Origin of the sequence: Nonomuraea spiralis, assembly GCF_014648435.1 — a bacterium.
Classification (GTDB): Bacteria; Actinomycetota; Actinomycetes; order Streptosporangiales; family Streptosporangiaceae; genus Nonomuraea; species Nonomuraea spiralis.
In genome coordinates this window covers 170,204-227,874 of sequence record NZ_BMRC01000007.1, presented here as the reverse complement: position 1 = coordinate 227,874, position 57,671 = coordinate 170,204, and the positions used below count along the sequence as shown (strand labels likewise).

Annotated in this window: 44 protein-coding genes and 1 pseudogene (2 of these 45 running past the window's edge); 18 read left to right on the top strand and 27 right to left on the bottom strand. The window is 73.5% G+C overall.

Annotated elements, in window-relative coordinates; translation table 11 throughout:
• Both menC and IEZ27_RS19240 read left to right on the top strand, forming a co-directional pair.
• Positions 1 to 559, top strand: the 3' portion of a protein-coding gene (menC, locus tag IEZ27_RS19245) for an o-succinylbenzoate synthase (RefSeq protein ID WP_189648499.1). The gene continues 551 nt to the left of window position 1, outside the view; the window shows 559 of its 1,110 coding nt (coding positions 552–1,110); its start codon lies beyond the left edge, outside the window; the stop codon is at positions 557 to 559.
• Positions 560 to 707: 148 nt separating this feature from the next.
• Positions 708 to 2,372, top strand: a complete 1,665-nt coding sequence (locus tag IEZ27_RS19240) for a helix-turn-helix domain-containing protein (RefSeq protein ID WP_229824124.1) — start codon at positions 708 to 710, stop codon at positions 2,370 to 2,372.
• Here the strand turns inward: IEZ27_RS19240 and IEZ27_RS19235 are convergent.
• The 7 genes from IEZ27_RS19235 to IEZ27_RS19205 form a co-directional block, all read right to left on the bottom strand.
• Entirely contained in the window at positions 2,350 to 4,431 is a 2,082-nt protein-coding gene (locus tag IEZ27_RS19235) for a prolyl oligopeptidase family serine peptidase (protein WP_189648498.1), read from the bottom strand. The two genes, IEZ27_RS19240 and IEZ27_RS19235, sit on opposite strands and share 23 nt — an antisense overlap.
• The gene (locus tag IEZ27_RS19230; RefSeq protein ID WP_189648497.1) at positions 4,428 to 5,663 is read right to left on the bottom strand and encodes an erythromycin esterase family protein; all 1,236 of its coding nucleotides are present in this window, start codon (positions 5,661 to 5,663) and stop codon (positions 4,428 to 4,430) included. Before IEZ27_RS19230 ends, IEZ27_RS19235 begins: the two co-directional genes overlap by 4 nt.
• Entirely contained in the window at positions 5,660 to 7,522 is a 1,863-nt protein-coding gene (locus IEZ27_RS19225; RefSeq protein WP_189648496.1) for an ABC transporter substrate-binding protein, read from the bottom strand. Before IEZ27_RS19225 ends, IEZ27_RS19230 begins: the two co-directional genes overlap by 4 nt.
• A 54-nt stretch (positions 7,523 to 7,576) precedes the next feature.
• Positions 7,577 to 8,473, bottom strand: a complete 897-nt coding sequence (locus IEZ27_RS19220) for an ABC transporter permease (RefSeq protein WP_189648495.1) — start codon at positions 8,471 to 8,473, stop codon at positions 7,577 to 7,579.
• On the bottom strand, positions 8,470 to 9,420 hold the full coding sequence (locus IEZ27_RS19215) for an ABC transporter permease (protein WP_189648494.1): 951 nt from the start codon (positions 9,418 to 9,420) through the stop codon (positions 8,470 to 8,472). Before IEZ27_RS19215 ends, IEZ27_RS19220 begins: the two co-directional genes overlap by 4 nt.
• Entirely contained in the window at positions 9,417 to 11,474 is a 2,058-nt protein-coding gene (locus tag IEZ27_RS19210; RefSeq protein WP_189648493.1) for a dipeptide ABC transporter ATP-binding protein, read from the bottom strand. Before IEZ27_RS19210 ends, IEZ27_RS19215 begins: the two co-directional genes overlap by 4 nt.
• 174 nt (positions 11,475 to 11,648) lie before the next feature.
• Positions 11,649 to 13,034, bottom strand: a complete 1,386-nt coding sequence (locus IEZ27_RS19205; RefSeq protein WP_229824123.1) for a serine hydrolase domain-containing protein — start codon at positions 13,032 to 13,034, stop codon at positions 11,649 to 11,651.
• A gap of 218 nt (positions 13,035 to 13,252) precedes the next feature.
• On the opposite strand from IEZ27_RS19205, the gene IEZ27_RS19200 reads away from it, so the two are divergent.
• Positions 13,253 to 15,100, top strand: a complete 1,848-nt coding sequence (locus IEZ27_RS19200; RefSeq protein ID WP_189648491.1) for a S8 family serine peptidase — start codon at positions 13,253 to 13,255, stop codon at positions 15,098 to 15,100.
• Positions 15,101 to 15,341: 241 nt separating this feature from the next.
• On the opposite strand, the gene IEZ27_RS19195 is transcribed toward IEZ27_RS19200, so the two are convergent.
• On the bottom strand, positions 15,342 to 16,475 hold the full coding sequence (locus IEZ27_RS19195) for an FAD-dependent oxidoreductase (RefSeq protein WP_189648490.1): 1,134 nt from the start codon (positions 16,473 to 16,475) through the stop codon (positions 15,342 to 15,344).
• A gap of 107 nt (positions 16,476 to 16,582) precedes the next feature.
• Complete coding sequence (locus IEZ27_RS19190; protein ID WP_189648489.1) at positions 16,583 to 17,164, bottom strand: TetR/AcrR family transcriptional regulator; 582 nt, start codon at positions 17,162 to 17,164, stop codon at positions 16,583 to 16,585.
• Between the two features lie 161 nt (positions 17,165 to 17,325).
• Between IEZ27_RS19190 and IEZ27_RS19185 the strand changes: the two genes are divergently transcribed.
• Positions 17,326 to 17,895, top strand: a complete 570-nt coding sequence (locus IEZ27_RS19185; protein ID WP_189648488.1) for a TIGR03086 family metal-binding protein — start codon at positions 17,326 to 17,328, stop codon at positions 17,893 to 17,895.
• A gap of 63 nt (positions 17,896 to 17,958) precedes the next feature.
• Here IEZ27_RS19185 and IEZ27_RS19180 read toward each other — a convergent pair whose 3' ends face one another.
• Positions 17,959 to 20,325, bottom strand: a complete 2,367-nt coding sequence (locus tag IEZ27_RS19180) for a family 20 glycosylhydrolase (protein WP_189648487.1) — start codon at positions 20,323 to 20,325, stop codon at positions 17,959 to 17,961.
• A 169-nt stretch (positions 20,326 to 20,494) separates the two neighbouring features.
• Between IEZ27_RS19180 and IEZ27_RS19175 the strand changes: the two genes are divergently transcribed.
• The 5 genes from IEZ27_RS19175 (at position 20,495) to IEZ27_RS19155 (ending at position 25,929) form a co-directional block, all read left to right on the top strand.
• Entirely contained in the window at positions 20,495 to 21,982 is a 1,488-nt protein-coding gene (locus IEZ27_RS19175; protein WP_229824122.1) for a sulfatase-like hydrolase/transferase, read from the top strand.
• A 52-nt stretch (positions 21,983 to 22,034) separates the two neighbouring features.
• Positions 22,035 to 23,036: an aliphatic sulfonate ABC transporter substrate-binding protein gene (locus IEZ27_RS19170; RefSeq protein ID WP_189648485.1), complete on the top strand. Its 1,002-nt coding sequence runs from the start codon at positions 22,035 to 22,037 to the stop codon at positions 23,034 to 23,036.
• Positions 23,037 to 23,083: 47 nt separating this feature from the next.
• Entirely contained in the window at positions 23,084 to 24,295 is a 1,212-nt protein-coding gene (locus IEZ27_RS19165; RefSeq protein ID WP_189648484.1) for an ROK family transcriptional regulator, read from the top strand.
• Positions 24,296 to 24,361: 66 nt separating this feature from the next.
• A complete protein-coding gene (locus IEZ27_RS19160) occupies positions 24,362 to 25,162 on the top strand; it encodes an ABC transporter permease (protein WP_189648483.1) in 801 nt (266 codons plus the stop codon).
• On the top strand, positions 25,159 to 25,929 hold the full coding sequence (locus IEZ27_RS19155; RefSeq protein WP_125638444.1) for an ABC transporter ATP-binding protein: 771 nt from the start codon (positions 25,159 to 25,161) through the stop codon (positions 25,927 to 25,929). Before IEZ27_RS19160 ends, IEZ27_RS19155 begins: the two co-directional genes overlap by 4 nt.
• On the opposite strand, the gene IEZ27_RS19150 is transcribed toward IEZ27_RS19155, so the two are convergent.
• Together IEZ27_RS19150 and IEZ27_RS19145 are read right to left on the bottom strand one after the other, a co-directional pair.
• Complete coding sequence (locus IEZ27_RS19150; protein ID WP_229824121.1) at positions 25,880 to 27,307, bottom strand: MFS transporter; 1,428 nt, start codon at positions 27,305 to 27,307, stop codon at positions 25,880 to 25,882. The genes IEZ27_RS19155 and IEZ27_RS19150 overlap by 50 nt on opposite strands.
• A gap of 145 nt (positions 27,308 to 27,452) precedes the next feature.
• Complete coding sequence (locus tag IEZ27_RS19145) at positions 27,453 to 28,409, bottom strand: NAD-dependent epimerase/dehydratase family protein (RefSeq protein WP_189648482.1); 957 nt, start codon at positions 28,407 to 28,409, stop codon at positions 27,453 to 27,455.
• A 177-nt stretch (positions 28,410 to 28,586) separates the two neighbouring features.
• Here IEZ27_RS19145 and IEZ27_RS19140 point away from each other — a divergent pair, with 177 nt between their 5' ends.
• Complete coding sequence (locus tag IEZ27_RS19140) at positions 28,587 to 29,126, top strand: hypothetical protein (RefSeq protein ID WP_189648481.1); 540 nt, start codon at positions 28,587 to 28,589, stop codon at positions 29,124 to 29,126.
• A gap of 1 nt (position 29,127) precedes the next feature.
• Positions 29,128 to 31,803 (top strand): M48 family metalloprotease, encoded by a 2,676-nt coding sequence (locus tag IEZ27_RS19135; RefSeq protein WP_189648480.1) that lies wholly within the window; start codon positions 29,128 to 29,130, stop codon positions 31,801 to 31,803.
• A gap of 22 nt (positions 31,804 to 31,825) precedes the next feature.
• On the opposite strand, the gene IEZ27_RS19130 is transcribed toward IEZ27_RS19135, so the two are convergent.
• From IEZ27_RS19130 to IEZ27_RS19120, 3 genes are all read right to left on the bottom strand, one after another.
• Positions 31,826 to 33,874, bottom strand: a complete 2,049-nt coding sequence (locus tag IEZ27_RS19130) for a SpoIIE family protein phosphatase (RefSeq protein WP_189648479.1) — start codon at positions 33,872 to 33,874, stop codon at positions 31,826 to 31,828.
• 75 nt (positions 33,875 to 33,949) lie between these two features.
• Positions 33,950 to 37,072 carry an AfsR/SARP family transcriptional regulator gene (locus IEZ27_RS19125; protein WP_189648478.1) on the bottom strand — a complete coding sequence of 1,041 codons (3,123 nt, stop codon included), beginning with the start codon at positions 37,070 to 37,072 and terminating at the stop codon, positions 33,950 to 33,952.
• A 31-nt stretch (positions 37,073 to 37,103) separates the two neighbouring features.
• Positions 37,104 to 37,661, bottom strand: coding sequence for an LOG family protein (locus IEZ27_RS19120; RefSeq protein ID WP_189648477.1), 558 nt, complete (start codon positions 37,659 to 37,661; stop codon positions 37,104 to 37,106).
• Between the two features lie 61 nt (positions 37,662 to 37,722).
• Between IEZ27_RS19120 and IEZ27_RS19115 the strand changes: the two genes are divergently transcribed.
• On the top strand, positions 37,723 to 38,628 hold the full coding sequence (locus IEZ27_RS19115) for a polysaccharide deacetylase family protein (RefSeq protein WP_189648476.1): 906 nt from the start codon (positions 37,723 to 37,725) through the stop codon (positions 38,626 to 38,628).
• Here the strand turns inward: IEZ27_RS19115 and IEZ27_RS55555 are convergent.
• Both IEZ27_RS55555 and IEZ27_RS55550 read right to left on the bottom strand, forming a co-directional pair.
• Complete coding sequence (locus IEZ27_RS55555; protein ID WP_379478679.1) at positions 38,546 to 38,938, bottom strand: AbfB domain-containing protein; 393 nt, start codon at positions 38,936 to 38,938, stop codon at positions 38,546 to 38,548. The genes IEZ27_RS19115 and IEZ27_RS55555 overlap by 83 nt on opposite strands.
• Positions 38,921 to 39,183, bottom strand: a pseudogene (locus IEZ27_RS55550) (arabinofuranosidase catalytic domain-containing protein); the annotation flags it as partial. The pseudogene IEZ27_RS55550 and the gene IEZ27_RS55555, both read right to left, overlap by 18 nt.
• 514 nt (positions 39,184 to 39,697) lie before the next feature.
• Here IEZ27_RS55550 and IEZ27_RS19105 point away from each other — a divergent pair.
• Positions 39,698 to 40,870 (top strand): cytochrome P450, encoded by a 1,173-nt coding sequence (locus tag IEZ27_RS19105; protein WP_189648475.1) that lies wholly within the window; start codon positions 39,698 to 39,700, stop codon positions 40,868 to 40,870.
• A gap of 13 nt (positions 40,871 to 40,883) precedes the next feature.
• On the opposite strand, the gene IEZ27_RS19100 is transcribed toward IEZ27_RS19105, so the two are convergent.
• From IEZ27_RS19100 to mppP, 6 genes are all read right to left on the bottom strand, one after another.
• A complete protein-coding gene (locus IEZ27_RS19100; protein ID WP_189648474.1) occupies positions 40,884 to 43,220 on the bottom strand; it encodes a serine/threonine protein kinase in 2,337 nt (778 codons plus the stop codon).
• Positions 43,217 to 43,963, bottom strand: coding sequence for a hypothetical protein (locus IEZ27_RS19095; protein WP_189648473.1), 747 nt, complete (start codon positions 43,961 to 43,963; stop codon positions 43,217 to 43,219). Before IEZ27_RS19095 ends, IEZ27_RS19100 begins: the two co-directional genes overlap by 4 nt.
• On the bottom strand, positions 43,963 to 44,571 hold the full coding sequence (locus IEZ27_RS19090; RefSeq protein ID WP_229824119.1) for a hypothetical protein: 609 nt from the start codon (positions 44,569 to 44,571) through the stop codon (positions 43,963 to 43,965). The genes IEZ27_RS19095 and IEZ27_RS19090 overlap by 1 nt, the downstream gene beginning before the upstream one ends.
• Before the next feature lie 121 nt (positions 44,572 to 44,692).
• Positions 44,693 to 45,142: a helix-turn-helix domain-containing protein gene (locus tag IEZ27_RS19085; RefSeq protein ID WP_125638395.1), complete on the bottom strand. Its 450-nt coding sequence runs from the start codon at positions 45,140 to 45,142 to the stop codon at positions 44,693 to 44,695.
• 112 nt (positions 45,143 to 45,254) lie between these two features.
• A complete protein-coding gene (gene mppR, locus IEZ27_RS19080; protein WP_189648471.1) occupies positions 45,255 to 47,369 on the bottom strand; it encodes an enduracididine biosynthesis enzyme MppR in 2,115 nt (704 codons plus the stop codon).
• Complete coding sequence (gene mppP / locus IEZ27_RS19075) at positions 47,366 to 48,490, bottom strand: enduracididine biosynthesis enzyme MppP (RefSeq protein ID WP_189648470.1); 1,125 nt, start codon at positions 48,488 to 48,490, stop codon at positions 47,366 to 47,368. Before mppP ends, mppR begins: the two co-directional genes overlap by 4 nt.
• Positions 48,491 to 48,763: 273 nt before the next feature.
• Here mppP and IEZ27_RS19070 point away from each other — a divergent pair, with 273 nt between their 5' ends.
• Positions 48,764 to 50,185 (top strand): glycosyltransferase family 39 protein, encoded by a 1,422-nt coding sequence (locus IEZ27_RS19070; protein WP_189648469.1) that lies wholly within the window; start codon positions 48,764 to 48,766, stop codon positions 50,183 to 50,185.
• A 5-nt stretch (positions 50,186 to 50,190) separates the two neighbouring features.
• Here IEZ27_RS19070 and IEZ27_RS19065 read toward each other — a convergent pair whose 3' ends face one another.
• The 3 genes from IEZ27_RS19065 to IEZ27_RS19055 are packed head-to-tail and all read right to left on the bottom strand — an operon-like array spanning position 50,191 to position 53,623.
• Entirely contained in the window at positions 50,191 to 50,730 is a 540-nt protein-coding gene (locus IEZ27_RS19065; protein WP_229824118.1) for a flavin reductase family protein, read from the bottom strand.
• Positions 50,727 to 52,034 carry a cation:proton antiporter gene (locus IEZ27_RS19060; RefSeq protein WP_189648468.1) on the bottom strand — a complete coding sequence of 436 codons (1,308 nt, stop codon included), beginning with the start codon at positions 52,032 to 52,034 and terminating at the stop codon, positions 50,727 to 50,729. The genes IEZ27_RS19065 and IEZ27_RS19060 overlap by 4 nt, the downstream gene beginning before the upstream one ends.
• Complete coding sequence (locus IEZ27_RS19055) at positions 52,031 to 53,623, bottom strand: tryptophan halogenase family protein (protein WP_125638383.1); 1,593 nt, start codon at positions 53,621 to 53,623, stop codon at positions 52,031 to 52,033. Before IEZ27_RS19055 ends, IEZ27_RS19060 begins: the two co-directional genes overlap by 4 nt.
• 437 nt (positions 53,624 to 54,060) lie before the next feature.
• Between IEZ27_RS19055 and IEZ27_RS19050 the strand changes: the two genes are divergently transcribed.
• The 3 genes from IEZ27_RS19050 to IEZ27_RS19040 are packed head-to-tail and all read left to right on the top strand — an operon-like array spanning position 54,061 to position 56,114.
• Positions 54,061 to 54,966 carry an ArsR/SmtB family transcription factor gene (locus IEZ27_RS19050; protein WP_125638380.1) on the top strand — a complete coding sequence of 302 codons (906 nt, stop codon included), beginning with the start codon at positions 54,061 to 54,063 and terminating at the stop codon, positions 54,964 to 54,966.
• A 20-nt stretch (positions 54,967 to 54,986) separates the two neighbouring features.
• On the top strand, positions 54,987 to 55,199 hold the full coding sequence (locus tag IEZ27_RS19045; RefSeq protein ID WP_125638378.1) for an MbtH family protein: 213 nt from the start codon (positions 54,987 to 54,989) through the stop codon (positions 55,197 to 55,199).
• Between the two features lie 3 nt (positions 55,200 to 55,202).
• Entirely contained in the window at positions 55,203 to 56,114 is a 912-nt protein-coding gene (locus IEZ27_RS19040) for a TauD/TfdA family dioxygenase (protein WP_229824117.1), read from the top strand.
• Positions 56,115 to 56,125: 11 nt separating this feature from the next.
• Here the strand turns inward: IEZ27_RS19040 and IEZ27_RS19035 are convergent, their stop codons facing one another.
• Entirely contained in the window at positions 56,126 to 57,169 is a 1,044-nt protein-coding gene (locus IEZ27_RS19035) for a hypothetical protein (RefSeq protein WP_189648467.1), read from the bottom strand.
• A 251-nt stretch (positions 57,170 to 57,420) separates the two neighbouring features.
• On the opposite strand from IEZ27_RS19035, the gene gntD reads away from it, so the two are divergent.
• On the top strand, positions 57,421 to 57,671 hold the beginning of the coding sequence (gene gntD, locus IEZ27_RS19030) for a guanitoxin biosynthesis L-enduracididine beta-hydroxylase GntD (RefSeq protein ID WP_189648466.1). 778 nt of this gene lie beyond the right edge of the window; only the first 251 of its 1,029 coding nucleotides appear in the window; its start codon is at positions 57,421 to 57,423; its stop codon lies beyond the right edge, outside the window.

The window sequence follows — 57,671 nt, the reverse complement described above, 5'->3', positions numbered from 1 at the left end:
GCTCCAGGTGGACGCCAACACCGCGTACGGGCGCGCCGACCTGCGGCACCTGACCGGCCTGGACCCGTTCGGGCTGCTGCTGATCGAGCAGCCGTTCGCGCAGGACGACCTCATCGGGCACGCCCGGCTGGCCGAGCGGATCACCACGCCGGTCTGCCTGGACGAGTCGATCGTCTCGGCCCGCGCCGCCGCCGACGCGATCGCGCTCGGGGCCTGCCAGGTGGTGAACATCAAGCCGGGCCGCGTGGGTGGTCACCTGGAGGCCAGGCGCATTCATGACGTGTGCGCGGCGCACGGCGTGCCGGTGTGGTGCGGCGGCATGCTGGAGACCGGGGTGGGCCGGGCCGCCAACATCGCGCTGGCCGCGCTGCCCGGGTTCCTGCTGCCGGGCGACACCTCGGCCTCCGACCGCTACTACCGGACCGACCTCACGCCGCCGTTCCGCCTGGTGGACGGGCACCTCGCCGTACCGGAGGGGCCGGGGATCGGCGTCACCCCGATCCCGGAGGTCCTGGACGACGTCACGGTCAGGACGACCTGGGTCCCGCTGCCGTCCTGACCGGCTCGTCCGTCCTGATGCTTCGTCCGTCCGGACGGAGGTGCGGGGAGCAGTTCGTCAGGGTTCGTCCATTTGGACGGATGCGCGGGTAGCATTTCGTCATGCCGGACGAACGACGCCCCACCGTGGCGGCGCTAGCTTCGGGAGCGTGCTTGTCCCCGTGACCGGCCTCCCGCGCGCCAGCCTGGGCCGCGTCCTGGAGGAGCTCGGTACCACCCTGCTCGACGTCGTCTGCGGCGACGCCCGGCTGGCCCAGGACGTCGGCGGCGTCGTCATCCACGACCCGCTCGACGAGCCCGAGCTGCCCCGCGACGCGCTGGTCCTGGGCGTCGGCCTGCACGACCCGGCCGACATCACCCGGGTCGTGACCCGGCTCGGCCGCCACGGCGCCGCCGCGCTGATCGTCCGCGCCCCGGTCGTCGCCGACGACAAGCTGGCCGCGGCGGCGCGCGAGGCGGGCGTGACGGTGCTGGCCTTCGCCCGCGGCGCGTCCTGGACGCACCTGGCGGGCATGTTGCGCACGCTGACGTCCGAGAGCGGCCGGAACGACGCCGACGCCCCCACCGTCGGCCGGATCCGGTCCGGCGACCTGTTCGCCGTCGCCAACGCCATCGCCGCGCTGCTCGACGCGCCCGTCACCATCGAGGACCGCAACTCGCGGCTGCTGGCCTTCTCCAGCCGCCAGGAGGACACCGACACCTCTCGCGTGCGGACGATCCTCGGCCGGCAGGTCCCGGAGCAGTACACCCGCATCCTGGAGGAACGCGGCGTGTTCCAGGCGATCTACCGCAGCGACCGGCCCGTCTTCGTGGCGCCCCTGCCCGACCCGGACGGCACGATGCAACCGCCGGCCCTGCCCCGGACGGCGATCGCGGTACGCGCCGGCGACGAGATCCTCGGCACGATCTGGGTCGTCGTCCCCGCGCCCCTGGACGAGGAGCGCGGCCAGGCGCTCTACGAGGCGTCCAAGCTGGTCGCCATGCACATGGTGTGGCAGCGCGCCGACGCCGACATGGAACGCCGGCTGCGCGTGGAGCTGCTGGGCACGGCGCTGGAGAGCGGGCCAGGAGCCCTGGAGGCCGCGCGCCGCCTCGGCCTGAAGGACGAGCCCGCGGTCGTGCTCGCGCTCACCGTGGTCGGCCCGGCGGGCGAGAACCCGCTGCCCGCGCAGCTCGCCACCGAACGCAAGCGGCTCGCCGACGCCTTCGCCATGCACCTGTCGGCCGTGCATCCCCGGGCCGCCGCCGCGCTGGTCGGCGACGTCGCGTACGGCATCCTGCCCCTCCCGCAGAACCGGCAGGACGCCGAGGAACGCGCGGTCTGGGTCGCCGCCGAGTTCCTGGCCCGCGTCGGCTCCCGCCTGCGCCCGCTGATCGGGGTGGGCCGCCCGGCCGGCGACTGCTCGGCGCTCGCCCGGTCGCGCTCGGGCGCCGATCGGGCGCTGCGCGTCCTGCGTTCCGGGGCCGCCGGGCGGCAGGTGGCCCGCCTGGACGACGTGCACGTGGACGCGCTGCTGCTGGAGCTCGCCGACCTCGTCCCCCGGGACGACGTGCCGAGCGGGTCGATCGCCCGGATCGTCGCCTACGACAGGGAGCACCAGAGCAGCCTGGTCGAGACGCTGGGCGCCTGGCTCGACGCGTTCGGCGACGTCTCCGTGGCCGCCGCCGCGATGTTCGTGCACCCCAACACGTTCCGCTACCGGCTGCGGCGGGCCGCCGAGGTCGGCCGCCTCGACCTCGGCGCCCCGGACGCGCGCCTGTCGGCCATGTTGCAGCTGCGCCTGATGTCGATCAGGTCGGCCCCGGACGACTGACCGCGCCGCGCAGGCCGAGCGTGCCGATCAGGAACGCCAGCCATTCGGCGTCCTGCTCGACCGCCACGTCATGGGGGGTGGCCGCGCCGTGCCCGGCGTCGTCGAAGACGTGCAGCAGGACGGGCTCCCTCCCCTGCTGGGCCGCCTGGAGGCGGGCGGCGAACTTGCGCGCGTGCCAGGGACGGCAGCGCGGGTCGGCCGCCCCCGCCTGGAGGTAGACCGCGGGGAAGACACCGGGACGGACCAGCTCGTACGGGGACATCCGCAGCAACCGCCTGACCTCCTCGGGGTCGTCCGGGTCGGCCCACGCCTTGCGGATGACGAAGTCGAGGTACGGGTCGCGGGTGCCGCCGATCAGGTCCAGCAGCGGCGCCCGCGGCAGGACGGCACGCCACAACTCGGGCCGCGTGGTGACGGCGATCCCGCACATGAGCCCGCCGTCGGAGCCGCCGGTCAGCGCGAGCCGGTCGGCGGCCGTCACGCCCTGCGCGATCAGGTGCTCGGCGACCGCTACGAGGTCGGAGTCGCGTACGTGCCGCCGCTCCCGGTGCGCGGCCCGGTACCAGTCGCCGCCGAACTCGCCGCCCCCGCGCAGGTACGCCTGGACCAGCACGCCCCCGGCGGCCACGAAGGCGGCCAGGTCGGGCTGGTACTGGGGAAGGAGGGGCACGTTGGCGGCCCCGTACGCGGAGATCAGCGTCGGCGCGGGCAGCGCCGGGTCGACTCCGGCCGGCCGCACCACGTGGTACGGCACCTCGACGCCGTCGGCGGCGAGCGCGCGGCCTTCCACCACCTCGGCGTCGAGGGTGACGGCGGGGGCCGCCAGCGTCTGCGGCCCGCTCTCGCCGGGGCGGTGCCGGTAGACGCCCCAGGAGCTGGTCAGGGTGGAGAAGGCGAAGACGAAGTCGTCGGCGGGGAGGCCCGTGGCCAGGGCGGTCAGGGCGAAGAAGGGGGCGGCCAGCGCGCCCCGGCCGGGCAGGGGCACCTCGCCGGTGACGGCGCCCGCGCGGTCGATGATCCGGACCCTGGCGAACGTGCGGTCGAACTCGCTGAGGTACAGGTGCTCGCCGACCGGGGTGAGGGAGCGCAACACCGTGTCGCCCTCGGGGACCAGCTCGGTCCACCCCGACGGGTCGTCCGGGTCGGCGGCGTCGAGCGGGATGGCGACCACCCGGCCGCGCGGGGCGCCGACGTCGGTCACGGCCACGTAGCGGTCGCCGACGACGTGCCCGGCGACCGTGCCGGCGCACCGGGTGACGAAGGGACGCCAGGCCGCCCCTGGCTCGGACAGGTCGCGGACCGCGACGGGGATCGGGCTGCCCACCCGGTGGGCGGCCACGGCCCACCGGCCGTCCGGCGAGAACTGCACGAGCGTGTACTCCCGGGAGCCCGCCGGGACCGGGACCGGCTCCACGACGGTCTCCCCCGGCGGCCCGAGCCGGTGGGTGAACACCGCCTGCTCGAACTCCTCCGGTGGCCCGGTGAGCGCGAAGAAGGAGAAGCCGCCGCTGTCGGGCCGCCACGACACGCCGCCGGTCCATGCGCTGTGCAGGACCTGCTCCGGCGCGCCGCCGAGCGGCCGGCCGGTGTCCACCTCGACGAGCCGGATCGTGTTGTGCTCGCTGCCGTCGGTGCACACGCCCAGAGCCAGGACGCGGCCGTCCGGCGAGGGCGCGAGCCAGGACAACACCGCCGGGCCCCGCCCGGTCCCGAGCACGGCGAGATCGGCGACGGTCCGGCCCTCGCCGTACGGCCGGTCGGCGACGACCACGACCGGCGCCGTCCCGCCCGGCGGGGTGACCGCGCGGAACCAGCGCCCGGCCGCGTACCTGGGCAGGGCCGGGCGGGACCCGCTGTCGTAGGCCCGGATCAGGTCCCGGACGGCCGCCGGGTCCTGCCCGTCGTAGACGACGGAGGCGGCCAGCTCGGCCTGCCGCCGCTGCCACCGCCGCACCTCGGGCGTCTCGGGCTCCAGCCAGCGGTACGGATCGGGCACGCGGACGCCCGCGACGTCCTCGACGACCTCGACGGTGCGCGCGGGCGGGTAGGGAAGGGTCACGGTGACTCCGGCTGTTCGGGGTGCGGGGGCTGGTGGGCGTCCGGCGGCGCGGCGGACCCGAACTCCGCGCGGAGCCGTTCGAAGGCGCCGGGGACCCGGCCGACCCGGCGGACGTGGATCAGGGCGTCGTAGGCCGCCGGGAAGTCGTCCACGGGGTCGAGGCCGCCGCTGGCGAGCGTGCCGTCGATCCCGTCGAACAGCTCGCCCGGCGCGCGGCGGAGGTCGACGACGGTCACGGGCGGGCCGAGGCGGTCCAGCGGCGTCTCGACGCAGTTGGGCGGCAGGGTCCGCGTCACGAGGGAGACGTCGCAGTCGTACGGGCGCGGCGAGCGCTGCGTGAAGCGGACCTCCGGGCCGTGGCCGTAGGTGCTGCCGATGACGACCAGGCCGGCGCCCAGGGACGGGGCGAGCAGCCCGCCCAGCGTGGGACGGCCGTGGAAGGGCGTACGCCGGACGTGGGAGTTGTGGGCGCTCACCACGATCCGTTCCTCGCGTTCGAGCACCCAGGCGACGGTCTCGGCCATGAACCGTTCCCGGGGGTAGGGCCCGTCCGGCGGCACACCCTCCTCGGCCTCCTCGGCGAAGGCCAGGAGGGAGGCCGCGCAGCGGCGCAGCACCGGGTCGCCGAGCGGGAACGCGCGTCCGGCCAGGTCGCGCAGCCCCGCGAGCAGGTGGGCTCGGGCGTCGGCGGGCATGGCCGCGTAGCGGACCGCCGCCTCCGTCCGGCCGCCCAGGTCGCTCAGCCGCAGCAGCTCCTCGTCGCCCGGCCGGGCCGGCATCCGCGCCAGGCAGGCGCGCACCGCCGGACCGGGCGAGGTGGACGATCCGGGCAGGTCCATGCCGTAGAAGGACACCTTCGCCGGTTCGCCGGAGTTGCGGCGGCGCATCCAGTCCAGTTGCCGCCGCATCGGCTCGCACTCGCCGAACCGGTAGGTGATGCCGTCGCGGGCGACCGCCTCGACCTGCCCCGGCCCGCCGTGGACCCACGCGTCCACGGCCAGCCCTTCGGCGAAGCCGGACTCCATCACGAAGGCCGAGAATCCCAGCTCCCGGACGAGGATGCGGAACAGCCGGTCCTTGAGCCGGTAGAACTCCGGCACGTTGTGCGCCCCCTCGCCGACGGCCACCACCCGCGCGTCCCCGACCAGGTCCCGCACCGTACGGGCGTCGTCGAGGTCGGCGGCCTCCGGGGCGAGGTGGCGCAGCGGCCGGGCGAACGCTTCCTGGATCATGCGTGGTAGTACCAGAGCTCGGGCGTGTACAGGTAGCTGAGCAGGGCCCGGAACGACGACTGCGGGCCGGACAGCGTGTCCTTCCACACGACCAGGGTGTGGGGGGTCGGGAAGAACAACACGGGCAGGTCCTCGGCGATCCGGGTCACCTCGGCCGACAGGGCCTTGGCGTCGGCCCCGAACGTGGAGGCGTCGATCAGCCGGTCCACCTCGGCGTTGCCATAGCTGCCCAGGTTGAAGCTGCCCTTGGTGTTGAACACGGTGTTGCTGCTGGGGTAACCGGCCGCCAGGTAGAGCGGCCCGTAGTCCTGCATCGCCCACTCGTTCCTGCTCGCGGGCGCGAAGGTGTTGCCGTAGTTGCTGTACATGTAGGTCAGGGACTTGGTCACGATCTTGACCTCGATGCCGAGCTTCTTGGCCGCCGAGGCGAAGGCGACGTCCCGGGCGCCGACGTAGGCGGGGGTGTTCGCGGAGGCCAGGGTGAAGCTGATCTTCTGGCCGCGCGGGATGCCGGCGCCGCACTCGCCCGGCCCGTCGCCGGGGCGCGCGCAGGTGGTGGCGCCGTTCGGAGTGACCTGCCAGCCGTTGCCGGTGAGCAGCTTCTCCGCCGCCGCCGGGTCGTGCGGGTACGGCGGCGTCCCGCCGAACGCGGGCGGGTACGGCGAGCCGCTGCCCGCCGTGCTGTAGTTCGGCGACCCGGCGCCGTTGTAGATGCCCCGGCCTGCGATGTAGCCCGGCTGGTCGATGAGCTGTTGGAGGGCCTGCCGGACGTACGGCTGGGCGATGATCTTGTCGAAGCCGTTCACCGTGTTGCCGAAGTTGATGGTCAGCGCGTCGAACCGGGCGGGCGCGGGCGCACCGTAGACGTTGAACCCCTTCGCCTTCAGCGCGCCGATCTGGGCGATGAAGCTGGAGTCCAGCGTGCCGACGGTGAGGTTGCCGGCCTTGAACTGGTTGAGCACCGCCGAGGCGGAGGTGAACGCCTTGAAGTCGACCTGGTCGAGCCGCGACTCGCCGGGCCCGCTGTAGGACTCGTTGGGCGCCAGCGAGAACGACCCCGTCGTCGGGTCGAAGCTCTTGAGCCGGAACGGCCCGTTGACCACCTGCCACAGCGGGTTCGTGGCGAACGTGGACTGGGACTCCGACTCCTTCGTGAGGTACTTGTAGATCGCCTTGGCGTTCTTCGGCTCGGTGTAGTCCAGGTGCGGCCCGCCGGCGCGGTCGACGTTCCACGCCTTGGACGGCATCACGTACAGCAGCGTGAGCATGGACATCAGGTACGACGGGTTGTACGCGGTCTCCAGCGCGAGGGTCAGCGTGTCCGGCGCGGCGGCCTTGGCGGTGACCCCGTCGGGGAACTGGCCGGGCGTGTAGAAGCTCCAGTTGGCCGGGCTCTCCGCGAGCGCCGCCTTGAGCAGGGTGAGGGAGAAGACGACGTCCTCGGCCGTGACCGGGGTGCCGTCGGACCACTTGTAGTCCTTCATCTTGATCGTCACGGTCTTGCGGTCGGGGCTGTAGGCGGGGGGCTCGGCCAGGCTCAGCTCGGCGTCGGCGACCTGGTCGCCCTCCCCGCTGGGCCGGTAGAGGGAGCGCCACATCAGGCCGCGGGCGATGACCGTCCCGTTGGCCGAGGCCGGCGGGTAGGGGTAGATGTAGTTCGGGCTGAGTCCGGGGGTCAGCGCGACCGTGACCGCGCCACCGTCCTTGGGCTTGCCCGACTGCGCCGGCTGGCTGGCGTAGCCGGCGGCGGCGTCCTTCGCGGCGCCCCCGCCGCCGGTGCACGCGGTGGCGGCCGTCACCACCGCGGCGGCGAGCACCACCGCCAGGCGTGCTCGCTGCTTTCCGGACACGTGCGTCATGACAGGCTCCCTACATGTGGGGTGGAAGTGCGCGAGGAGGGCAGAGGGGCGGGCTCAGTCGGCCCGCCGCCCGACGGCGTCGCGCAGGGCGTCGGCGAGCAGGTTGAGCGCCAGCACCGTGAGGACGATGCAGCCGCCGACCGGGTAGATCAGCCACCAGTAGTCGGCCGAGATGTAGGCGACGCCGCCGGCGAGCTGGCTCCCCCAGTCCTCGGTCGGGTACGTCAGCCCGAACCCCAGGAATCCCAGGGCGGCGACGACGAGGATCGCGTCGGCGACCTGGAAGGTGATGTTGACGATGATCACGCCGAGCGCGTTCGGGATCAGGTGGGTGAGGATGAGCCGCCGCCGGGAGGCGCCCATGACCCGCGCGGCCAGCACGAACTCCCGCACCCGCAGCGTCAGCACCTCGCCGCGCACCAGCCGGGCGGAGACCAGCCAGGAGAATCCGCCGATGACCAGGCTCAGCGACAGCGCGTCGGCGTGGAAGCGGGCCGACAGGATCAGGACGAAGAACAGGAACGGCACCGAGAGCATGACGTCGACCAGGCGCATCAGGAACCCGTCCACCACTCCCCCGGCCAGCCCGGCGACGGCGCCGTACAGGGTGCCGATCGTGGTGGCGAACAGGGCGGCGAGCAGCCCGATCTGCAGGGACAGCCGGCCGCCGGCCATCAGCCGCCCGAGCACGTCGAACCCGTTGGCGTCCGTGCCGAGGGGGTGCCCGGGGCCGGGGGGCAGGGCCGCGTTGACCAGGTCCACGTCGACCTGGTTGGTGGGGTGGAGCAGCGGCCCGAGGAAGCAGAAGCCGAAGATCAGCAGCAGGATCAGGCCGCCCGCCAGCCCGAGCGGGCTGCGCCGGATCACGCGCGGCGACGGGAAGCGGTTCCGCGCCGGAGCGATCCCGGCCGTCTCGTCACCGGACCGTGCGTGCAGGTTCTGTGCGGTCATTTCCTCAGCTCGATTCGGCGGTCGGCGGCCGCGACCACAAGGTCGGCGACGAAGTTGCCGGCCACGGTCAGGACACCGCCGATGAGGGTGTAGGCGAGCAGCACGGGATAGTCCTCGCGTTGCAGGCTGTTGAGGAACAGCAGGCCGAGGCCGGGATAGTTGAACAGCGACTCGACGATCAGGTTGCCCGCCAGCAGCGTGGGGATGAGCGTGCCGACCAGCGTGACCAGCGGCAGGCAGGCGTTGCGCAGCAGGTGGCGGAGCAGGATCAGCCGCTCCGGCAGGCCCTTGGCCCGCGCCACCCTGATGTAGTCCTGGCCGAGCTGGTCCAGGGCCGAGGAACGCTGGTACTGCGCGAAGACGGCGACACTGGCCGCGGCGAGCGTGATGACCGGCAGCGCCATGGCCCGCGGATCGGTGAAGACCACCCACGGCGAGTGCGACTGGGACGCCTCTGCCGGGAAGACGGGCAGCGCCTGGCTGAAGACGGCGATCAGGATCAGCCCGAGCAGGAACGACGGCGTCGCGTAGAGCACGTACGACGCGGCCGTGAGCAGCCGGTCGGCCAGGCTGTTGCGCCGGACGGCCTGGAGGATGCCGAGCGGCACGGCGATCACCAGCGCCACCGCCAGTCCGGCCGCCGACAACATCGCGCTGCGGCCGGCGTTCTGCCCGAGCAGGGTCGCCACGTTCTCGTTCAGCTTGTACGACCTGCCCAGGTCCGCGTGGGCGAGCTGGCCCAGGTAGCTGACGTATTGAGCGAGGACCGGGCGGTCGAAGCCGTGCCGGGTGTTGAAGTCGGCGACCGCCTCCGGCGAGGCGCGCTGTCCCAGGACGACCCGGCCTGGGCTGTCCGAGACGAGGTTCAGCATGAGGAACACCACGGCGGAGATCCCGAGCAGGACGACGGCCGAGATCAACAGCCGCCGGACCACGTACCAGGTCATGACTGGGAGACCCCCTTCGGTGAGATGCCCGCGGGTTCGAGCGGCCGCAGCGGGTGGTGGCAGGCGACCTGGTGGGTGCCGGTGACCGGCCGCGGGAGGGGTTCGGTCCGGGCGCACAGCTCGTCGGCGAGGGCGCAGCGGGTGCGGAACCGGCATCCGCTGGGCGGGTCGATCGGACTCGGCAGCTCGCCGCGTACCCGGGCGCCGCGCGGGGGCCGGGCCTGCGGGTCCGCGTCGGGGACGGCCGCGAGCAGCCCGGCGGTGTAGGGGTGGGCGGGGGTGCCGTACACCTCCTCGGTGGTGCCGGTCTCGACAAGTTTGCCCAGGTACATGACACCGACCCGGTCGGCCAGGTACCGGACGACGGCGAGGTCGTGCGAGATCACCACGCTGGAGAGCCCGCGTTCGGCCTGGATGCCGCGCATCAGGTTGAGCACCTGGGAGCGGATGGACACGTCCAGCGCGCTGACCGGCTCGTCGGCGACCAGCACCGCCGGGTCGAGGGCGAGCGCGCGGGCCAGGTTCACCCGCTGCCGCTGCCCGCCGGACAGCTCGTGGGGGTAACGTTCCATGACGCTCTCGGGCAGGCCGACGTCCCGCAGCAGCTCGCGGGCGCGGGCGGTCCGGTGGGCGCGACCGCCTGCGCCCTGGATCGCGAGGGGTTCGCGCAGGATCGTGCCGATGCGCATCCGGGGGTCGAGGGCGGCGCCGGAGTCCTGGAACATCATCTGGAGCCGGCTGCGGCGCTCCCCGAGCGCCCGCGCGCTCATCCGGCTGACCGGCTCGCCGTCGAAGATCACTTCACCGGACGTGGGCCGGTCGAGGGCCACGAGCATCCTGCCCAGGGAGGACTTGCCGCAGCCCGACTCGCCCACCAGCCCGAACGTCTCCCCCGCCGCCACCTCGAAGCTCACGCCCGAGACCGCCTTGAGGGTACGGCGCCCGCCGAACAGCCCCCTGCCGCCCACCGGGTACTCGCGCCTGAGGTCCACGACACGCAACCGCGGCTCGGCGGGACGCTCGGCGGGCGCGGCCGGGCGGGCCGTGAACCGGCTCCTGACCAGGTCGGCCGGGCCGGAGGCCGGGTGGTGGCAGGCGTGGACGTGCCCGCCGTCCTCCGCCGAGGCGGCCGGGCGCTCCTCCTGGCACCGGTCCGTGGCAGCCTCGCAGCGCGGCGCGAACGGGCAGCCGGGCGCGGCCACGGTCAGGTCGGGCGGCGCGCCGGGGATGCTGAACAGCCGCTCGTCCCTGTCGTGGGTGAGCGAGGGGATCGAGGAGAGCAGGGCGTGCGTGTAGCGGTGGCGGGTCCGGCCGAACAGCACGGGAGTGGGGGCGGTCTCGGCGACGCGGCCGGCGTACATGACGGCGACTCGGTCGGCGTGCCGGGCGATCACCCCCATGTCGTGCGTGATGAGGATCATCGACATGCCGAGCCGGGACCGCAGGTCGTCGAGGAGGTCGAGGATCTCGGCCTGGATGGTCACGTCGAGGGCCGTGGTCGGCTCGTCGGCGATGACCACCCGCGGCTCGCAGGCCAGGGCCATCGCGATCATCACGCGCTGCCGCATGCCGCCCGAGAGCTGGTGGGGGTAGTCGTCCATCCGCTCGGCCGGGCGCGGCAGCCCGACCAGGGCCAGCACCTCCGCGGCGCGCTCGCGGGCGGCCCGCCTGGACGCGCCGTGGTGCAGCCGTACCGGCTCGGCGACCTGCTCGCCGATCCGCCGGGTCGGGTTCAGCGCCGTCATCGAGTCCTGGAACACCATCGCGATCTCGTTGCCGCGCAGGGCCCGGTAGCGGGCGGCGGGCAGTCCGACCAGTTCCTCGCCGCCGAAGTCGATCGAGCCGCCGGTCACCCGGCCGCCGGCCGGGAGCATGCCCATGATCGCGAGGCCGGTCATGGACTTGCCGGACCCGGTCTCGCCGACGACCCCCAGGGTCTCGCCGCGGTTCAGCACCAGACCGACGTCCGAGACCGGGCGGACGACCCTGTCCCCGCGCCGGATCTCGACCGACAGATCCCGGATCGCCAGCACGCGATCGCTCTCCAAATCCATCCGACGATAGTGGGACCCGTGCCACCTGCGGTGTTCGTCGCGGTCATCGAACGTTCGGGCCCGCGTTCGTCCGGGCGTACCAACTGATCGGCGGGGGCCGGACATGGGAACGACCCGCCCGGCGCGCGGCGCGGGCGGGTCGTCCCCGGGTGCGGATGGTCCTGGTGCTTGGGCTCAGTCGGGGGTGCGGCGGTCGGCGCGGCCGTCGTGCAGGTATCGGGCGCGGCCGGTCCCGTCGTCGCCAAGGAAGGCGATCGGCGCGTGCACCCCGCGCTCGGGTTCGAGCGGGAGCAGCACGTCGCCGCGCCAGCCGACCAGCTCCGTGCGGTACGGCACCTCGTCCAGCTCGGCGGTGATCCCGACGGGCGTGCGCAGCAACCACACCCGGCCCGTCTCGTCCCTGGTCACGGCCGTCTCGCAGGTGCTCGACGTGTACGTGCCGACGTACCGGGAGGCGTCCGCGGGCGGCACGGCGGGGCCGGGCGCCGGCGGCGCGGGCAGCTCGATCCCGGCCAGCTCGCCCAGCACGCGGCCGGCGATCTCGGCGAACACCGGCCGCGACCGGCCGCCGTTGGCGACGATCACCACGGCCACGTCGCGTCCCGGCACCGCGCGCAGGCACGCCGACTGTCCGATCGTGCTGCCGTCGTGGCCGACGACCATGCCTCCGGGCAGGTCGAACAGCTCCCATCCCAGGCCCCACGCCGTGCCCTGGGCGATGTCGGGCAGCCTGACCTGCGGCCGCCGCATCGCGCTGACGCCCTCCTCGCTCAGCACCCGGACGCCGTCCGGGCCGGTGCCGCCGGCGAGGTGCATGCGGGCGAAGGCCAGCAGGTCGCGCGGGCGCATCGCCAGCATCGACCCGGCGGGCGCGTTCGAGCGGGCCAGCGCCCACACCGGGGTCGGCTCGTACGGGCCGTCCGGCGTCCGCTGCACGTGCCCGACCGCCGTACGGTGGACGATCGCCTCGTACGGGTCGCAGGCGGCGTGGGTCATGCCGAGGGGCGTGAACAGGTGATCCCGCATGCAGTCGTCGAACGGCCGCCCGCGCACGACCTCGACGATCCGGCCCAGCACGCAGTAGCCGGCGTTGTTGTAGGAGAACATCTCCCCTGGCTCGAACAGCTGCGGCACCTCGCGCAGGAGGTCCACGTACTTCTCGACGCAGTCGTCGCCCTTGCCGGTGTCGGTGAAGACGTCCCCCTCGAAGCCCGCGACGTGGCACATGAGCTGCCGGGTGGTGATCCGCCGCGCGGCCCGCTCGTCGCCGATCCGGAACCGCGGGAGATAGGTCCGTACGGGCGCGTCGAGGTCGAGCCTGCCCTCCTCGGCCAGTTGCACGGCCAGCGTGGCGGTGAGCACCTTGGTGATCGAGCCGATCTGGAAGAGGGAGTCGGGGGTGGCCTCGACGCCCGTGGCCGTGCTCAGCGTCCCGGCGGCGACCTCGACCGTCTCCCCGCCCGCGTGGACCGCCACGGCGGCCCCGGGCACCTGGTTGTCGGCGAGCAGCCCCGCCAGCCGGCGCCGCAACCACGCGCCGATCCCGTCCAGCTCCGGCACCGGTGTCCCCCCTGGCTCGATTCGACACGACCTTAGAGCCGGCGGGGATCGTCCCGTTCGTTCGATTCCATCACGCATGCCACGTCCGTTCGTCGGGACGACCGAAGCGATGATCTATGACAGATATTTCAGTATTGCCTGACTCGCTGTCATATGCGATGTTCCGCTCACAAGCCGCATGAGCGCAGCTCATGTCACCCCCGGAGAAAGGCGTCACCATGCGTCGAATCTCAACCCTGTTAGCCCTGGCCTCCGGCGTCTGCCTGGCATTGTCCGGCTGGGCCACCGCCGCCGAGGCCACCTCCCCGGCCGCCGCCGACCAGCAGCGCTACATCGTCCAGCTCTCGGGCGTGTCGCGGGCTCAGGTGGCGAACGAGGCGCAGCAGCAGGTCACGGAGCACAAGGGTGTGCTGGTGGGCACCTACCGGTACGCCTTCCAGGGCTACACCGCGCTCCTCACCCCCGACGAGGCCGCCAAGCTCAAGGGCGAGGCGGGCGTGGTCTCCGTCGAGCCCGACCACGAGGTGCACGCCTTCGCCCAGACCGTGCCGTCCGGCATCAAGCGCATCTTCGCCGACCAGAACGCCAACCTCGACATCGACGGCACCGACGACGTCCGTGTGGACGTGGACGCGGCGGTCGTCGACACCGGTGTCGACCTCGACCACCCCGACCTGAACGTGGTGGCCAGCACCAACTGCACCAGCGGCGTCTGCTCGGGCACCGGTGACGACGACAACGGGCACGGCAGCCACGTGGCCGGCACGATCGGCGCCATCGACAACTCCATCGGCGCGGTCGGCGTCGCCCCCGGCGCCCGCATCCACGCGGTCAAGGTGCTCAACTCGGCGGGCTCCGGCACGCTGGCCGGCATCGCGGCGGGCCTGGACTGGGTCGTGGCCAGGGCGAGCACGATCGAGGTCATCAACCTGAGCCTCGGCTGCGAGGGCTGCACCAGCTCCGCGATCAGCAGCGCGATCACGAACGCCACCAACGCGGGCATCGTCGTGGTCGTGGCGGCGGGCAACAGCTCCTCCGACGCCGCCACGTTCTTCCCGGCCAACCACCCCGACGTCGTCACCGTCTCGGCCGTGACCGACTTCGACGGGCAGCCGGGCGGCCTGGCCGGCACGATCACCGTCCCGTGCCGGACCGACGGGGCCGTCGACACCGACGACACGCTCGCCTGGTTCTCCAACTACGGCACCACCATCGAGGTCGCGGCCCCGGGCACCTGCATCTACTCCACGTGGATGAACGGCGGCTACAACACCATCAGCGGCACCTCGATGGCCAGCCCGCACGTCGCCGGCGCGGCGGCCGTACTGACCAGCGGCACGCACAAGACGACCAACCGGGCCGGGGCGCTGGCCGTACGGGACAAGCTGAAGGCCACGGGCAACCTCAACTGGACCGACGACGCCACCGACGGGGTCAAGGAACGGCTGCTCGACGTGCACGACGCCACGCAGTACCCGCCGACCACGGGCGGCAACCAGTCGCCGGTCGCCAGCTTCACCCAGTCGTGCGACAACACCACGCGGGTGTGCTCGTTCAACGGGTCGGGCTCCAGTGACCCGGACGGGACCATCGCCTCGTACGCGTGGACCTTCGGCGACAGCTCCTCGGGCACCGGCGCGACCGTGTCGCACACCTACGCCGCCGCCGGGACCTACACCGTGACCCTCACCGTGACGGACAACGGCGGGGCCACGAACTCCACCAGCGCGAGCATCACGGTCGGGACCACTCCGGGCAACTGCACCGGCTACACGACGCCGTTCTCCGGCAACCTGACCAGCGGGCAGAACGTGTACTACCCGAACAGCACCGGCTACACGGCGGCCGCCGGGACGCACCGAGCCTGCCTCGACGGGCCCACCGGGGTGGACTTCGACCTGTACCTGCAGAAGCAGGGCATCCTCGGCTGGAGCACGGTCGCCAGCAGCAGCGGCACCGGGCCCGACGAGTCGCTGACCTACAACGGGACGGCGGGCACCTACCGCATCCGCGTGCACGCCTACAGCGGATCCGGCGCCTACACCGGCGGCTACACCAAGCCGTGACCCACCTGCTCCACCTGCACCAACGGCCACGCCAGGTCGTGACGACCCGCCTGCACGGGCGTCGCACCAGGCCCTGACGACCCGCCTGCACGGGCGTCGCGGTAGGCCGTGACCGTGCACTCCGCGACCCCGTGCGGCCCACCGCACGGGGTCGCGCCACACCCGGGTACGGGCGGATCAACCGGACACGGGGTCAGCCGGGCAGGGGGTCAGCCGGGCAGGGGGTCAGCCGGGCAGGGGGTCAGCCGGGCAGGGGCTTCCTGGTCGTGGGGCGGGGCTCGATCTCGGGGAAGGAGCCGTCGCCGAACAGGATCCGGGCCGCCACCGCCCGGCCCGCGCGACCGCGCAGCGCGGCCACCGCCGCCTCCGCCGCCAGTGGCGACCGCACCCCGGCGAACACCCGCCGCAACAACAACCGCCCCCGGAACCGGGCCCGCAACGCGGCCCCGTCGTACCGCCCCAGCACCCCTTCGTCACCGGTACGCAGGAACCCGGCGACGACCGCCGCGGCCAGTTCGGACATACGCAGGCAGGGGTCCAGCCCACCGGCCGTCAGCGGCGACACCGCGCCCGCCGCGTCCCCGACGAGCAGCCCGGACGGGCACGCCAGCCGCCGCAGCACCCCGCCGACCGGGATCGGACCGCCCCGCCGCTCGACCGGCCCGGCGGGCGCGGAACGGCCGGGCGCGTCGGCGGCGAAGGCGTCCAGCAGGTGGCGGACGCCCGCCCGCATCGCCCCCGGATCGCCCGCGACGCCGACGTGCGCGTGCCGCCCGTCGTCGACCACCCACCCCAGGTACCCCGGAGCCACCCGCGGATCCAGCACGCAGTGGAACGCCGGGACGCCCCCGCCCGGCGCGACCGGATGGACGATCTCCGCGCCCACCAGGAAGCGCCGGTTGACGTCGAGGCCGAGATCGCGGGCCACCCGCGACCGGGCGCCGTCCGCCCCCACGACGAACCTGGCCGCCACCGGCTCCGCGCCCTCCAGCCGTACAACGCCCGCCGACGTCCCGGCGTACCGCACGCCCAGCAGGACCCGCGCCCCGGCCGACTCCGCCGCCCGGCGGGCGTGCTCGCTGACGGCGGCCATGTCGGCCACCCGGAACTCGTCCCGGTCGCTGGTGAGCCGGATCGGCGAGCGGCGCGACGGCGGGTACAGCAGCACGTCCCGGACGCCGGGCCCGAGCAGGTGGTCCGGCAGGTCGAAGTCGTCGAGGGTGCGGCGTACGAAGATGCCCGTGGTGCGGATGCCGGCCGACAACGACCTGCGGCGATCGACGACCATGACGTTCAGCTCCCGCCGGGCCAGCAGGCGGGCCGTGCTCAACCCGGCCAGCCCCGCTCCCACGACCAGGACGTCCACTGTCTGCATATTTCTGGACGTTAGGCGCGTTCCGCCGCCCGTGGCGCCGCCTGCACGGTACCCGTCCCCAACCTTCACACCACCGCCACACCCGTTCATCGAGGGGGCGCGTCCCGTCAGGGCGTGCGCGCGAGCAGGCGGCCGGTCAGGCCGTCGACGTAGTCGGGAGTCAGCGGAACGGCTCCGAACAGGACGCGGACGTACATCGGGGCCAGGAGGTGATCGACCACGTCGAGGACCTCCGGAGGGTGCTCGCCCCGGTCGCGGGCCCGGTCGAGCATGACCTGGAGCTGGCGGGAGCGTTCGGCGAGGAACGCCTCGCGCGCCCGTACGCCGTCGTCGCCCGCCGACGACAGGGCGATGACCAGGCGCAGCACGGCCAGGCCGTCGGGACCGGTGACGTCTCTGGCCACGTTGGCCGCGTAGGCGCGCAGGTCGCCGTCCAGGCTGCCGGTGTCGGGGACGGGCGAGGTGGTGGTGAGCCAGGTGATCGCGACGTCCATGGTCAGGGCCTCAAGCGTGCCCCAGCGCCGGTAGACGCTGGTGTCGGCCACGCCCGCGCGGGCCGCGACCTCGCCGACGGTGTAGTTGCCGAAGCCGCGTTCGGCGATCAGGTCGGTGACGGCCCGGTGCACCGCCGTGCGGACCCGGGCGCTGCGCCCGCCGGGACGCCGGGCGGGTTGTCGCTCTTCCTCCATGCCCCAACCCTAACGCAGCCACGACTTGCGTTTGCGGTGGATCGAGCCCTAGAGTCCTCGCCGTAAACGCAGTCACGACCTGCTTTAGAGGCGGGACGAGACCCTGGGCGCCGACGCGTCCGCCGCGACCAGCCGCCGAGCCCCCTCGAAGGAGCCCCACGATGACCTCGGTGATCGACCAGATCGACCGCGCCCTCACCATGACCGGCCTCGTCGTCCAGGGCCTCACCGGCGACCGGCTCGCCGCCCCCGCCCTCTGCCCGGCCTGGGACGTACGGACCGAGCTCAACCACCTGGTCGGCGGCATGCGCATCTTCGCCGCCGAGCTCACCGGCACCGACGCCGGCGCGGCGCACGAGGACGACTGGCTCGGCGACGACCCGCGGGCGGCCTTCGCCCTCGCCGACAGCCTCGACCGCGACGCCTGGCACCGCCCCGGAGCCCTGGACGGGACCGTCCGCCTGGGGTTCGGCGAGCTGCCGGGGCCGATGGCCGCGCTCGTGCACCTCACCGAAGTGCTCGTCCACGGCACCGGCCTGGCCCTGGCCACCGGTCAGGAAGCCCTCGCGGACGACGCCGCGTGCGACGAGCTCCTCACGATCATGCTCGCCATGGATTTCGCCGCCTTCCGGCGGCCCGGCATGTTCGGCCCCGAGGTACCGGCCGACCCCGCCGACCCCGCGCACCGCCGCCTCCTGGCCTTCACCGGCCGCCGCCTCCCGTCCCGCTGAGGGCCGGACGGGAGGCGGGGCCCGCCGGGCGCGGGCCCCGGAGGCCGGGGCCCGCGTCGCGGCTCAGTCCTTCACGGTGACCGTCAGAGCCCCCTGCACCGGCGCGAGGCCGGTCGGGCGCACGGTCAGGGTGCCGGTGTACCGGCCGGGCCCGGCGAACGAGCGGTCCGACCGGGCCGTGAAGGCGTCGTTGACCCGCATGTCCGGGATGCTCGCCGCGCGCGGCGTGGTCAGCGTGACCTCCTCCGTCACCCCGTCGCTCCAGGCGATCGACGCCTTGAGCCCGTCCGCGGCGTGGCCGGGCGCGGTGACCGTCCACGTGGCCCCGGCCGCCTGGCCGGCGCGGACGGTGACCGGCAGGCCGAGGACCTGCAACCTCCACGGGACGTCGGCGGTGGGGAAGAAGTTGACGCCCGCGACCGTCAGCCGCCCGCCGATCACCGACAACCTGGTGCTGAATCCGGCGTAGTCACGCTGGTTCTGCGGGGTCCAGCCGACCTCGGCGGTCGCGATCAGGCGCGGGAAGGAGTAGTACTGCGCCTGGCCGATCCGCCTGATGAACTCGCCCCACAACGCCGACTCCACGCCCAGCACGGACGACTCCGCGACGCCGGGCACGTACGTGCCGGGGTCCCAGTTGTAGTGGCGGTCCAGCCCGCAGACGCCGCCGCAGGCCCAGGTGCCGCCCTGCAGCTGCCGGGAATCCTGCTTCTGCGGGACGTAGGTGTTGGCCGCCGGGGACAGGATCGCCTTGGCCCCACGCTCGTTGACCGCCTTGGCGACGGCGGCCAGGCTGCCGTTCCAGAACTGCACGACGGCGTCGCCCTGGGGCAGGGCGGTGCCGGCGTACTCGTTCCAGCCGACGACGGTCTTGCCGAGGCCCTTCACCGCGGCCGTGAACGCGTCGACCATCTTGACGTAGTCGGCGTGCGGCGTGACGTGCGCCTCGTCGCCGCCGATGTGCAGGTACGGGCCGGGCGTCATCGCGGCGATCTCGGCGAGCACGTGCTGGGCGAACTCGTAGGTGACCGGGGCGGCGGCGTCCAGCGAGGAGTAGCCGACCGAGCCGGTGCCGTTGTGCGGGACGGTGGTCTCCCCCGGCTTGAGCCGCGGCTGCGCGCCCGCCGTGTTGAGCTGCGGGACGGAGTGCAGCGCCGAGTTGACGTGGCCGGGCAGGTCGATCTCGGGGATGACGGTCATGCCGTTCTCCCCTGCGTAACGGACGATCTCGGCGTAGTCGGCCTTGGTGTAGAAGCCGGTGATGCCGGGTTCGGTGCCCCGCTCGGTCATCGCGGTGGCGCCGCCGACGCGGGTGAGCAGGCCGTAGTCGATGCCCGAGGGGTTCGTGGCCGGGTCGCCGACGGCGATGCGCCAGCCCTGGTCGTCGGTCAGGTGCAGGTGCAACCGGTTGATCTTGAACCGGGCGGCGGCGTCGACGGCGGCCTTCACCTCGGCGACCGGGTAGAAGCTGCGGGCGACGTCGAGCATCATGCCCCGGTGCGCGAAGCGCGGGTAGTCGGTGATCGTCACCGCGGGCGCCGTCCACCGCGCGGGCACGGCCGAGCCGGACTCCACCCACTGCGGGAAGAGCTGGCGCAGCGTCTGGACGCCGTTGAGCGCGCCGTTGGGCGTGCTCGCGGCGATGGCGATCCGGCCGGGGGCCACGCTGAGCCGGTAGCCCTCGTCCTCGTGACCGGCCGGCCCCTTGCCGGGGCCGACCTCGACGACGATCGGCGCGACGCCCTCGCCCGCGGTGACGACCGGCAGGCGGTGGCCGGTGGCCGGGCGCAGGGCCCTGGCCAGGTACTCGGCGGGCGCCCGCGCGTCCCGTCCGGCCGCGACGACACGGGTGTTCTTGTGCAGCGTGTACGGCGTCCCGCCCTGTTCCTGGACCTCGACCGGCCTGGGCACCAGGCCCAGGACGGGCTTGGGCGGCGCCGGCGGCCGGTCCCAGATCTCGAACTCCGAGACGGAGTAGCCGTAGGTGGACCAGCGCTGGCGTCCCTGCATGCGGACGTAGGAGACGGGGGCCTGCGACGCCACGTCGATGACGTCGGTCCGCGGGCAGGTGTCGCGTCGCAGCGAGGCCACGTCGGTCCAGGTCGCGCCGTCGGCGGAGGTCTGCAGGACGAAGTCGCGGGCGCAGGCGTTCGGCCAGCGCAGGGTCACGTGGTCGATCTTGGCGGGCGCGGCCAGCCGTACCTGGATCCAGTTGTCGTCGGCGTACTTGGAGGACCAGCGGGTGGCGGTGTTCCCGTCGTTGACCTGCGCGGCGACGAAGTCGGCGCGGTCGAGTTCGACGCTGGAGGCGGTGGCGGTGCCCGCGAGGGCCAGGTTGACGGGTTCGTCGTCGGCGACGGCGGCGTGCGCGCCCGACAGCGGCACGAGGAACGAGGCCACGAGCGCGGCGGTCACGAGATGTCGGCGCATCGGACTCCTTCGGGGAGGGGGGTGGTCATCGCACAGTGTGATCACCCTCACGGATTTACGTCAAGACATGGGAAATAAAAAGCGACATCTCCCCCGTGTTGACCTCTTGCGGAGCACAAGATCCTCTTTTAACGTAAACCCTCAAGAAAAATTAGCGATCGGAGAGCGAGTGACCAGTCCCCGCAACGTCCTGTTCCTGATGACCGACCAGCATCGGGTGGACACCCTCGGCTGCTACGGCAATCCCGTCGTGCGCACCCCTGCGCTGGACGGCCTGGCGGCGGAGGGCACGCGCTTCGACCGGTTCTACACGCCGACCGCCATCTGCACCCCGGCCCGCGCGTCGCTGTTCACGGGGCTGCACCCGTTCCGGCACGGGCTGCTGGTCAACCCCGAGCGCAACGGCGGCGGCCGGGACGAGCTCGCCGACGACCACCCCACCCTGGCCGCGCCGCTGCGGGCCGCCGGCTACAACCTGGGCCACGTCGGCAAGTGGCACATCGGCCGCGAACGCGGGCCCGAGTTCCACGGCATGGACGGCGAGCACCTGCCCGGGGCCCTGAACCCGTTCGACCACCCCTCCTACGAACGCTGGCTGAAGGAGAACGGCCACCCGCCCTTCGCCGTGGACAACCCGGTCTTCGGCAAGGCCCCGAACGGCACCGGCCGCGGCCACCTCATCGCCGGCCGGCTGCGGCAGCCCCCCGAGGCCACGATCGAGGCGTTCCTCGCCGACCGCACGCTGGAGCTGCTGGAAGGCTACGCCGCCGAGTTCCACCGCACCGGCCGCCCGTTCCTGCTGTCCTGCCACTGGTACGGCCCCCACCTGCCCTACCTCATCCCCGACCACTACTACGACATGTACGACCCGGACCTGGTGCCGCTGCCCGCCTCGATGGCCGAGACCTTCGCCGGCAAGCCGGAGGTGCAGCGCCGCTACTCCGAGTACTGGTCGGCCGACCACTTCGACGCCGACGCCTGGCGCAAGCTGATCGCCGTCTACTGGGGCTACGTGACGATGATCGACGACCAGATCGGCCGGCTCCTGACGGCCCTGCGGGAGTTGTCGTTGTGGGACGAGACCTCCGTCGTCTTCACCGCCGACCACGGCGAGTTCACCGGCGCCCACCGCCTGAACGACAAGGGCCCGGCCATGTACGAGGACATCTACCGCATCCCCGGCATCGTCCGGGTGCCCGGCACGACGGCCGCGACCGTGGACGCGTTCGCCAACCTGATCGACCTCAACCCCACCATCCTCGACCTGGCGGGCCTGCCGCCGCAGCAGCCCTGCGACGGCGAGAGCCTGCTCCCGCTGCTGCGCGGCGAGCCCGCCGAGGGCCGGGACTCGGTGGTCGCCGAGTTCCACGGCCACCACTTCCCCTACTCCCAGCGCATGCTCCGGGACCGCCGCCACAAGCTGGTCTTCAACCCGGAAGGCGTGCACGAGCTCTACGACCTGGACGCCGACCCGCACGAACTGCGCAACGTCTACGCCGCCCCCGCCTACGCGGCGGTCCGGCGCGAGCTGACCGTCCGGCTGTACCGGGAACTGCTGCGCCGCGGCGACCCGGCCTACACCTGGATGAGCTACATGGCCGACATCGGCGAGGGCCGCGCCCCCGACGTTGACGGCGTCGCCGACGAGGTGGCATGAGACCGCCCGCGTCACCCCCCGATCCCTCCGTGAGACGAGAAAGGACCCCACGATGAGGCGTCCTCGCACCCTGGTCAGCGCCCTGGCGGCGCTGGCCGTCCTCCTCCCCGCCGCCGCCTGCGGCTCCTCCTCCGAGGGTGGTCCCGAAGCCAAGAGCGTGCGCTTCGGCTACATCGCCGACTTCTCCGGCGCCGCCGCGCTCGCCGCGGCCGACAAGCAGGGCCTGTGGGCCAAGCAGGGGCTGGAGCCCGACCTGAAGGTGTTCACCAACGGCCCGCTGCAGATCCAGGCGCTCGGCTCGGGCGACCTCGACTTCGGCTACATCGGCTCCGGCGCCACCTGGCTCGCGGCCAGCGGCAAGGCCAAGATCATCGCGCCGAACATGCTCGGCCAGGCCGACCGGGTGATCACCTATCCGGGGTCCGGCGTCACCTCGATCAAGGAGCTGAAGGGCAAGAAGGTCGGCGTGCCCGAGGGCACGTCCGGCGACATGATCCTGGAGCTGGCGCTGAAGGAGGCCGGCCTGTCCGGCAAGGACGTGCAGAAGGTCAACATGGACCCGAGCACGGTCGTGACCGCCTTCAGCGCCAAGCAGATCGACGCGGCGGCCATCTGGTACCCGCTGATCGACACCATCAAGAAGAACGTGCCGGACCTGGTGGAGCTGACCAAGAGCGAGGACTACTACCCCAAGCTCAGCTTCCCCAGCTCGTTCGTCGCCCGCAACGAGCTGGTCGCCGACGACGCCGCCACCGTCACCAAGGTCGTGAAGGTGCTCCAGGAGGCCAACGACTGGGTCGCCGGGCACGCGGCCGAGGCCGAGACCCTGACCGCCACCTTCCTCAAGGCGCCGCCGCAGCAGTTCAAGGGCGCCTCGGCGGTGACGAAGATCCTGCCGACACCCGAGCTGGTCAAGCTGGCCAAGGACGGCACGGCGGGCGGCTGGTACAAGGGCCTGGCCGACCTGTTCGTCACGATGGGCAAGCTCCAGGACTCGCCCGACCCGTCCACGTACTTCACCGCCGACCTGTACGCGTCGGCGTCCGCCGGATGAGATGGCCGGAAAGTTGACCCTGTTCCCCTGCCCACCATCATGGTCCCATGTCGTCACCCACTGACGCGCTTCAGCGGCTGCGCCTGGTGCACGAGGACGCCGTGCTCACCACGCTGCGCGCGTCCGGCGCGCTGAGCCGGGGCCAGCTCACCGAGCGCACCGGACTGTCCCGCAGCACGCTGTTCGCGATCATCTCCGACCTGATGGACCGCGGCGCGGTGATCGAGACGGACGCGGTGCCCGCCGAGCCGCGCGGGCGTGGCCGGCCCGCCGCGCTCGTCTCGCTCAACCCGGCCGCCGGGCTGCTGCTCGGCCTCGACCTGGGGCGGGGCCGGGTGCGGCTGGCCGTGGCCAACGCCGCCCACCAGGTGGTGGCCACCGCCTCCGCCTCCCTTCCGGAGGACGCGGCCCCCCTGGAGGAGGCCGAGGCGGCGATCCGGCTGGCCCGCGAGGTCGCCGCCGAGCGCGGGATCGGCCTCGGCGCGCTGGAGGCCGTCGGCCTCGGCCTGGTCGGCGTCGTGGACGAGACCACCGCACCGGCCCCCCTCGACCTGCCGGGCATCCCGCGTACGCTCCCCGCCTGCTACCTCCCGGTGGCCAGGCGGGTCGCCGAGGAGTTCGGCGTACGGGTGGCCGTGGACAACAACGCCAGGCTCGCCGCGCTGGCCGAGGCCACGTGGGGCGTCGGCCGGTCGGTGCGCGACATGGTCTACGTACGCTGGTCGGTCGGCGTCGGCGGCGGCTTCATCGTCGCGGGCCGGCTGCTGCGCGGCGCGCACGGCGCCGGCGGCGAGATCGGCCACGTCTCCCTCGATCCCGGCGGCGAGCCCTGCCACTGCGGCAGCCGCGGCTGCCTGGAGGGCGGCATCGGCGGCCAGGGCCTGCTCAGGGCGTGCGCCGCGCGCGGGATCCGGCTGTCCGGCCTCGACGCGCTGGTCGCGGCCGCCCAGGACCGGGTGCCGGCCGTGTGCGAGGTCATCGTCTCGGCCGCGGCCGACCTCGGCCGGGTGCTGGCCGGGACCGTCGCCCAGCTCGACCCCGCGCTGATCGTGGTGGGCGGCGAGCTGGCCGGCCTGGGCAGCCTCGTCCTCGACCCGATCCGGGACGCGATCGCCCGGCTGGCCCTGCCCCGCTCCCCCCGCGAGATCGCCGTCGCACAGGCCGACCTGGGGGTGAACGCCTCGGCCATGGGCGCCATCGCCCTCCTCGTGCACGAGGAGCCCTCGATCCCCGCCCACCTCCGCCCGTCCGCCCCCTGATCTCCCCGACCACCCCTGACAAGCGCTGCCCGGAAGGATCCCTGCGACGATGACGAGCCCCGAACCATGACCGCCGTGACCGTGACCGACCCTCCCCCGGCCCCCCGGCGGCGCCTGCCGCGCCCCCGCCGCGCGCTGGTGCTCAACGCGGCCGCCGTCGTGGCGGGCCTGGCCGCCTGGAGCGGGCTGTCGCTGGCCGGCATCCAGGGCCTGTCCAGCCCGGCCGACGTGGCGGCCCGCGCCGCCGAGCTCGTCTCCGACGGCACCCTGCCCGCCGACCTGCTGGCCAGCCTGCGCCGGGTGTTCACCGGCTTCGCGCTCGGCACCGCGCTGGCCGTCCCGGTCGGCTTCCTCATGGGCTGGTACGCCACCGCCCGCGCGCTGATCGAGCCGTACGTGCAGTTCTTCCGGACGATCCCGCCGCTGGCGATCATCCCGCTGGCCATCGTGCTGATGGGCATCGGCGAGACGCCGAAGGTGTTCGTGATCTTCCTGGCGGCGTTCCTGTCGAGCGTGGTCTCCACCTTCCAGGGGGTCCTCGACGTCGACCGGACCCTGATCAACGCGGCCAGGGTGCTGGGCGCCGGCGACCGGACCATCTTCATGAAGGTGATCGTCCCGGCGTCCACGCCGTTCATCATCGTCGGCATGCGGATCGGGCTGGGCGCGGCGTGGGGCACGCTGGTGGCCGCCGAGCTGATCGCCGCCCAGGAGGGGCTGGGCTACCGCATGCAGCAGGCGCAGCTCTACTACGACCTGCCCACGATCTTCGTCGGGCTGATCAGCATCGGCGTGCTCGGCCTGGTCATGGACCGGCTGCTGCTGCTCGCCGAGCGCCGTTTGACCGGATGGCAGGAGCGCCGATGACCCCCAAGATCTCCTTCGAGGCCGTCTCCAAGACGTTCCCGCTCAAGGACACCGAGTTCGTCGCCCTCGACCGGGTCGACCTGGACATCGCCGACCGCGAGTTCGTCACGGTCGTCGGCCCGTCGGGCTGCGGCAAGAGCACGCTGATGAGCATGGCCGCGGGCCTGACCGAGCCGGGCGGCGGGCGCATCCTGCTCGACGGCGTCCCGGTGACCGGGCCCGGCCCGGAACGCGGCGTGATCTTCCAGCAGTACGCGCTCTTCCCGTGGCTGACCGTGCGCAAGAACGTCGAGTTCGGCCTCAAGCTGGCCGGCCTGCCCGCCGACGAACGCCGGCGGCGGGCCCAGCACGCCATCGACCTGGTGGGCCTGACGGACTTCGCCGACGCCCTGCCCAAGATGTTGTCGGGCGGGATGAAGCAGCGCTGCGCGATCGCCCGCGCGTACGCGGTGGGCCCGCAGGTGCTGCTCATGGACGAGCCGTTCGGCGCGCTCGACGCGCTCACCCGGGTGCAGTTGCAGGACCAGCTCCTCGACACCTGGAGCAGGGAACGGCGCACGGTCATGTTCATCACCCACGACGTGGACGAGGCGGTCTACCTCGCCAACAAGGTCGTCGTCATGGCCGCCCGGCCGGGGCGGATCCACCGCGTCGTCGAGGTGGACCTGCCCTACCCGCGTACGGAGGAGATCCGGCTGTCGCCGGAGTTCGCCCGTATCAGGAACGAGGTGTGGCACGCGGTCTACCACCAGGAGTCCGCCGCCTGACCGGGCGGCCCCGGTCACGACGGCCGCCGGGCACGGCGCGACGGACGACGACGCCCGCGACGAGGCACGTCGCCCCGGCGACCGCCAGCCCCGCGGCGGGTCCGAGGGCCGCCATCACCCCGGTGGCGGCGGCCAGGACCAGCGTCTCCAGGCTCATCCGCGTCGTGCTGAACAGCGCCGCGCCCGCCCCGCCGCGCCGGGCGGGCACGTACGCGAGAGCCTGCCCGTCGGGGACGCCTTCGGTCAGGCCGAGGCACAGACCGACGACCGCGGCCGCCCCGAGCAGGGCGGCGGGCCGCTCGGTGAGCTGCAGGACGACGGCGGTGGCGGCGCAGGCGAACAGGGCGACGGTCACCTGCGCCCGCGCCAGCCGGCGCGCGAGCCGCGCGGCGACCAGCGGCAGGACCGTGGACGGCACGGTCAGCAGGCTGAGCATGACCGCCGCCGTGCCGGGACCCATGCCCTGGACGGCCCCGAGCTGCGGAAGCACGGTCAGCCCCACCACGAGCATCCCCATGAAGGCGCCCGTGGCCAGCCCGTAGGCCCGGTAGGCAGGGATCCGCAGCAGATCCACGGGGATGGCGGGCTCGGCGGCGCGCCGTTCCACGCGGACCAGCAGGACAGCGCCGGCGACCGCCACGGCGATCAGCCCGCCCGGCCCCCACCACGGGACGCCGCCCCCGAGGCCCAGCCCGAGCGCGGTCACCGCGGCGGCCACGGTCACCCCGAACAGGACGGCGCCGGCCAGGTCGAAGCGGCCGGGCGTCCCGGGGGCACGCAGGCCCGGCAGTCCGGACGTGGCCAGGGCCGCGAGGGCGGCGACGGCCGCGGGCGCGAGGAAGACCAGGGGCCAGCCTCCGACGGCCATGAGAGCCTGGGCGACGACCGGTCCCAGCGCCAGGCTGCCGCCCAGTACGGCGCCGGAGTAGCCGTACACGCGGCGCCGTTCCTCCGGCGGGTAGACGGCGAGGATCATCGACGACCCGCCGGCGGCGCACATGGCCGCGCCGACGCCCGCGAGCACCCGCAGCGCCACCAGGGACGGCAGGTCAGGAGCGAACGCGGACAACACGCCGGTGACCGCGACCAGGCCGTTGCCCACGGCGAAGAACCCGGTACGGGCGGTGCGGTCAGCGGTCGCGCCCGCCAGCAGGAGGGCGGCGGCGAAGAGCCCGTTGTAGGCGAGGACGACCCACGGCCCGAAGGCGTCCGGGCCGGGAAGCCGGGCGGTCACCTCCGGGACGACCGCCGTCGCGCCGGTGATGGCGAGCGGGAACACCGCGGTGGAGACGAGCTCGGCGGCGAGCACCCGCCGTCGTTGACGGGTGGACAGGACGAACAAGGGTGCGCTCCGGGACAAGAGGATTCCGAGCGCCACGACGGCGCTCCTGGCCAGAGGTCAGGAGCGGCAGCGAGAACCGGGGGTTTGCGCCGCCGCTCTCAGCGACGGCGCACCTTGTCCGTTTTAGGCACGTTCACACCCTAACAGTCCCCGGGCAACGGCCCCGGGGCTCGGGCGGGGATCAGGCGAGCAGGCGGAGCAGCTCGGCCTCCTCGTCCGGCGTGAGGCCGGACCGGCTCACCGTGTGGCCGGAGTCGCGCAGCCAGGTGAGCGTGTCGCGGGCGGTCTCGGCGACCGGGCGGACGCGCAGGCCGGCGGCCAGCGTGGCGGAGGTGTCCCGGACCAGGAATCCGGCATATTCCGGCAGCGGCAACCACATCGGCAGCGAACGCGGCCCCATCCACGGCTCGACCTTGTGCTCGGTCAGGAACTCCTGATCGGCCCAGACCAGCTCCGGCTCCACCCCCAGGCCCTCGGCGATGCCCGCCAGCAGCTCGCCCCTGCCGAAGGGCATGGAGATCGCGTCGTACGGCCCGGCCAGCCCGGCCTGTCCCGCGTCGAGCGTCCAGGCGGCCAGATCGCGTACGTCGACGAGCTGGACGGAGTCGGCGGGCGAGCCGGGAACCAGCACGGGCCCGCCGCGCGCCAGCCGCTCGACCCAGTAGGTGAACCGGTCGGACTGGTCCTCGGGGCCGACGATCAGCCCGGCCCGCACCAGCAGCGCACCGTCGCCGACGATCTGCTCGCAGGCCACCTTGGCCGGCCCGTAGTTCTCCGGGTCGTTCTCGTCGGCATCGGCCGGCAGCGGGTCGTGCAGCTTCTGGTTGACCTCGCCGAAGTCGGCGTAGACGCTGCACGTGGAGACGAACGCCCAGTGGCCCACGCGCCCCGCCAGCTCCTCGACCGCCCGCCGGACCACGCTCGGATGCCTGGCGACGTCGACGACCAGGTCGAACGATCCTTCCAGCGGCGCGAGGCCGCCGTCCTCGCTCCGGTCGACCCGGACGAACTCGACATCGGGCGGCGGGTCCCCGGCGAGCCCGCGCGCCGCGCACACCACCTCGTGCCCGCGGTCGCGGGCCTGACGCGCGATCTCCCTGGACAAGAACTTCGTGCCACCCAGAACAAGTGTCCGCATCCCCTCATCCTGGCCCACCCGCCCCTGCCGGGCTCCCTCCTTCACTCCCAGCGCAAAACCTCCCGAAGGGCCGCCGCGAAAGAGGTCGCTCGCATTCCGCAGTCACGTGACGACGGACCGGCAGATGTGCTCTCATAGGGATGTTTCGGGGATCCAGCTCAGGTCAGGCGAGGAGCCATGCCCGAAACAGCCTCCCCAGCACCCTCCGACGGCCCTCTCGGCACGGCGCCGACCATCGAAGAGGCCGCCCGGACGATCCTGCTCGACGTGGCCCCCGAGGACGTGCGATTCCTGCCGCTGGCCTGCGCCGACTTCTTCGGCGACCCGGCCGCCCGGCGGCGCGCGGTCCGCGCCACCCTCCGGGGCCGCGAACGCGACCAGCCCACCGGCTTCGCCACGGGCGAGGGGATGCAGCTCGTCCTCGGCGTGGTCCTGACCCTGCTCAACGGCGTGGCCTGCGAGGTGCTGACCGGCATGGCCACCGAACGGGTCGACCGGCTGCGTGCCGGATGGCGGGACCGGCGCCGCCGCAGGGCGCTGACCTCCTCCGTCGCCCCGCAGGCCGAACGCACGCCGCTGCCCAGGGTCAGCGCGGTCGACGCCGCGGCCATCGGCCGCCAGGCGGCCGACATCGTCCGCGCGGCGGGCCTGCCCGAGGAGGCCGCCCAGCGGGTGAGCACCCTGCTCGCCGCGGCCCTCATCGACCCCCGGCCCTGACGTGCGCGCCCCCGCCGGACCGTTCCAGTACGCGGCCCCGCCCCCGCCCAGGCTGGACCCGTTCGCCCTGCCGGCGGCGACCACGGCCCGATTCCTGCTGCTGATCGTGGTCGCGGTCACCAGCTCGATCCACCTGTACCTGACGCTGCTCGACCCGTACGTCACCGGCAGGCCGGACACCGTCTCCGGCGCCTGCGCCCTGGCCGCGCGGTCCGGCGCGGGACGGGTGCCCGACCGCGAGCTCGTGACCTCCTACGTCGGCTGCGTCCGGAGCGGGTCGGTGCGGACCGGGATCGCGCTGGTCGGCATGGTGGTCGTGCTGCTCGCCGTGGCCGTCGTCATCCACCTGCTCCACCCGCGCCTGGTCATGCTGTCCCGTCCGCGCCCGCTGGCCCAGCTCGCGGTGGACGAGGGCATGGCCGCCGTGGTGCGGCGCGTCGAGGACACCGTACGGGCCCTCGCCCCGGGGACCGAGGTGTACGTCGCGACGCTGCGGGCGAGCGCGGGCGGGCGCGTGTTCGGCCGCCGTCCCCGGTTCCGGATCATCCTCGACCTCGGGCTGCTGCGCGGGGCCGACACCGATCCGGGGCCGCTCGACGCCGTACTCGCCCATGAGCTGGCCCATCTGCGCAACAAGGACGTCGGCCTGACCACGTTCGCGTTCGCGATCTGGTGGTCGTACCTGCTGGTCGTCGCCCTGCCGCTGCTGCTGGTCTCGGCCGTCACGCCTGCTCTGCTGCCCCTGCTGCCGTGGCGGCTGGCTGTCGTGCTGGCTCTCCTGTGGCTCGCCCGTACCTCGGTGCTCAGGACCAGGGAGTACTACGCCGACCTGCGCTCCGGCTCCACGCCGGACGGCGAGCGTGCGCTCCTGGACGCGCTGCGTCCCCGGCGTCCGCAGGGCGGGCGGCGCCGGTGGCGCCGGGGGCCGTTGTCGTTCCATCCGGGCGAGGAGGAGCGGGCGGGCGTCCTGCGCGGCGCGCCCCGGCTCTTCCGGATCGGCGTGGTGGAGTCGGCGGCCGCCGGCATGCTGCTCGGGCTCGGCTACTCACCGTGCGTCAACCTCGTGACGATGCTCCTCCCGGACACCATGGCCACCCTGTTCACCCCGGAGCGCCTGGCCGTGGGGGTGCTGTTCGGGGCGCTGGCCACCGGGGCGGTCGCGGGCACCGTGTGGCGGGCCGGGCTGCTCGCGCAGGCCACCCACACCCGCCCGCCGTCCACGCTGCTCGCCGCGTCGGCACTGTCGGCGGGGGTGGTGACCGGACAGCTCGTCGCGCCGCCGCTGGTGACCGCCGACGGCTCGTGGGCCACGGTCCTCGCCGCGAACCCCGTGATCGCCGCCGCGCTGGCCGTGCTGCTCACCGTGCTGTTCCAGCTCATGCTCAGGTGGGCGTTGTTGTGCGCGTCCGTGTGGCTGCCGCTCGCCCGGCGGGTCCGTACGGCGGCGCTGGCCGGGGCGGCGTTGTCGGCGTTGATCTTCGGGGCGTGGCTGAGCCTGTGGTTCGACATCATCGCGTGGATGACCGGCAGCGCGACCAACTGGGGGCTGCTCTGGTTCGGCCTGTTCAGCACCGCGTTCAATCCGACGTTGCAGCTCTGCGTGCTGCTGGCCTGCGCCGCCGCGCCGGCCGGCTGGGCGGTCCGCCGCGCCCTGCCGCCCAGGCCCCACGCGGCCGTCTGGCGCGACGCGCCGCCGAGCCGTCTGGCGGCACCGCGCCTGCCGCTGCCGGCCGTCAACGTCACCGCGCTGGCGATCGTCCTGGCGTACGCCGGGGTGATGATCCCCTTCTACGGCCGGCTGCGCTCGACCTTCGGCGACGTGCCGCTCACCGGGGCCGTCCCGGCGGGGACCCTGGCCGGTGTCTTCGCCCCGCTCCTCGTCGTGGGGATGGTCGTGGCGCTGGCCGGGGCGTTCTGCTTCGGCCTGGTCGCCGGAGGGCGCGGCGGCACCGCGCCGGCCCTGGCGGGCGCGGGGGTGCTCATGTTGCTGGCCGTCTTCGGCATCGTGCCGCTGGTCTTCGCGCATCTGTCGGCGGCGGCGTGCGGGGCCGAGGGGATGTGGTCCTGCCTGTCCCGTCTGCCGGAATTCCTCGACCTGTCGCGCAGCGGGCCGATCTTCACGGTCGGGTTCGCCGTGCTGATCGTCGCGGGCACCGCCGCCGCCTGGCTGGGCAGCGCCCTGCGCGGCGGCGCGCAGGCGCTGTCGGGGGCCGGTTCCCGCCCGTGGGGGGCGCGGCCGTGGGACGGCGCGGTCGGCCGGCCCTTGAGTGCCCTGCTCTCGCTGGTCCCCACCGTCCTCGGGATGCTCCTGTTCGGCTACCTGTCCGTCTCCGCGCTCGCCTCCAGTGACGGCGGGTCGGTGCCGGTCGACCGGGCGGTCGTGGAGCGCGAGCTCCAGGCGGCTCCGCGAGGGCCGTTGCCGGCCGTACGCGCCTGCTCGGCGGCCGGGGCGGTCGTGTCCGGGCTCGGGTTCGCCGACACCTTCGACCAGTCCGGCGTCTTCGCCGGCATGGCCAGGAGCGCCGGGTACGCCATGGCGGTGCGCGAACCGGCGATCCAGGCCATGGGCCGCGAGACCGCCGCCGCGCTGCTGGCCGGGGACTCCGGGCGGGCGTACCGGGCCCACGACGCGCTGCGCCACCTGTGCGTCGTCACGAGCGGGCTGCCCACCGGCTGAGTACGTGCCCGGCGGGACGGGTTCAGGGGGCGGGCGGGAGGCGCAGGGCCATGATGGCGATGTCGTCCAGGCCCGTGAAGGGGAGGGCGCTGAGCAGGTGGTCGCAGAAGGTGTCCACCGGCTCGGCGGCCAGCGACTCCGCGACCCGGCGCAGGCGGCCGAGGCCGAGGTCGAGGTGCTCGCCCGACCGTTCGACCAGGCCGTCGGTGTAGAGCAGCAGCGTGCTGCCCGGCGGCAGCGGCACGGCCTCGGAGGCGCGGGTCTCGTCGTCCGGGAGGCCGAGCAGCGGGCTGACGGCGCCCTCCAGGAAACGTCCGTGGCCCTGGGCGGTGACCAGCAGGGGCGGCGGATGGCCGGCCACCGCGTAACGCAGCCGGTGGCCGCCGTTCCACTCCTCCACGCGGCCGAACACGCACGTGGCCGTGACGTCGTCGGAGGACAACGACTCCATCGCGACGTTGAGCCGGGTCAGGATCTCGCCGGGCGGCTCGCGGCGGTCCATCGCCAGCGCCCGCAACATGTTGCGCAACTGGCTCATCAGGACGGCCGCCGACAGGTCGTGCCCGGACACGTCCCCGATGACCATGACGGGGACGCCGTCGGGCAGGACGAAGGAGTCGTACCAGTCGCCGCCCACCTCCGCCGCGCTCGGGCTGGCCCGGTAGCGGGCCACGATCCGCAGGCCGGGCAGGCGCGGCGGCTCGACGAGCAGGCTGTACTGCAGGGCCAGCGCGACCTGCTGGGTGCGCTGGAAGCGGATGGCCCGGCTCAGGGCGTCGTGGGCGTGGCCGAACATGTTGCCCAGCAGCGTGATGTCGGCCCTGTTGATCGCGGGACGATCCCCGCACGTCACCACCCCCACCACGGCCGGGACCGCCCCGTCCACCACGACCGGCAGGATCAGCATGCTGTTGGCGCCGTTGGCCGCCAGCCACGAACGTGTGCCCGACGGTGCCAGGTCGGGCGGCGGCGACCCGGCGGGGAACGTCTGCAGCAGAGGCCGCCGCCGGCGTACGGCCATCACGAAGGCGTTGCCCTCGTCGAGCTGCTCCTCGCTGTACGGCGCCAGGGGCGCCAGGCCGCGGCGAACGGCGGTGGCCAGCCGCTCGACGATGAACGGCGCGGCGCCGCGCCGCTCGCCGGTGAGGTCGGTGATGAGGTAGACGCCGCAGCCGTCGGCGAGTTCGGGCACGATGACGTCCGACAGCGCGCCGAGCATCTCCTCCAGGCTGGAGAGTTGCGCCGTGGCGGCGGCGCTGTCGAGCAGGCGTTGCCGCCGCTGCTCCTGCCACTCCTCCTCGATGTCGGTGCACGATCCCACCCATTCCAAGACCCGGCCGCTCTCGCAGACGGGCACGGCGCGAAGCTGGAAGTGCCGGTAGGAGCCGTCGGCGGTGTGCAGCCGGTAGACGTGGTCCCAGGTGTCGGTGGCCCTGCTGACCGCCCGGGACCACGACCTCACCGTCGCCGGCCGGTCCTCGGGGTGGACCATCTGCAGCCAGCCCTGGCCGCGGTACTCCTCCCACGGCTGCCCGGTGATCCGCGCCCAGCTCGGGCTCGGCTCGTGCACGTAGCCGTCGCGGGTGGTCACCCAGAAGATCTGCGCGCTGACCTGCATCAGGCTCTCGTAGCGGCGCAGGATGCGGCGGCGTTCCTCGGCGATGGTCTCGATCCGGCGCGCCGCGGTGACCTGGTCGGTCACCTCGATCACCACCTCCAGCACGCCGTAGTCGCCCGGCCCGAAGACGACCCGCGACAGGCTGGAGGTGAAGAACCGCTCCCCGGGGCCCTCCTGCCCGCCGACGACGCACTCCGGCTCGGCCGTGCTGACGAACGGCTCGCCGGTGGCGTAGACCCGGTCGAACTGCTCACGAAAGTGCACCTGGACGAACTCCGCGAACGCCTCCTTCACCGGCATCCCGGTACGCTCGTCGGCGAACAGCGACCGGTACACGGCGTTGGTGTAGACCAGCAGGTGATCGGGGCCGCGCGCCACCGCCACGCCGACCGGCGCCGGATCCAGCACCTCGAACGCCAGCCCGCTGCCCCCGGGCCCGTCGTCAGCCCCCATCGTGACCTCCCCCGACGGTCACAGCCTCCTTACCACCCTACCCGCGCACAATCCACCGCGAACCGTTTCCGCTGCTCAGACGGCGGCCAGGCGCCACCGGGCGACCGGCGAGCAGGAGACGAGCCGGACCTGACGGTCGTAGTCGGCGGCCAGGGAGCGGCGGCCCTGGAGCAGGTGGATCTCGCTCAGCAGCGACAGCGCCGGGCCGTGCAGGAGCCGGAAGTCGCTGGAGCACACCATCTCCAGGGCCCGTCCGGCGGCGTTCAGTGCCCGGTCGAGGTCGCCCAGGCCGAGGCGGGCGCGGCCGAGGCCGATCAGGGCGCGGGCGCGCATGAACTGGATGCCCGCGCTGTCGGCGTGGTCCAGGGCCTCCTGGTGGGCGAGCAGGGACAGCCGGTAGTCCCCGCCCAGCAGGTGGATCGTGCCGATCGTGTTGGCCGCGCCGCACCAGGCGTAGGTGTGATGGGTCTCGCGGGCCAGCCGCCGCGCCCGCGTCGCGTCGTCCAGGGCCTGCTCCAGGAGCCCTTCGTCGCGCCGCACCTCGGCCAGGACGGTCAGGCTGCGCGACTCCCCGGCCCGCGACCCGGCGGCCCGGTCGGAGCGCAGCGCCTCCGAAGCCAGTTCCCCCGCCTCGGCCAGCCGTCCCCGTAGCCGGTGGACGGTGGCGAGCCCGCCGAGCGGGACGCTGATCTGGGCCTCCCCCATGCTCTCCCGCAGCTCCACCGCGCGCCGCAGCCGTTCCTCGGCCGCCTCCAGGGCGCCGAGCTCGATCTCGACGACACCCATGTTGGCCAGCGCCTTGGCCTCGCCCTGCCGGTCGCCGCCGTCGCGGCTGAGGCTCAGGGCCACCTGGAAGTGCTCGATGGAGCGGTGCAGCTCGCCCAGGTCGTGGCAGGTCGCGGCGGCGTTGTTGTGCGCCGCCGCGGCTCCGCGCGCCCAGCCGGCCCGTTCGCAGTGGCGGGCCGCCCCGACGTAGCCGGTGCGGGCCTCGGCCAGGTCGAAGCGCAGGTGGTGGGCGGTCGCGAGGGTGAGGTGGGCGACGGCCAGGCCCTCTTCGTCCTGTTCCGCGGACGCGGCGCGAAGGGCCGCCTCGCCGGTCACGAAGCAGTCGGCGACGGCGGGGTGGAGGACGAAGTGGCCGCGCAGGGAGTCGGCCAGCGACCAGGCGTGGCGGCGGGGGCCGTACGCGGCGGCGTGGACGGCGGTGGCGATCAGGTTGGCCTGCTCGTCCCGCAGCCAGGCCGCGACGCCGGCCCGGTCGTCCGGGGTGAGGGCCGGTTCGTACGCCGGACCGTGGGGCAGCCGGGTGATGAACGGGTGGGCGAGCGCGGCGGCGCGGGCCGCGGAGGTGGCGTACCAGTGGGTCAGGCGGTCGAGGGCCTGCCGCCGGGCCGCGGGCTCCTCCTGCCGTTCGGCCAGTTCCTTGGCGAGCAGGCGCAGCAGGTCGTGGAAGGTGTAGCGGCGTGCCCGGCGCTCCTCCAGCAGGTTCGCGGCGGCGAGCCGGTCGAGCAGCCGGCGGGCCTCGGCGGTTTCGACGCCGGCCAGCGCTGCGGCGGCCTCGGCGGTGACGTCCTGGCCGGGCAGGAGGCCCAGCAGGCGGAACAGGCGCCGCGCCGGGGGCGGCTGGCGGGCGTAGGACAGGCTGAGCGCCGAGCGCACCGCCAGGTCGCCGTCGATGCGCAGGGCGTCGAACCCGTCCAGGGCGACGGCCCTCGCGTACTCGGCCAGGGACCAGCGCGGGCGGGCGGCCAGGGTCGCCGCCGCCACGCGCAGGGCGAGCGGCAGGCGGGCGCACAGGCGGATCAGCTCGGCGGCGTGGGCGGGCTCGGCGGCCACGCGGTCGTGCCCGGCGATCGAGCCCAGCAGATCGAGGCCGGCGGCCTCGTCCAGGACGCCGAGCGGCAGCAGCCGGGCGCCGTGCGAGGAGACCAGCCCGGTGAGGGTGTCGCGGCTGGTGACCAGTACGAGGCAGCCGGAGGCCGCCGGGAGGAGGGGCCGCACCTGGTCGGCGGTGTGGGCGTCGTCGAGCACGACGAGCACGCGCCGGCCGGACAGGCGCGAGCGGTACAGGGCGGCGGCGGCCTCCTGCTCGGCCGGGATGTGCTCGGGGCGCACGCCCAGCGAGGCCAGCAGGCGGGCGAGCGCGGCCGAAGGCGTCACGGGCGGCTGGGCCGCGTGGCCACGCAGGTCGAGGTGGAGCTGCCCGTCGGGGAACCGGGCGGCCAGCCGGTGCCCGGCACGTACGGCGAGCGCGCTCTTGCCCACTCCGGCCGCCCCGGTGACGGCCACCACCCTGACCTCCGAGGCCCCCTCGTCCTGCGTGCCGGCGGGCGGGGCGAGGTCGTGCAGCCAGGCCAGGGCGTGTTCGCGGCCCGTGAAGCCGCGTACGTCAGGGGGCAGCTCGGCGGGGACGGGACGGGGCTCCGGATCGTCGCCGGGGGCCGCGATGGTGGGCGCGTCGGCCAGGATGTCGGCTTCGAGCCGGCGCAACGCCGGGCCCGGGTCGAGGCCGAGTTCGTCGGCCAGGAGCCGCTTGCCGTCCTGGTAGACCCGCAGCGCCTCGGCCCGGCGTCCGCAGCGGTAGAGGGCGAGCATGAGCTGCCCGCGCAGCCGTTCGCGCAGCGGGTGCTCGGCGACGGGCGCCGGCAGCTCCGCGGCGAGCCCGTGGTGGCGGCCGAGCGTCAGCTCCAGCTCGGCCCGCTCTTCGAGCACGGTCAGCCGCAGCTCCTCCAGGCGGCTCGCGACGGCCCGCACGTCCGGCGCGTCGAGCCCGGCCAGGACCGGGCCGCGCCACAGGCCGAGCGCCCGGCCGTACAGCTCGCCGGCCTCCTCCTCGCGCCCCTGGGCCGCGGCCCGGCGGCCGAGCTCGACGCTCTCCTCGGCCAGGCGCGCGTCGACCAGGCCGCCGTTCAGCCGGTAGCCCGAGCCCACGGTCTCGATGACGCCGGGGTCGGCGCCGGCCTCCCGCAGGCCGCGGCGCAGGCCGTTCACGGCGATCATCACCTGGTTGCGTACGGACGCGGGCGGGTCGTGCCCCCACAGGGAGGTCAGCCGGTCGATGGAGACCACCCGGCCGTGGGCCTCGGCCAGCAGCGCGAGCACCGCCTGGCTGCGGGGGCCGCCTAATCGCACGGCCCGCGCCCCGGCGACGGCCTCGATCGGCCCCAGGATCCGGATCTCGACGTCGCCGGCTCCCATGGCACCCACCCTACCGGTCCGGCCCCCGCCGTCAGCCCTGGACGACAGGGGGCACCAGGCCCGACTGCTCCTCCAGGTACGCGATGGCCCCGACGCCCTCCTCGGCGAAGAACACCAGCTCGGTCAGGGGCAGCGGCAGGAATCCCTCCGCCTCCATACGCTGGAACTGCTGCTTCAGCCCGTCGTAGAAGCCGGCGGTGTTCAGCAGCACGACGGGCTTGGTGTGCAGGCCGTGCTTGCGCAGCTCCAGGATCTCGGTGGCCTCGTCGAGCGTCCCGCTGCCGCCGACCATGATCACGAAGCCGTCCGCGCGGGCCAGGAGCTGGGCCTTGCGCTCGGCCAGGTCACGGGTGATCACCATCTCGTCGGCGCCGGGCCTGGCCTTGTGTGCCAGGAACTCGACCGATACGCCGACCAGCCGTCCGCCGGCCTCCTGGACACCGTCGGCCATGACCTTCATCAGTCCGGAGTCGGAGCCGCCCCACACCAGGGTGTGGCCGCCCTTGCCGATGAGCCCGGCGAACTCGCGGGCCGGGCGGGTGTATCGGTCGTCGAGGTCGGCGGCGGAGCAGAAGACGCAGATGTTCACGCCGCCACTGTAGGCGAGCCGGACCTGTGACGGCCCGCACGCTGGGGGTACGTGCCGGGCCATGGAGAAAGCCATCAACGTGTGCCTGGGTGTGGACGTGGACGCCGTGGCGGGCTGGATCGGCTCGTACGGCGGCCAGGACTCGCCCAACGACATCCAGCGGGGCGTGTTCGCCGCCGAGGTCGGGACCCCGAGGTTGCTGCGCCTGTTCGCCCGCGAGGGGATCAGGACGAGCTGGTTCGTGCCCGGACATTCCGCGGAGTCGTTCCCCGACCAGATGCGGATGATCGTCGAGGCCGGGCACGACGTCGGCGCGCACGGCTACATGCACGAGAATCCCGTGTCGATGTCGGCCCAGCAGGAGGAGGACGTCCTGGCCCACAGCCTGGAGGTGCTGGACCGGGTCCTCGGCGTACGGCCGCGCGGCTACGTCGCGCCGTGGTGGGAGATGTCCGCCCGGACCATCGAGCTGCTGCTGCGCTACGGCTTCAGCTACGACCACTCGCAGTCCTACCGCGATTTCCTGCCCTTCTACGCCCGCAAGGGCGAACAGTGGACCCGCATCGACTACGAGCAGGACGCCTCGACCTGGATGAAGCCGCTGGTGCACGGCGAGGAGGTGGACCTGGTGGAGTTCTCCGCGAGCTGGTACCTGGACGACCTGCCGCCGATGATGTTCATCAAGAGCTCGCCGAACAGCCACGGCTTCGTCAGCCCGCGCGACCTCGGACAGCAGTGGCGCGACCAGTTCGACTGGGTCTACCGCGAGCTGGACTACGCGGTCTTCCCGATCACGCTGCATCCCGACGTCAGCGGGCGTCCCCAGGTGCTGCTGATGCTGGAACGGCTCATCGCGTACATGCGCGGGCACAGGGGGGTCACGTTCATGTCGATGGCCGAGGCCGAGAGCGACTTCCGCGCCCGCTACCCCTTCGGCGGCGGGGAACGCCCGGCCGACGTGCGGTGAGCCGTCCCCGGCCGGAGCCGCCGTTCGCGGCGAGGTGGACGGTGTTGTCGTAGTGGCGCAGGAACCGGTCGGGGAAGTTCGCGGAGGCGAACGAGGTGCCCTGGCCGCTCCTGCCCGGCTGCGGGCAGAAGGCGGCGTCCGCGGCGAACAGCGTGCCGCCGTCGTTGTGCTGCCGGTGGAGCTGGTAGTTCTGGTGCCGCAGGTAGCGTTCCCGGCCCGGATCGCCCAGTTGGTTCGGCTCGCCCTTGACGGCGGCGGTCAGGTGGCGGTGGCTGACGCTGGGGTCGCCCGCGTTGCAGCCCGGGTTCACGCCGGAGAACAGGCCGTTCTCCAGGTCGGCCACGCCCCAGGGGCCGTTGCCGGTGCCGTGGCCCCAGACCTTGATGTCGCCGAAGTAGACGGCCTTCATCGTGCCGTTGCCGTTGTCGCGGCTGTCGGTCTCGGCGTTGCCGTGGTCGAAGCAGCAGCCGCCGTCACGCGGACGCCGTACGCCTTGTGGCCGTTGACCAGGGTGGGCGCCGCGGTGGCGAGGGCGAGGTTGTCGTACCCGCCCACGGCCGGGCCGGAGAACCCGCCAATGGAGACGACGTAATCCGGACCGGGCGATCATGAATGGATCTACGCCTTTCTTGGGGGGCGCCGTGAATCGCCGGGAAAATGCGGGCACGGGTCACCGGCGAACAAAAGGGCGCCGATCGCTTATGCCCGCTGATCTGCGATCACACGAGAGGAGGGTTATCGTGTTATCGCTAACATAATTTCCGCTGAAAACCTCCGGAGAAATCAAATGGAGTTGACCGGCCCACTATGGAACGACGACACCGGGCCCGTCAAGCTTCTCCCCGCGACCCGGGGTGGTCAACGTCTTCTCAACGAGAACTCAACACGGGCCGACGAGACTGTGTCCGATCGGCGACCCCACCTCGACACGGAGCTGTGATGACCACTGGCACGTCGCGGGACGACCTCGGGCCGGGATCGGCGTACGAGGCTCCGCGCACCGAGATCGAACGGCGGCCGGCCGGGCCGCGGCCGCGCAGACCGGCCGGCTCGCCGGCTCCCCCGAACCATGCGTGACCTCGCCGACCCCGGCCTGTTCGAGGCGGGCGGTCAGTACGAGGCCTGGCGGTGGTGGCGCGAGCACGACCCGGTGCACCGCCACGAACGAGGCTTCTGGTCGGTCACCAGGTACGCGGACGTGGACCGCGTCCTGCGCGACCACCCGTCCTTCGCCGGCGAGCGGGGAACCTCGCCCGGCCACGCCGACCCGGCCGCCGGACGGGAGCCCGCCGCCACCGGCCCGACCGGGCCCGACCGGGCGCGCGCGGCGCTGCGGAAGGTCATGGGCATGCGTCCGGCCGGGAGCTACGAGCCGTCCCTGATCGCGGCGATCACCGGCCTGCTCGCCCCCGGGCTGGACGAGCAGTCGTTCGACCTGGCGGCGGCCGTCCGGGGGCTGCCGCTGGCGCTGGCTGGGCCGTTACTGGGGCTGCCCCGCGCCGACTGGCCGTACCTGTCCGGCCTGGCCATGGCGGCCGGCGCCGAGGACGACCCCGGCCACCGGATCGGCGACGCCGCGCCAGGGACGCCGCGCCGGGCCCACCGCGAGTTGTCCGCCTACTTCCTCCCCCTGGTACGGGAGCGCGCCCGCACGCCGGGCGAGGACCTGGTCAGCCTGATGGTTTCCGACGCCGGCGGCCGGATGGACCCGGAAACGGCCGTCGCCGGCTGCCGCGACCTGCTGCTCGGGGCGAGCGTGACCCTGCCGGACGCGGCCAGCTCGACGGTGTACGAGCTGGCCCGCACCGGCTCCTACCGCGCCTGGGCCGACCGGCCCGACCTGCTGCGCACCGGGGTCGAGGAGGCGCTGCGCTGGGCGTCGCCCGGCAGCCACTTCATGCGGCACACGACCCGGCCGGTGCGGTTGTCGGGCGTCGACGTCCCGGCGGGCGAGCCGGTGGTCGCCTGGATCGGCTCGGCGAACCGCGACGCCGCCGTCTTTCCCGACCCGGACGCCTTCGACCCGGAACGTACGCCCAACCGCCACCTCGCGTTCGGTGACGAGCCTTACCACTGCGCCGGATCCCACCTGGCCCGGCTGACCCTGCGGCTGTTCTTCGCCACGCTCTTCGCGACGTTCGCCGACGTCGCGGTGGCCGCCGAACCGGTCCGGGTGCGATCGACCTTCCTCACCGGCTTCAAGGAGCTGATCATCTCGGGCACGCCCAGACGCGGCCGCTGACGGGCCCGCTCGGCTACGGGCGGCCGCCGCCGGGCCAGCCCTCGTGGCCGAACAGCGGCATGCAGGCCAGGTCCGGGCGGTCGAGGTCGCCGATCAGCAGCGCCACGCCGAGGTCGCCCTTCCAGAGGCTGTTCGGCAGGCTGTCGCCGCCGCCCGCCTCGCGGGTCGCCGCGCCGGCCAGCCGGTGGGCGGCGGCCAGCCAGCACGGCTCGCCCGACAGCCGGTGGGCGGCCAGCATGGCGTACGCCTGCCCGGCCAGCCCGCAGCACAGGGTCGGGATCCGTACGTGGGCCGGGGCGCAGGCGCGGGCGGCCCGCAGCGCGTGCCCGGCGTACGCGTCCTCGCCCAGTACGGCCGCGGCCGTGGCCCAGAGGTGGACGTATCCGGCGGGGCCGTGGCACCAGCCGGTCATGGGGATGTCGTGGGGGCCCTGCCAGGTGGTGCGGCCGTCGCGGGTGCGGCCGAGCGCGGCCAGCTCGTCGAGGCGGTCGCGGACCACGTCGGGGACCTGGGTCCCGGTCGCCGCGTACCAGCGCAGGGCGGCGTACAGGATGCCCGCCCAGCCGTGGGCGACGCCTCGGTAGCGGAGCCCGGCGTCGTCCGTCACCGAGGGGGGCAACCGGCGCAGGATGGAGGCGAGCGTCTGGTCGGCCAGACCGGCCAGCCCGCAACGGTCCGGTACGCCGGTCCCCTGGAGCGCCTCGGCGAGCATCGCCGCGCCGAGCACGGTGCCCGCGCGGCCGAGGGTCAGGTCGAGGGTGTGGCACGGCAGCAGCGAGGCGGTGACGAAGGCCCCGACCGCGTGCACGGCCCGCCGCCGGTCGCCCATCGCGTTGGCCACGAGCGCGTCGACGCACGCGGTGCCCGCCGGCGAGTGGTAGATCGACACGCGGCCCACCTTGTCGGGCAGGATGCCGAGCTCGGCGGCGTGGAAGGCGTGCCGGTCGCCGGCCTGCCTGGCGGCCCAGGCCAGCCACCGCCGCGCGGTGTCCAGGTGCCGCGGCTCCCCGCTGATCGAGGCCAGCCGGTAGAAGAAGTACGCGATCCCGGCCGCGCCGTAGTTCACCGACACCCGTGGCGCGGCCGTCAGGCCCGTGTCCACCGGGCCGCCGGGACGGCCGAGCCGTTCGGTGGTCTCCCGCAGCAGGCCGGCGGCCGGAGAAGCGGCTGACCGGCGGGGACCGCCCGCGTCCTTGAGCGCCAAGCCGGCGGCGGCCATCGACGGGAACCGGTCCTGCGGCCGTTTGGCCAGCATCCGGGCCAGGACGCCCTCCACGGCCGGCCAGGCCGGGACGCCGTGCGTGCTGAAGGGCGCCGGGTCGTCCTCGGCGATCCGCGCGAGCAGGGCTCCCGCGCCCGCCGTGGCCTCCACGTAGTGGTGGCCGGTGAAGACCTGGTAGAGCAGGGCGCCGACCGCGTACTGCTCCCCCGCGAACGTCGCGGGCGGCGCGGCCGTACGGCGCCGACGCGCCACGGCCCACTCCGGCTCGCAGTAGGGCAGGACGCCGCCGCGCCGCCCCTGCGACAACCCGGGGTCGCCGGGCACGCGGGCCAGGCCGAGGTCGATGAGCGTCACCTCCCCGGCGGCCGACACCAGGACGTTCCTCGGGTGCACGTCGGCGTGCACGATGCCGCGCGCGTGCAGCCCGGCGTAGGCGTCGAGGATCGCGCCGGCCAGGGCGAGCGCCGCCGCGGGCCAGGACGGGTCCCACGGCCGGCGGACACGCGCGGCGTGCTCGGTCACGCTCGCGCCCTCGACCCAGCCGAGCGCCAGGAACGGCCGTTCCTCCCCGGTGTCGTCACCGGCCAGCGCCGGGACGCGGCAGCCCTGGGCGAGCCCGAGGACCGCGGCCTCGTGCCGGAGCGCCGCGCGGCTGTTCTCGTCGAACGGGTCGGAGGGCAGCTTGATCGCGACCTCGGTCCCGTCCGGGGCGTGCGCCCGCACGACCGTGAGGTCGGGAAGCCGCTGGACGAGCCGCTGGACGGCGTAGTCCCCCACCTGGTCGGGCACGTCGCCGGACGCGTCCCCGCCACCGCCCGCCGGGACGAGGAACCCCGCGCCGATCAGCTCGCGGACGACCGGGAAGGCGTCGTCGAGGACGAGGTGCGGGTCGGCCCGGTGCCGTACGCCGAAGGTCACGACCGCCTCGGTCAGGGACATCGGCTGCCGGAACAGCTCCACCAGCGCGGCGGTCTCGGCGCTCACCAGCATCGTGGTCTGGCGGCCCGAGGGTTTGGTGAGACAGTGCTGACCGGCCCTGATGTCCAGTTTGGCCTGCACGGTCGAGGCGAGCCGGTCCGCCGGGAACAACATGACCTCGGGCGGCAGCGCGAACAGCTCGTCGGTCATCCGAGGCTCCACAGGCCGGGCCCCGGCGACCAGGTGCCGGTGTCCACGCCGTCCTCGCGCAGCCGGAGGCAGGCGTACTCGGCCCTTCCCCCGGCGTCGGGCGCGTCGGAGGCGTGCAGGTGGGCGGCCAGCTTGCGGGTCACCCACTTGCGCCAGCTCGGCCCGTAACCGGCCGCGTCGGGCGGCGGGTCGCAGGCCCACGACACCGCCGGGTGGCGCGGGGCGTGCGTGAACGGCACGCCCTGGGCCGGCTGCCCGGCCAGCGCCCCGGCCAGCGCCGCCGCCAGCTCCCGGGTCTCCTCGCGGGTCGCGCAGTAGATCACGAAGCGGTCGGGGCGCGGCAGGCCGCGCGGGTGCCGGGCCAGCTTGAAGCTGTGCGCGCGGTGGTCGGCCAGCACGTGCACGCAGCGTTCGAACGCCGCGGGCAGCGCCCCGGGCAGCACGCTGACGTACACCTTGTACGGCCCGGCGAGCCGGCCGCGGCGGACCGCCCGCCAGTGGTTCCAGCTCGCGTCCTGGGAGCGCAGCCAGCGGCTGTCCAGGACGCGCGCGGCGCGTTCGCCGACGACGTACCGGGTCACGGCGTCCTCGTCGGGGAAGCGGGCGAGCCAGGCGGGCGTCACCGGGAGCCAGTTGGCGTGATACAGGTATCCGGCCGTGGCCTCGCTGTCGCCGCCGGGCGCGATGGCCGCCGCGGTCAGGAGCGCATCCCGCGAGACGTGGCCGAGCGGTCGGGCGTCCATCAGGAGGGCACCGCGAGCAGGGCGTCGATGCGCTCGTGCAGCGCTCGGAGGTTCACGTCGCAGGTCAGGCTGTCGCCCTCCGAGGTCACGAAGATCGGCTCGGTGTTGACGCACTTGGCGGTGTCGACGCACAGGAACGTGTTGTCACACCCGTTGGTGTTGAGGCACTCCCCCGTGTTGGCGCACGTGCCGCCCGCGACGCAGCCCGGACCGGGGTCGGTGACGCCGATGCAGTCGGTGTTGCCGCAGCTGTCGCCGTGGCAGCTCGCCATGTCGCAGGACGGGCCGCCGCCGCAGGTGGCGGACTCGCACGAGTCGCCGCCGGGGCAGGTCGTCCCCGGGCAGGTCAGCAGGCCCCCGCAGGTGTCGCCCTCGCAGAAGCTGGCGTCGTGGCAGCCGGAGTCGGCGCAGGTCTCCGAAGGGCAGGTGAAGTCCTCGCACTGCGTACCGTCGGGGCAGGTGCCCTCCGGGCAGGTGTTCCCGGGGCAGGTGTTCTGCGGGCAGGTGCCGTCCGGGCAGGTGTTCTCCGGGCAGGACGGGTCGTCGCACTCCTGGGCGCGCGGGGGGAGGTCCGCGCCGCTGACCGGCGTGAAGGTGGCAGCAAGCATCTGACAGGTGAACATCTCGGTCCCCCTCTCCCTGAAACCGAGTATTCGAGTACAAACCAGGACAGGACAACTGCCATTCGGTCATGGTTTGCCCGGTACGCCGCCAAAGGTCCCGCTGGGGTCACCCTTCGGCGGCGTCACCCTCGGCCGCGTTGGGCAGCCCTTCGAGCTCGCGTACGCGCTCGATCATCTCCCTGATCGCGGTCAGGGACTTGGGCGAGAGGCCGGCCGCGCGCAGCGCAATGCCGCGTACGGAGGCGTCGCGCATGGCGGCGAGCAGCGACAACTCGGCGTCGATGCGCTCGGCCGCCTCGTCGTCGAAGAAGTAGGCGGGCGGGACGCCGAAGAATCCCGCGAGCGCTTCGAGGTGGCGCTTGGTGGGGTTGTCGCGCAACCCCTTGCGGAGCTGCCAGATGTACGTGCCCGAGATGGTGGGCCCGCCCGCCGCCCGCAGCGCGTCGGCGACGTCCTCGAAACTGTATTCGCCGCCCTCTCGCGGATGGACCGTGCGGAACAGGTGGTCCAGCTTCGACGCCAGCGTGCGGCGTCCCTCGGGTGGGGTGTCGGGCATACTTCCTCTGCCGGATGGACGGAGGCGGCTGGGGGGAGAAGGGGATGCTGCCGCCAGCATACCAGAGGAATTAACTTCAGTTGACGACCGAATGGCGTTCCGTTAACGACAGTTATGCGGGCTCCAATTCCCGGCCGTGCTGCAGCGTCTCCGCGTACGAGAACACGTACCCCCGTCCCACCTCGACCGGCGCCAGTCCGGCGAGATCGGCGTCCGGCAGGTCGGGGAAGCGCAGCTCGGCCCGTCCCGTCCAGATCTCGGAGAACTCCACGTCGCTCACCTCCGAGGTCACCAGCCGCGTCACCGGCTCCTCCCCCGGTAGCCAGGCCGGGAACAGCCGCGTGTGCACGAGCGGGACGGTGTGCAGGAACGGCGGCCCGTCGGCGCGGCCCTCGACGGTCACGGCCGCCTCGGCGACCCGCCTGCCGCCCGCCGACAGCGCGGCGTCGAAGCGGCCTCCGGGGGCGAGTCTGGGCCCCGCCTTCCCGACCTGGGCCGGCCTGATCTGGTGCACCTGGCCGAACTGCTTGGGCATGCCCTGGATCCAGCCGCGTACCAGGGGCACCGGCTCGTCCACCCAGGCGTACGGGCAGCGGGCCAGGGGGCGGCCGCGGTACTCGCAGGCGAGCAGGATCAGGAACTCGGCGAACCGGCAGCGGGCGGGGTCGGCCAGTTCGGCGCCGTCGTCGGAGCACCACTGCCACTCGGCGAAGACCGCGGCGGCGGCTCCCGGGTCGGGGCCGAGGGTCAGCTCCGGAGGCAGGAAGCGGGCGGCGGCCTCGGGGTCCACGCGGTAGTCGGCCATGACGACGTCGCCGGAGAAGTGCCAGGGCGGCGGCGTGACCATCGCCGAACGCCCCGAGGGCGAGAGAGGGAGCGTGTAGCCGTGCGGGGACGCGGTACGGGCGGTGGGGGTGGGGGCGGCGTCGGTGGGGGTGTGGGTGGGGGCGGTCATGTGGTGGGTCCTTCGGGGGCAGGGGGGGATCGGGGTCTCGCGGGGGATCGGGTTCCAGGCCGCCGCCAGTCGTTCCGCGGCCGCGGCCAGCTCGTCCGGCTCGTTGAGGCCGTACGCGAGCCGCACGGCGCCCGCCACCCCGCCGCCGCGAGCCGCCGGACCGGGGACGGGGTCGGGGGTGAAGCGGGACCCGGCGGCGACCAGGACCCCCGCGCGCCGGGCCGCGGCGACCAGGGCGGCTTCGCGGCGGTCGGCGCGCACCCACACGAACAGGCCGCCGGCGGGCCGCTCGAGGACGAAACCGTCGTCCAGCCGCGCCGCCAGGACGTCCACCAGCGCGTCGCGCCGTTCGCGCAGCCGTTCGCGCAGCCAGGTCAGGTGCTGGTCGTAGCGGCCCCGCTCCAGCAGGGTGCTCACGGCGAGCGAGGTGGTGTGGTTCGGGCAGCCGCCGCTCTGGAACACGCCGTGGGCGGCCAGCCGGTCGGCCACGGCGGGCTCGGCCGTCAGCCAGCCCAGGCGCAGCCCGGGGGCCAGGGACTTGGAGAACGTCCCCAGCCTGATCACCCCCCGGTGCCCGTCCAGGGCGGCCAGGGCGGGGGGCCCGGTGTCGCCGTCGAGGCGCAGGTCGGCGTAGGCGTCGTCCTCGACGACGGTCGTCGCGTGGCGGCGGGCGATGGCCAGCAGCTCGCGGCGGCGGGCCAGGGGCATGACGCGGCCGGTCGGGTTGTGGAAGGTGGGGTTGAGGTAGACGAAGGCCGGGCGGGTGCGGGTCAGGGCGGCGTCGAGGGCGCGCGGGTCCATGCCCGAGGCGTCGCCGGGCACCCCGTACGGCCGCAGGCCGCAGTCGGTGAGGATGAGCCTGCCCAGGTCGTAGCAGGACTGCTCGACGAGCACCGCGTCCCCCGGGCGGGCCAGGGCGGTGGCGAGCAGGTGAAGCGCCTGCGAGGTGCCCGCGGTGACCACCACACCGTCCGGCCCGCACGCGTCCGGACCGCACGATGCGTTCGAGCGGGCGGCGAGTGACGTGCGCAGGGGGAGGGCGCCGCAGTCGTCGCCGTAGGCCAGGGCGGCCGCGCCGTACCCGGTCATGGCCTCGGCGTACGCCTCCGCCAGCAGGTCCACGGGCAGCAGGCCGGGGCCGAGGTAGCCGGGGCCGAGGTCGGTCGTGCCGGACGGCGCCACCGACTGCACGACGCCCGGCTCCCACCGCAGCGCGTGCGACCCGGGCCCGGCCCGCCCCCGCACCGGGGACAGGGCGGGGGTGGGGTTCATCGGGAGGACAGGACGAGGCGGAGGGCCCGGGTCGCCTCGTCGAGCGAGGCGGCCGGCCGGGCGAGCGCCACGCGGAGCATGTGGTCGCCCTCGGACGGGTCGGCCCAGTGGAACTTCTGGCAGGGCAACATGTACACGTTGTGCTCGCGCAGCGCCGACCACACCTCCAGCGACGAACGCCGCCCGAGTCGGACCCGTTCGACGCTGGCCCGGCTGCCGGGGTCGGGGAAGTCGACGTCCGGCAGGCCGGCGAGCGAGCGCCGCACCAGCACGCGGTTGCCGGCGATGAAGCGGTGCAGGTCGGGCAGGCCGCCGTCGGCGGCGTCCTCGGCGAAGCGCTGCACCAGCGCCAGTACGAGCGGCGAGGCGCCGAGCAGGATGTCGGAGTAGACCTTGGCGACCGGCAGGCCCGGCTCGGCCGAGGTCACCAGCCAGCCGATCTTCAGCTCCAGCGTGGGCCACAGCTTGCCGGTGTCCTCGATGACGACCCAGCGGCAGCCGCTGTCCTCCAGCACCCGGTAGTGGTCGAAGTGGGCCCGGGTGTCGAAGCCGCGGAAGGAGGTGTCCAGCGTCAGGACGACGTCGTGCTCGGCGCACTGGGCGGCCAGGGCGCGCAGCCGTTCCTCCGTCACCACGCGGCCGGTGGGGTTGTTGGGCGTGGTGACGAAGACGCAGCTCACCGCGTCGAGCAGGGCGCGGGGCAGGTCGCCGCCGTGCAGGACGTCCTCCTCCAGGGGCAGCAGGTTCAGGCCCACGCCGCGCAGGATGTCGGGGATGTTGTCGAACGTCGGGTGGATCAGCGCGACCGCGTCGCCCTTCTGGGCCAGGGCCCTGGCGAAGATCTCCATGGCCACCGAGGAGGAGTAGCAGGCGAACACGCGGCTCTCGCCGACCGGGTGGCTGTGCTGGCCGAGCAGGCCCAGGTACGCGCGGCAGGCGTCGAGCTCCACCTCCTCGGGAGCCCGCGCGGCGGCCTTGGCGAACAGGTTGGGCAGGTCGTCGATGATCCGCGCCTGGCTCGCGGTGAGCGCCTGCCGGGCGTGCCCGTCGGCGAGGTTCAGCGGGCTGTTCAGCGCCAGACATTCGAATTCGGTGAGATTGATCGCCTGGAGTTCCTGCATCACATTCACCTCACGTGCGTTTTGGAGTGGGATACCCGGACGCAAAATAAGTCGCGCAATTCGTTTCCGTCAATGCATGGCGAAGGACTCCGCCGACGAGCTGTGTGTTTTCCGGACGAGTCAATTCTGTTGTGTCTTCATCGACTCGGTGGAAGGCTGCGACCAGCGGTTACACCTCCACAAACGCTGGAAGGGGTTTTCGTGGACACCGTCGCAGCTATTGCTCCGCCACGGGCGGAAACATCTCCGGAAAGGGCCGTCATCGGTCTTTCCGTGGTCACCGTCGCCGTCGTCGTGGTTTTTCTGGCGTTCGCCGGCGGCCCCGGCTACTACGTCGACGAGCTCTATTTCCGGGTCGCCGGCGAGCACCTCGCGTGGGGGTACGTCGACCAGCCGCTGCTCGTCCCCCTGCTGGCCCGGCTGCAGATCGTGCTGTTCGGCGACTCGCTGACCGCGATCCGGGTCGTGCCGGCGCTGCTGACCGCCGTGTCGGTGCTGGTCACCGGGCTGATCGCAGGCGAACTCGGCGCGGGACGCCGGCTCCAGGTGCTGACCGCGTGCGTCTGCGCCGCCACGCTGGCCACGCTCGCCGCCGGGCACGTGCTGCACCCGACCGCCGTCGACCACCTGGTGTGGATCACGGCGTGCTGGCTGGTGATCCGCGTCCTGCGGACCGGCGACGAGCGGCTGTGGCTCGCCGTGGGCGCGGTCGTCGGCGTGGGGCTGCTGGCCAAGTACCTGGTCGTGCTGCTGGTCGTGGCCCTCGCGGCGGGGCTGCTCGTCGCCGGGCCGCGGCGCGTGCTGCGCAGTGGGTGGCTCCTGGGCGGCGCCGGGGTCGCGCTGCTGATCGCCTCGCCCGGACTCGTCTGGCAGGCCGCGCACGGCTGGCCGCAGTTCACGATGGCCGGTGAGATGTCGGCCGGGCCGGCGGGCGCCGTCAACTTCCTGGTGGGTCAGGTGCTCATGATCGGGCCCTTCCTCACGCCGGTCTGGGTGATCGGGCTGGTGGCCCTGCTCCGGCGGGCCGAGTGGCGGCCGTACCGGCTGGTGGCGGCGGCGTACCTCGTCGTGGCGCCGCTGCTGATGCTGCTCGGGGCCGAGCCCCGCTACACCGAGGGGCTGCTGACCGTGCTGGTGGCGGCCGGGTGCGTGCGGGCTGCGACGCTCGGCCGCCGCCTGTGGCTGGGGGCGGCGGCGGTGCTCAACGGGGTGCTCGCGGCGCTCATGGTGCTGCCGGTCCTGTCCATCGCGACGTACGCCGGCAACCCGGTGCTGGCCGTGCTCGGCGAGGAGCAGTTCGGGGAGACCGGCTGGCCGGACCTGGCCGCGCAGGTGTCCGCCGTCCACCGCGCGCTGCCTGCGGACGAACGGCGGCGGGCCGTCGTGTACGCCCAGAACTACGGCGAGGCCGGGGCCCTGGCCCGGTACGGCGGCGCGTACGGGCTGCCCAGGACCTACAGCGCCCAGAACTCCTACGCCGACTTCGGGCGTCCGGCCGACGACGTGGACGTGGTCGTCGCGGTCGGGGTGGACCGGGCGTCGTTCTCGGCGCTGTTCGACCGGTGCGAGGCGCGCGGGCGGCTCACCTTCGACGTCCCGCACTTCGAGGAGGGCAAGGAGCTGCTGGTGTGCCGGGGGCCGCGCCTGCCGTGGGAGCAGACCTGGCAGCGGTTGCGGTGGACGGGCACCTTCTGAGCCGGTCATGACGGCTCGGTCCCCGGACGCCAGGACGAGTAGGCGCGCAGGCCGTACAGGAGGGGTACGGCCGGCGCGCACCGCTCGATGCCGTACACCTCGCCGAAGACCACGACGTGGTCGCCGGCCTCCACGGTCCGCGCGACCCGGCAGTCGGCGACGGAGTGAGACTCCTCCACCAGGTGCGGCCCGCCGTAGGCGGGGCGGGCGGACCAGCGGACCCGGTCGAAGCGGTCGGCGGCGCCCGAGGCGAACAGTTCGGCGGTGTCGCGGGCGTGGGCGTGCAGCAGGTTCACGGTGAACTGCGCGGTCTTGAGCATGGCGTGCAGCGTGGGGCTGAGGCTGCGGGCGCAGACCAGCAGCGTCGGCGGGTCGAGGGTGACGCTGCACACCGACGAACAGGTCATGCCGCGCGGGCTGCCGTCGGGGTCCGTCACGGTCACGACGGCGACGCCGCTCGGGAAGGTGGACATCAGCGACCGGAAACGGTCGGGGTCGACCGTCGGCGTCATGGGCAGGGCCTCCACCAGCGGGAGATCCGTCATCGCAAGCCTCCGTTCTGTGCGACGGGTACCGGGGCCGTCCCGCGCGGCCGTCGCGGCCGCTGGAGGAGGGCGTACGACGGGCCGGTCGCCGCCGTGGTCACCAGCGCCATGACGGCGAGCGCGAGGAACATGGCCGGGGTGAGGATCCCGGCCTCGTGGCCGATCTGCAGCACGACCAGCTCGGTCAGGCCCCGGGTGTTGAGCAGCACGCCCAGGCGGAGCGCCATCCCGGGCGGCTCGCCGCCGAGACGGGCCCCCGCGTACGCGCCCCCGACCTTGCCCGCCATGCCGAGCAGCGTGACCAGGACGATCGCCGCCCAGGGGGCGACCGCGAACGGCTCGGCGAACACGGTGAACCCGGTGACCACGAAGAACACCGGGACGAGCAGCCGCCCGGCGCCCGCGACGAGCCGAACGGGCCGCGCCCACGGATCCGCGCCGCCGCCTCTGGCAGGCCCGTCGGCGGGAGCCGGGGCCGTCAGGGGCAGGGCGAGGGCGGCGAGGGCCGCGCCCAGGATCTCGGTCAGCCCCCACGAGCGCATCGCCGCCGCGGCGGCCAGCGCCCACACGGCGAGGAGCACCGCCGCGGCCCGAGGGAGGCGGGCGGGCAGGCGCAGCAGCGGGGCCGTGCCCAGCGCCCGCCGTACCGCGACCGCCCCCGTCAGGGCCGCGGCGGTGACGGCGGTGAGCACGGCCACGTTCCCGAGGCCGCCGGTCGCCAGGCTCACGGCCAGCGTGACCAGCAGCCAGGCCACCGCGTCGGTGACCGTGGCGACCGTCATCGACAACACGCCCGCCCGGGTGCCGACCAGGTCGCGTTCGGACAGGATCCGCGCCAGGACGGGGACGGCGGTGACCGACAGCGACACCGCCAGGAAGACGACCAGCGCGGACGCCGGGGCCGTGCCGCGCAGGCCGGGCTCGTCCCCGGCCAGCGCCCACACGGCCACGGCGGATCCGGCCAGCATCGGGACGGCGAGCGCGCCCGCCGCGGTCCAGCCCACCGCCCGGCCGCGTACGAGCGGCGCGGCCAGGCGCAGCTCGTGGATCACGCCGACCAGGTAGAGCACCAGGCCGGCGTGCCCGCACCAGCTCAGCCAGTCGAGGGGCAGCGCCCGCGCGGCGCCGGGACCGGCCACGGCCACGACCAGCGGGCCCGCCGCCATCCCGAGCGCCACCTCGCCGATCACGGCCGGCTGGCGCAATGCTCCGGCCAGCAGCCGCCCTGCCCAGGCGAGGAGGAGGACCGCCGCGAGCACGACGCCGAACAGGGCGATCCGCGCCGGTCCCTCGGCCGGGATCATCGTGTCCGGCTCAGCTCGGGTCGCCGTCCGGGCAGCGTGTCGCCGTTGAGCGCGGCGATGTACTCGTACTGGCTGGGCAGGTTGGCGACCAGCGCCTCGGCCTGCTCGCGGACGAGCCGCAGCTCGCGTTCCGCGCGGCCGTGGTCGAAGTGCCGCAGCGCGGGCGGGGCCTGCACCGGGACGCCGCCGAGCCCGAGCAGCATGGCGATGTAGGAGTAGGACTCGAAGCCGTGGTAGTGCGGGAAGACCGTCTCGCTGTCGGGCAGGCGCGCCTGCCACAGCTCAAGGCGTTCGGCCAGCCCGTCGGGGACGGGCCGGGTGGCGGCGTCCTTCCAGTAGTCGTTGTCGGAGCGGGCGGCGGCGTGGTAGTGCAGCGCGAGGAACTCGCGCACGCCGTCCATGACGTTGGCGACCTGGCGGTTGTACGACTCGCGCAGCCGGTCGTCCCAGCGGTCGGCGGGGAAGTGCTTGACCAGTTGCTCGATGGCGTTCTGGATGAAGAACAGGCCGGTCGACTCCAGGGGCTCGACGAAGCCGCTGGACAGGCCGACGGCCACGCAGTTGTTCACCCAGGAGCGCTCGCTGCGGCCGATCCGCATGCGGATGTGGTTGGCCTCCAGGTCGTCCGCCTCGGGGCCGACGAACTCGCGCAGGGTGCGTTCGGCCTCCTCGGGGGTGCAGTAGTCGCCGGCGTAGACGTAGCCGGTGCCGACGCGGCCGTACAGGGGGATGGTCCAGATCCAGCCGGCGTCCATGGCGGTGGCGGTGGTGCAGGGGCGCAGGCCCCGGGCGGCCATGTCGGCGGGCACGCGCAGCGCCACCGCCCGGTCGTTGGGCAGGCTCTCCTGGTAGGAGACGAAGGGGACGGACAGCGCCTTGTTCAGCAGCATGCCGCGGAAGCCGGTGCAGTCGATGAACAGGTCGCCGGCCAGCTCGCCGTGCTCCTTGGTGAGCACGTGGTCGATCCAGCCGCGCTCGTCCAGCCGGACGTCCACGACGTCGTCCAGGACGTGCCGGACGCCGCGCTCGGTGCCGAAGCGGGTGAGGTAGGAGGCCAGCAGCGCGGCGTCGAAGTGGTAGGCGTAGGGGAACTGGGTGTTCTGCTCGGTGAGGGTGGTGCGGTAGGCACGCTCGTCGGGGTTCTCGGTGAAGTCCTGCTCGAACAGCTCGCCCGACAGGTAGCGGGGCGAGCGCTTGGCCTCGCACAGCCAGCTGATGACGAAGCAGTCGCGGTCGAAGTCGCCGCCGGGGCGGGTGCCGAGCCACCAGTCGGTGAGGGGGAAGCCGTCCACGACGCGCAGGCGTTCGAACGGGTGGTAGAAGTGGTGGCCCGGGGCGCGCCAGTTCTCGAACCGGATCCCCAGCTTGTACGTGGCGTGACACTCGGGCATCCACTCCCGCTCGTCCAGCCCGAGATAGTCGAAGAAGTGGCGGATCGTACTGAACGTGGCCTCTCCCACGCCGATCGTCGCGATGTTCTTCGACTCGACCAGAGTGACGGCGATTCGGTCGCCGAATGCCGCCCGGAGATATGCGGCGGTCATCCAGCCCGAGGTGCCGCCGCCCACGATGACGACGTTCTTTACCATTCTTGAGCCCTTGTCCATGGCGTTGGGAAACGCGCGTCGGAAGAACCGGAAAAAGGATTGGGCAGTGCTCCGACCGCCCTTTTCCGAGCGTGCCGGACGGTCCCTGCCGATTTCCAGCTCATTGACGCCGGAGCTAAACAGGGCGGTCAGACGGGTGGCGGCGGCGCGGCCCGGCAGCTCGGCATGCGCCCCTGTGCAGGGCGTTCACGGTTGCCCACAGGCGGTCATCAACTGGCGTAGATGCAAATTTCTTGATCCTCCAACGCCAGTTGACTTCCCAACTGCCTCCGAGTTAGCTTGAGCAAAACTGGGGGCTCCCACCGCGGACGCCCCTCCTCGCCCAAGCCGCCCTGATCCACGCGGCCACCGCGTCGTGCGCATTTTCCCCGCGCCGCGGCGTGATCGACGAACCCGGAAAATGCGAAATGGGAGCCGCGGTGCTGCGGATTCATTTCACGGTCGAAGACCTGGCACGCCTGCGCATGGCGGCGACGCTGGGCCCGGTGACCGAGAGCGTCTTCGCCCTCGACCTGTTCGCCAGAAGCGGCGGCGCGGTCCACGGCGAGTGGCGCAGGGACGTGCGCGAACGCATGAACGGCACGGCCGGCCAGGTGGATCGGCTGGCCCGCGAGCGCCGGCCGCTCGGCGAACTGCTCGGACTGCTCGACCGCTCACCCGGCGAGTCCGGCTTCCGCGCCGGGGACGCCGCCGTCCCGTGGGCGACCGCCACCGTGCTGGCGTTCTGCCGGGCCGCGGTGCTGCCGTACTGGGGGCGGGTGCGTGCCTACCTGGAGCTCGAACGGGAGACGTTCGGGCGTATCACGATCACCAACGGCGTCGAATGCCTGCTGGACACCCTGCACCCGAAGCTGGTCTGGAACCCGCCGGTCCTGGAGGTCCCGCACGACGAGGACCGCGACGTGTACCTCGACGGCAGGGGCCTGCTGCTCAGTCCCTCGTTCTTCCTCCAGGTCAGGCACTGCCTGTTCCTGGACAGGGAGCACGAGACCGGGCTGCCCGCGCTCGTGGTCTCGGTCCCCTGGACGCCGGCCGTGCTGTCGGACCTGGTGGCCGAGCCCATGGCCGACGACGAGGCGCTCGGCGCGCTCGTCGGGCACACCCGGGCCGCGGCCATGCAGGCGCTCATGGACAGCTGCACCACCGGCGCGCTGTCCGAGCGGCTCGGCATCTCCCTGGCCGGCGCCAGCAAGCACGCCACCGTGCTGCGCAAGGCCGGGCTCATCACCACCGCCCGCAACCGCAACACGGCCCTGCACACGCTGACGTCGCTGGGCATGGCGCTGCTGCGCGGCGGCGGCCACCTCATCTCACAACGCAACTGACCTTCCCTGGAGGACGAACGATGAGCACGAACCCCTTCGAGGACCCCGAGGGCATCTACCTGGTGCTCGTCAACGACGAGGGACAACACTCGCTCTGGCCGGCCTTCGTGGACGTGCCGGCCGGATGGGCGGTCGCGCTGCCCGAGACCGACCGGGAGCGCGCGCTCGGCTACATCAACGAGAACTGGACCGACATGCGGCCCAAGAGCCTCATCGCGGCGATGGAGGAGTGAGCCGTGCTGATCATCGAGGGTGCCGGCGAGCCCGTCCAGGACCGGATCAGGGCCGGGCACCGCGCGCTGCGCGAGAGCCTGACCAGCCACGGGGCGCTGCTGTTCCGCGGCTTCGACGTGGGCGGCGTCGAGGGGTTCGACGCCGCCGTACGCGCGTTCTCCGGGACGCCGCTGGCCTACACCGAACGGTCGTCGCCGCGCAGCGTGATCAAGGGCAACGTCTACACCTCGACCGACTACCCGCCCGAGGAGGAGATCTTCCTCCACAACGAGAACTCCTACCAGGCCGTCTGGCCCATGGTGCTGTTCTTCCACTGCATGCGGCCGCCGGAGTCGCAGGGGGCCACTCCCCTGGCCTCCACCCGGGAGGTGCACGACACCCTCGACCCGGCGGTGCGCGAGGAGTTCGAGCGGCGCGGCTGGATGGTCGTGCGCACCTACGACGACGAGCTCGGCATGCCGTGGTCGGAGGCGTTCAACACCTCCGACCGGGACGAGGTCACCGCGTACTGCGAGCGCAACGGCGTACGGGCGACCTGGCTCGGGGACGGGCGGCTGCGCACCGAGGCCGTACGCGCGGCGGTGCACCGGCATCCGGTCACCGGCGAGCCCGTCTGGTTCAACCACGCCACGTTCTTCCACGTCACGACGTTGCCCGAGGCCGTACGCGAGGGGCTGCTGGAGATGTGCGGGCAGGACGGGCTGCCGAGCAACACCTACTACGGCGACGGCGGCGCCATCCCCGACGATGTCACCGACCACCTGCGCAAGTGTTACCGGGCGGCCTCCCGCCGCTTCGACTACGCGGCCGACGACCTGCTCGTCATCGACAACATGCTCACCTCGCACGGGCGGGAGCCGTACACGGGGCCGCGGCGGATCGCGGTCGCCATGGCGGAACCGTCGCGGGCGTAGCTCCCGGAACCTCAGCCGTCCCGGTCCTCGTTCCCGGCCCGCGCCCCCGGCCCGTCGCCGGGGTCGCGGGCCGGGGCGGTTCTGCGCAGGTGCCGGTTCGTCGTGCCGAGCACGGCCAGCACCAGCAGGTCCGCGACCAGCCCCGGCACCGCCGAGAACTGGTTCACGATGAACGCGAACACCTGGCCGAACAGGATGTCGACCAGGAGCGCGAGGTAGAGCGCCTGGAAGGCGGCCGGCCGGTTCCACCGTAACCGGGCCGCCCCCCACAGGCTGAGCAGCACCGTCACCGCCGCGGACGCCGCCAGGCCGATCACCGCTCCCCACTCCCGTTCCTGGCCGAGGGAGTCGTACGAGCTCTCCAGGGCCAGGCCGACCAGGGGCAGCGGGGCCCGTACGGCGAGGTAGACCACCGCGAGCACCACCACGACCGGCCGCCGGCACAACCGCTCTAGCCAGGCCAGGGCGGCGCGCACGGCGGGGAAGCGGGGCGGTTCGCTGGGGGGCACCATGCCGAGCAGCCGGACCGTGGCCGCGTCGAGCGGGTCGCCGGAGTCCTGGACCAGGCGGATCGCGCTGCGCCGCTGCTCGACCGTCAGCCCGGAGGTGACGCCGACGAGGGCGGCGTGCAGCGCGTTGGCGGTCCGCTCGGCGGCGGTGTAGCCGGTGCGGCCCTTGAGCCACTGGGCCAGCACGACCAGGACGGCGAAGACCAGGTAGATGATGCCGGCGGCGGGCCGGTAGAAGTAGTCGTTGCGCTCGGTGACGAACTTGCCGACCTCGTCGAGGAACGTGCCGAACCCGGCTCCGCCGAGCAGCGCGCCCCACGTCCTGGCCCGCTCGCCGAGGAAGGCGAGGGTGAGGCCGAGCCCGACCGCCATCAGCAGGCCGCCCCACAGGACGTGCGCGATGTGCAGGTCTCCGGCGCCGAGCTTCGGGTAGCCCGTGCTCGCCAGCCAGGTCCTGATCAGCAACACCGCGCTGATCCCCGCGATGGCGAACACCTGTAAATGAGCCGCCGCACTGGTGATCCTTGCCAGACGTGATCGGCGCACCGGGTCCTCCTCCGCTGTCAATGACGTCGTGGGAAGCGCCGACCAGGAGCCGGGTCGTCGGCGAATTTCACTTGCGCGGCGCTTCCGCCCGGGGGCCGACACCGGCACGGGACGCTCGCTGATACCTTTTCGACGCTAGCACACCGGCTTCGTGACTGCCCTGTTTAGCTTGAGGCTCAAACACATTGAGCTCCGGCCCGCCGACGACCGAACCTTGACCGGACGGGTGTCGCCGAGGAAGGGAGCGAGTTGTGTCGACTTTCGAACTGCGGAAAGACGAGGTGACCGCGATCACGGAGCTGGCGGGCGAGCTCGCCCGGCAGCATCCGGGAGTAGAGTCCGCGAAATTCCAGGAAATCGGCCGGGTTTATGCCGACGAGCTGCCGAGACGCCTCCGCGCGGAGTTGCACGATTTTCGCCTGGCCGAGCCGTCGGGCCTGCTGGTGATCTCCGGCCTACCGGTGGACGACGCCGCGCTCGGCCCCACTCCCGAGGACTGGAA

Bases quoted from the DNA above. Each gene is read 5' to 3' on its own strand.
- IEZ27_RS19225 (WP_189648496.1), bottom strand. From the start codon at position 7,522: ATGACGCACGTGTCCGGAAAGCAGCGAGCACGCCTGGCGGTGGTGCTC.
- IEZ27_RS19130 (WP_189648479.1), bottom strand. From the start codon at position 33,874: ATGGGGGCTGACGACGGGCCCGGGGGCAGCGGGCTGGCGTTCGAGGTG.
- IEZ27_RS19085 (WP_125638395.1), bottom strand. From the start codon at position 45,142: ATGCCCGACACCCCACCCGAGGGACGCCGCACGCTGGCGTCGAAGCTG.
- IEZ27_RS19090 (WP_229824119.1), bottom strand. From the start codon at position 44,571: ATGCTTGCTGCCACCTTCACGCCGGTCAGCGGCGCGGACCTCCCCCCG.
- IEZ27_RS19180 (WP_189648487.1), bottom strand. From the start codon at position 20,325: ATGCGCCGACATCTCGTGACCGCCGCGCTCGTGGCCTCGTTCCTCGTG.
- IEZ27_RS19190 (WP_189648489.1), bottom strand. From the start codon at position 17,164: ATGGAGGAAGAGCGACAACCCGCCCGGCGTCCCGGCGGGCGCAGCGCC.
- IEZ27_RS19165 (WP_189648484.1), top strand. From the start codon at position 23,084: ATGTCGTCACCCACTGACGCGCTTCAGCGGCTGCGCCTGGTGCACGAG.
- IEZ27_RS19145 (WP_189648482.1), bottom strand. From the start codon at position 28,409: ATGCGGACACTTGTTCTGGGTGGCACGAAGTTCTTGTCCAGGGAGATC.
- IEZ27_RS19055 (WP_125638383.1), bottom strand. From the start codon at position 53,623: ATGGTAAAGAACGTCGTCATCGTGGGCGGCGGCACCTCGGGCTGGATG.
- IEZ27_RS19045 (WP_125638378.1), top strand. From the start codon at position 54,987: ATGAGCACGAACCCCTTCGAGGACCCCGAGGGCATCTACCTGGTGCTC.
- IEZ27_RS19095 (WP_189648473.1), bottom strand. From the start codon at position 43,963: ATGGACGCCCGACCGCTCGGCCACGTCTCGCGGGATGCGCTCCTGACC.
- IEZ27_RS19060 (WP_189648468.1), bottom strand. From the start codon at position 52,034: ATGATCCCGGCCGAGGGACCGGCGCGGATCGCCCTGTTCGGCGTCGTG.
- IEZ27_RS19125 (WP_189648478.1), bottom strand. From the start codon at position 37,072: ATGGGAGCCGGCGACGTCGAGATCCGGATCCTGGGGCCGATCGAGGCC.
- IEZ27_RS19200 (WP_189648491.1), top strand. From the start codon at position 13,253: ATGCGTCGAATCTCAACCCTGTTAGCCCTGGCCTCCGGCGTCTGCCTG.
- IEZ27_RS19230 (WP_189648497.1), bottom strand. From the start codon at position 5,663: ATGATCCAGGAAGCGTTCGCCCGGCCGCTGCGCCACCTCGCCCCGGAG.
- IEZ27_RS19100 (WP_189648474.1), bottom strand. From the start codon at position 43,220: ATGACCGACGAGCTGTTCGCGCTGCCGCCCGAGGTCATGTTGTTCCCG.
- IEZ27_RS19160 (WP_189648483.1), top strand. From the start codon at position 24,362: ATGACCGCCGTGACCGTGACCGACCCTCCCCCGGCCCCCCGGCGGCGC.
- IEZ27_RS19170 (WP_189648485.1), top strand. From the start codon at position 22,035: ATGAGGCGTCCTCGCACCCTGGTCAGCGCCCTGGCGGCGCTGGCCGTC.
- IEZ27_RS19220 (WP_189648495.1), bottom strand. From the start codon at position 8,473: ATGACCGCACAGAACCTGCACGCACGGTCCGGTGACGAGACGGCCGGG.
- IEZ27_RS19065 (WP_229824118.1), bottom strand. From the start codon at position 50,730: ATGACGGATCTCCCGCTGGTGGAGGCCCTGCCCATGACGCCGACGGTC.
- mppP (WP_189648470.1), bottom strand. From the start codon at position 48,490: ATGCAGGAACTCCAGGCGATCAATCTCACCGAATTCGAATGTCTGGCG.
- mppR (WP_189648471.1), bottom strand. From the start codon at position 47,369: ATGAACCCCACCCCCGCCCTGTCCCCGGTGCGGGGGCGGGCCGGGCCC.
- IEZ27_RS19185 (WP_189648488.1), top strand. From the start codon at position 17,326: ATGACCTCGGTGATCGACCAGATCGACCGCGCCCTCACCATGACCGGC.
- IEZ27_RS19140 (WP_189648481.1), top strand. From the start codon at position 28,587: ATGCCCGAAACAGCCTCCCCAGCACCCTCCGACGGCCCTCTCGGCACG.
- IEZ27_RS19195 (WP_189648490.1), bottom strand. From the start codon at position 16,475: ATGCAGACAGTGGACGTCCTGGTCGTGGGAGCGGGGCTGGCCGGGTTG.
- IEZ27_RS19105 (WP_189648475.1), top strand. From the start codon at position 39,698: ATGCGTGACCTCGCCGACCCCGGCCTGTTCGAGGCGGGCGGTCAGTAC.
- IEZ27_RS19155 (WP_125638444.1), top strand. From the start codon at position 25,159: ATGACCCCCAAGATCTCCTTCGAGGCCGTCTCCAAGACGTTCCCGCTC.
- IEZ27_RS19215 (WP_189648494.1), bottom strand. From the start codon at position 9,420: ATGACCTGGTACGTGGTCCGGCGGCTGTTGATCTCGGCCGTCGTCCTG.
- IEZ27_RS19210 (WP_189648493.1), bottom strand. From the start codon at position 11,474: ATGGATTTGGAGAGCGATCGCGTGCTGGCGATCCGGGATCTGTCGGTC.
- IEZ27_RS19115 (WP_189648476.1), top strand. From the start codon at position 37,723: ATGGAGAAAGCCATCAACGTGTGCCTGGGTGTGGACGTGGACGCCGTG.